General features: G+C 71.6%; 48 protein-coding genes, 1 tRNA gene and 2 pseudogenes (1 of these 51 running past the window's edge). 31 read left to right on the top strand and 20 right to left on the bottom strand.

The genetic code is table 11. From position 1 onward, the window contains the following. Both AB0I21_RS24105 and eccD read right to left on the bottom strand, forming a co-directional pair. Positions 1 to 446, bottom strand: partial view of a S8 family serine peptidase gene (locus AB0I21_RS24105; RefSeq protein ID WP_360564373.1) — the 5' end (the start) only. The gene continues 823 nt to the left of window position 1, outside the view; only the first 446 of its 1,269 coding nucleotides appear in the window; the start codon lies at positions 444 to 446; the stop codon falls past the left edge of the window. Positions 447 to 1,078: 632 nt separating this feature from the next. After that, entirely contained in the window at positions 1,079 to 2,413 is a 1,335-nt protein-coding gene (eccD, locus tag AB0I21_RS24100) for a type VII secretion integral membrane protein EccD (RefSeq protein WP_360564302.1), read from the bottom strand. A gap of 129 nt (positions 2,414 to 2,542) precedes the next feature. Here eccD and eccCa point away from each other — a divergent pair, with 129 nt between their 5' ends. After that, complete coding sequence (gene eccCa / locus AB0I21_RS24095; RefSeq protein ID WP_360564300.1) at positions 2,543 to 6,625, top strand: type VII secretion protein EccCa; 4,083 nt, start codon at positions 2,543 to 2,545, stop codon at positions 6,623 to 6,625. 650 nt (positions 6,626 to 7,275) lie between these two features. Here eccCa and AB0I21_RS24090 read toward each other — a convergent pair. Then, positions 7,276 to 7,815 carry an inorganic diphosphatase gene (locus AB0I21_RS24090; RefSeq protein WP_344514118.1) on the bottom strand — a complete coding sequence of 180 codons (540 nt, stop codon included), beginning with the start codon at positions 7,813 to 7,815 and terminating at the stop codon, positions 7,276 to 7,278. An 81-nt stretch (positions 7,816 to 7,896) separates the two neighbouring features. On the opposite strand from AB0I21_RS24090, the gene dacB reads away from it, so the two are divergent. From dacB to folE, 7 genes and pseudogenes are all read left to right on the top strand, one after another. Then, positions 7,897 to 9,291: a D-alanyl-D-alanine carboxypeptidase/D-alanyl-D-alanine-endopeptidase gene (gene dacB / locus AB0I21_RS24085; RefSeq protein ID WP_360564298.1), complete on the top strand. Its 1,395-nt coding sequence runs from the start codon at positions 7,897 to 7,899 to the stop codon at positions 9,289 to 9,291. A gap of 74 nt (positions 9,292 to 9,365) precedes the next feature. Continuing rightward, positions 9,366 to 10,409 (top strand): annotated as a pseudogene (locus AB0I21_RS24080) (zinc-dependent metalloprotease); the annotation flags it as partial. Between the two features lie 500 nt (positions 10,410 to 10,909). Next, the gene (tilS, locus tag AB0I21_RS24075) at positions 10,910 to 11,878 is read left to right on the top strand and encodes a tRNA lysidine(34) synthetase TilS (protein WP_360564296.1); all 969 of its coding nucleotides are present in this window, start codon (positions 10,910 to 10,912) and stop codon (positions 11,876 to 11,878) included. Positions 11,879 to 11,887: 9 nt separating this feature from the next. Further along, positions 11,888 to 13,507, top strand: coding sequence for a gamma-glutamyltransferase family protein (locus AB0I21_RS24070; RefSeq protein ID WP_360564294.1), 1,620 nt, complete (start codon positions 11,888 to 11,890; stop codon positions 13,505 to 13,507). Between the two features lie 65 nt (positions 13,508 to 13,572). After that, positions 13,573 to 14,148 (top strand): hypoxanthine phosphoribosyltransferase, encoded by a 576-nt coding sequence (gene hpt / locus AB0I21_RS24065; RefSeq protein WP_344514126.1) that lies wholly within the window; start codon positions 13,573 to 13,575, stop codon positions 14,146 to 14,148. 211 nt (positions 14,149 to 14,359) lie between these two features. Beyond that, positions 14,360 to 16,363 (top strand): ATP-dependent zinc metalloprotease FtsH, encoded by a 2,004-nt coding sequence (gene ftsH / locus AB0I21_RS24060; protein WP_360564292.1) that lies wholly within the window; start codon positions 14,360 to 14,362, stop codon positions 16,361 to 16,363. 92 nt (positions 16,364 to 16,455) lie between these two features. Then, positions 16,456 to 17,073 carry a GTP cyclohydrolase I FolE gene (gene folE, locus AB0I21_RS24055; RefSeq protein WP_344514130.1) on the top strand — a complete coding sequence of 206 codons (618 nt, stop codon included), beginning with the start codon at positions 16,456 to 16,458 and terminating at the stop codon, positions 17,071 to 17,073. A gap of 153 nt (positions 17,074 to 17,226) precedes the next feature. Here the strand turns inward: folE and AB0I21_RS24050 are convergent, their stop codons facing one another. Then, complete coding sequence (locus AB0I21_RS24050) at positions 17,227 to 19,305, bottom strand: hypothetical protein (protein WP_360564290.1); 2,079 nt, start codon at positions 19,303 to 19,305, stop codon at positions 17,227 to 17,229. Positions 19,306 to 19,525: 220 nt separating this feature from the next. Here AB0I21_RS24050 and AB0I21_RS24045 point away from each other — a divergent pair, with 220 nt between their 5' ends. Further along, on the top strand, positions 19,526 to 20,143 hold the full coding sequence (locus AB0I21_RS24045) for a hypothetical protein (RefSeq protein WP_360564288.1): 618 nt from the start codon (positions 19,526 to 19,528) through the stop codon (positions 20,141 to 20,143). Here AB0I21_RS24045 and AB0I21_RS24040 read toward each other — a convergent pair whose 3' ends face one another. From AB0I21_RS24040 to AB0I21_RS24010, 7 genes are read right to left on the bottom strand one after another with little or no spacing between them, the layout of a single operon-like run. Then, positions 20,144 to 20,731, bottom strand: a complete 588-nt coding sequence (locus AB0I21_RS24040; RefSeq protein ID WP_360564371.1) for a hypothetical protein — start codon at positions 20,729 to 20,731, stop codon at positions 20,144 to 20,146. Between the two features lie 35 nt (positions 20,732 to 20,766). Continuing rightward, complete coding sequence (locus AB0I21_RS24035; RefSeq protein ID WP_360564287.1) at positions 20,767 to 21,909, bottom strand: M23 family metallopeptidase; 1,143 nt, start codon at positions 21,907 to 21,909, stop codon at positions 20,767 to 20,769. Beyond that, positions 21,906 to 22,448 (bottom strand): hypothetical protein, encoded by a 543-nt coding sequence (locus AB0I21_RS24030; RefSeq protein ID WP_344514138.1) that lies wholly within the window; start codon positions 22,446 to 22,448, stop codon positions 21,906 to 21,908. Before AB0I21_RS24030 ends, AB0I21_RS24035 begins: the two co-directional genes overlap by 4 nt. Positions 22,449 to 22,454: 6 nt before the next feature. After that, positions 22,455 to 24,362, bottom strand: coding sequence for a DMT family transporter (locus AB0I21_RS24025; protein WP_360564369.1), 1,908 nt, complete (start codon positions 24,360 to 24,362; stop codon positions 22,455 to 22,457). 41 nt (positions 24,363 to 24,403) lie between these two features. Continuing rightward, entirely contained in the window at positions 24,404 to 28,084 is a 3,681-nt protein-coding gene (locus AB0I21_RS24020) for an ATP-binding protein (RefSeq protein ID WP_360564285.1), read from the bottom strand. Beyond that, on the bottom strand, positions 28,081 to 28,455 hold the full coding sequence (locus AB0I21_RS24015; protein WP_327006656.1) for a hypothetical protein: 375 nt from the start codon (positions 28,453 to 28,455) through the stop codon (positions 28,081 to 28,083). Before AB0I21_RS24015 ends, AB0I21_RS24020 begins: the two co-directional genes overlap by 4 nt. 59 nt (positions 28,456 to 28,514) lie before the next feature. Then, positions 28,515 to 28,826 carry a hypothetical protein gene (locus AB0I21_RS24010; protein ID WP_344514201.1) on the bottom strand — a complete coding sequence of 104 codons (312 nt, stop codon included), beginning with the start codon at positions 28,824 to 28,826 and terminating at the stop codon, positions 28,515 to 28,517. A gap of 341 nt (positions 28,827 to 29,167) precedes the next feature. Here AB0I21_RS24010 and folP point away from each other — a divergent pair, with 341 nt between their 5' ends. The 7 genes from folP (at position 29,168) to AB0I21_RS23975 (ending at position 34,021) form a co-directional block, all read left to right on the top strand. Next, positions 29,168 to 29,965, top strand: a complete 798-nt coding sequence (gene folP / locus AB0I21_RS24005) for a dihydropteroate synthase (protein WP_360564367.1) — start codon at positions 29,168 to 29,170, stop codon at positions 29,963 to 29,965. 20 nt (positions 29,966 to 29,985) lie between these two features. Beyond that, positions 29,986 to 30,351: a dihydroneopterin aldolase gene (folB, locus tag AB0I21_RS24000; protein WP_360564366.1), complete on the top strand. Its 366-nt coding sequence runs from the start codon at positions 29,986 to 29,988 to the stop codon at positions 30,349 to 30,351. Continuing rightward, positions 30,348 to 30,869 carry a 2-amino-4-hydroxy-6-hydroxymethyldihydropteridine diphosphokinase gene (gene folK, locus AB0I21_RS23995; RefSeq protein ID WP_360564283.1) on the top strand — a complete coding sequence of 174 codons (522 nt, stop codon included), beginning with the start codon at positions 30,348 to 30,350 and terminating at the stop codon, positions 30,867 to 30,869. Before folB ends, folK begins: the two co-directional genes overlap by 4 nt. Positions 30,870 to 30,935: 66 nt before the next feature. Continuing rightward, a complete protein-coding gene (locus tag AB0I21_RS23990) occupies positions 30,936 to 31,457 on the top strand; it encodes a DUF3180 domain-containing protein (protein ID WP_344514145.1) in 522 nt (173 codons plus the stop codon). A 110-nt stretch (positions 31,458 to 31,567) separates the two neighbouring features. Next, positions 31,568 to 32,950, top strand: coding sequence for an ABC transporter permease (locus AB0I21_RS23985; RefSeq protein WP_360564281.1), 1,383 nt, complete (start codon positions 31,568 to 31,570; stop codon positions 32,948 to 32,950). Between the two features lie 261 nt (positions 32,951 to 33,211). Beyond that, the gene (locus tag AB0I21_RS23980; protein ID WP_360564279.1) at positions 33,212 to 33,499 is read left to right on the top strand and encodes a hypothetical protein; all 288 of its coding nucleotides are present in this window, start codon (positions 33,212 to 33,214) and stop codon (positions 33,497 to 33,499) included. 48 nt (positions 33,500 to 33,547) lie between these two features. Further along, positions 33,548 to 34,021, top strand: a complete 474-nt coding sequence (locus tag AB0I21_RS23975) for a hypothetical protein (RefSeq protein WP_360564278.1) — start codon at positions 33,548 to 33,550, stop codon at positions 34,019 to 34,021. A gap of 149 nt (positions 34,022 to 34,170) precedes the next feature. Here the strand turns inward: AB0I21_RS23975 and AB0I21_RS23970 are convergent, their stop codons facing one another. Further along, positions 34,171 to 35,163, bottom strand: coding sequence for an ABC transporter ATP-binding protein (locus tag AB0I21_RS23970; RefSeq protein ID WP_360564277.1), 993 nt, complete (start codon positions 35,161 to 35,163; stop codon positions 34,171 to 34,173). A 2-nt stretch (positions 35,164 to 35,165) separates the two neighbouring features. On the opposite strand from AB0I21_RS23970, the gene AB0I21_RS23965 reads away from it, so the two are divergent. From AB0I21_RS23965 to AB0I21_RS23945, 5 genes and pseudogenes are all read left to right on the top strand, one after another. Next, positions 35,166 to 35,849 (top strand): ABC transporter permease, encoded by a 684-nt coding sequence (locus AB0I21_RS23965; RefSeq protein WP_344514154.1) that lies wholly within the window; start codon positions 35,166 to 35,168, stop codon positions 35,847 to 35,849. A gap of 187 nt (positions 35,850 to 36,036) precedes the next feature. Further along, positions 36,037 to 36,780 (top strand): annotated as a pseudogene (locus AB0I21_RS23960) (ABC transporter permease); the annotation flags it as partial. Between the two features lie 161 nt (positions 36,781 to 36,941). Further along, positions 36,942 to 37,922, top strand: coding sequence for a glycine betaine ABC transporter substrate-binding protein (locus AB0I21_RS23955; protein WP_344514158.1), 981 nt, complete (start codon positions 36,942 to 36,944; stop codon positions 37,920 to 37,922). Positions 37,923 to 38,016: 94 nt separating this feature from the next. Further along, the gene (locus AB0I21_RS23950; RefSeq protein WP_360564275.1) at positions 38,017 to 40,014 is read left to right on the top strand and encodes a hypothetical protein; all 1,998 of its coding nucleotides are present in this window, start codon (positions 38,017 to 38,019) and stop codon (positions 40,012 to 40,014) included. A 151-nt stretch (positions 40,015 to 40,165) separates the two neighbouring features. Further along, positions 40,166 to 40,441, top strand: a complete 276-nt coding sequence (locus AB0I21_RS23945) for a hypothetical protein (protein WP_360564273.1) — start codon at positions 40,166 to 40,168, stop codon at positions 40,439 to 40,441. A 121-nt stretch (positions 40,442 to 40,562) separates the two neighbouring features. Here AB0I21_RS23945 and AB0I21_RS23940 read toward each other — a convergent pair whose 3' ends face one another. From AB0I21_RS23940 to AB0I21_RS23920, 5 genes are all read right to left on the bottom strand, one after another. Next, on the bottom strand, positions 40,563 to 41,699 hold the full coding sequence (locus AB0I21_RS23940) for an NADH-quinone oxidoreductase subunit D (RefSeq protein WP_360564271.1): 1,137 nt from the start codon (positions 41,697 to 41,699) through the stop codon (positions 40,563 to 40,565). Positions 41,700 to 41,717: 18 nt separating this feature from the next. Further along, entirely contained in the window at positions 41,718 to 42,008 is a 291-nt protein-coding gene (locus AB0I21_RS23935) for a type II toxin-antitoxin system PemK/MazF family toxin (RefSeq protein WP_344514163.1), read from the bottom strand. Further along, a complete protein-coding gene (locus AB0I21_RS23930) occupies positions 41,995 to 42,252 on the bottom strand; it encodes a DUF6364 family protein (RefSeq protein ID WP_344514165.1) in 258 nt (85 codons plus the stop codon). Before AB0I21_RS23930 ends, AB0I21_RS23935 begins: the two co-directional genes overlap by 14 nt. Before the next feature lie 31 nt (positions 42,253 to 42,283). After that, a complete protein-coding gene (locus AB0I21_RS23925; RefSeq protein WP_360564365.1) occupies positions 42,284 to 43,210 on the bottom strand; it encodes an SAM-dependent methyltransferase in 927 nt (308 codons plus the stop codon). Positions 43,211 to 43,510: 300 nt separating this feature from the next. Next, positions 43,511 to 44,719 (bottom strand): amino acid deaminase/aldolase, encoded by a 1,209-nt coding sequence (locus AB0I21_RS23920; RefSeq protein ID WP_360564269.1) that lies wholly within the window; start codon positions 44,717 to 44,719, stop codon positions 43,511 to 43,513. Between the two features lie 196 nt (positions 44,720 to 44,915). Here AB0I21_RS23920 and tmk point away from each other — a divergent pair, with 196 nt between their 5' ends. From tmk to AB0I21_RS23890, 6 genes are all read left to right on the top strand, one after another. After that, the gene (gene tmk, locus AB0I21_RS23915) at positions 44,916 to 47,042 is read left to right on the top strand and encodes a dTMP kinase (RefSeq protein WP_360564267.1); all 2,127 of its coding nucleotides are present in this window, start codon (positions 44,916 to 44,918) and stop codon (positions 47,040 to 47,042) included. A 1,134-nt stretch (positions 47,043 to 48,176) separates the two neighbouring features. Then, the gene (locus tag AB0I21_RS23910) at positions 48,177 to 49,382 is read left to right on the top strand and encodes a DNA polymerase III subunit delta' (RefSeq protein WP_360564265.1); all 1,206 of its coding nucleotides are present in this window, start codon (positions 48,177 to 48,179) and stop codon (positions 49,380 to 49,382) included. Positions 49,383 to 49,464: 82 nt separating this feature from the next. Further along, entirely contained in the window at positions 49,465 to 49,779 is a 315-nt protein-coding gene (locus tag AB0I21_RS23905; protein WP_344514173.1) for a YbaB/EbfC family nucleoid-associated protein, read from the top strand. A 32-nt stretch (positions 49,780 to 49,811) separates the two neighbouring features. Further along, positions 49,812 to 50,111 (top strand): hypothetical protein, encoded by a 300-nt coding sequence (locus tag AB0I21_RS23900; RefSeq protein ID WP_360564263.1) that lies wholly within the window; start codon positions 49,812 to 49,814, stop codon positions 50,109 to 50,111. A 516-nt stretch (positions 50,112 to 50,627) separates the two neighbouring features. Then, positions 50,628 to 51,326 carry a hypothetical protein gene (locus AB0I21_RS23895; RefSeq protein WP_360564261.1) on the top strand — a complete coding sequence of 233 codons (699 nt, stop codon included), beginning with the start codon at positions 50,628 to 50,630 and terminating at the stop codon, positions 51,324 to 51,326. A gap of 18 nt (positions 51,327 to 51,344) precedes the next feature. Continuing rightward, complete coding sequence (locus AB0I21_RS23890; protein ID WP_360564260.1) at positions 51,345 to 51,914, top strand: hypothetical protein; 570 nt, start codon at positions 51,345 to 51,347, stop codon at positions 51,912 to 51,914. A 139-nt stretch (positions 51,915 to 52,053) separates the two neighbouring features. Here the strand turns inward: AB0I21_RS23890 and AB0I21_RS23885 are convergent, their stop codons facing one another. After that, positions 52,054 to 53,862, bottom strand: a complete 1,809-nt coding sequence (locus AB0I21_RS23885) for a metallophosphoesterase (protein ID WP_360564258.1) — start codon at positions 53,860 to 53,862, stop codon at positions 52,054 to 52,056. 68 nt (positions 53,863 to 53,930) lie between these two features. Here AB0I21_RS23885 and AB0I21_RS23880 point away from each other — a divergent pair. Further along, a tRNA-Thr gene (locus AB0I21_RS23880) sits at positions 53,931 to 54,003 on the top strand. A gap of 77 nt (positions 54,004 to 54,080) precedes the next feature. Here the strand turns inward: AB0I21_RS23880 and AB0I21_RS23875 are convergent. Together AB0I21_RS23875 and AB0I21_RS23870 are read right to left on the bottom strand one after the other, a co-directional pair. Further along, a complete protein-coding gene (locus AB0I21_RS23875) occupies positions 54,081 to 54,497 on the bottom strand; it encodes a hypothetical protein (RefSeq protein ID WP_360564256.1) in 417 nt (138 codons plus the stop codon). Between the two features lie 33 nt (positions 54,498 to 54,530). Further along, complete coding sequence (locus AB0I21_RS23870; protein WP_360564254.1) at positions 54,531 to 54,929, bottom strand: hypothetical protein; 399 nt, start codon at positions 54,927 to 54,929, stop codon at positions 54,531 to 54,533. 378 nt (positions 54,930 to 55,307) lie between these two features. Between AB0I21_RS23870 and AB0I21_RS23865 the strand changes: the two genes are divergently transcribed. From AB0I21_RS23865 to AB0I21_RS23855, 3 genes are all read left to right on the top strand, one after another. Next, complete coding sequence (locus AB0I21_RS23865) at positions 55,308 to 55,610, top strand: hypothetical protein (protein ID WP_360564253.1); 303 nt, start codon at positions 55,308 to 55,310, stop codon at positions 55,608 to 55,610. Between the two features lie 303 nt (positions 55,611 to 55,913). Further along, on the top strand, positions 55,914 to 56,636 hold the full coding sequence (locus tag AB0I21_RS23860) for a GntR family transcriptional regulator (protein ID WP_344514189.1): 723 nt from the start codon (positions 55,914 to 55,916) through the stop codon (positions 56,634 to 56,636). Then, positions 56,633 to 57,499 carry a sugar ABC transporter permease gene (locus AB0I21_RS23855; RefSeq protein WP_360564251.1) on the top strand — a complete coding sequence of 289 codons (867 nt, stop codon included), beginning with the start codon at positions 56,633 to 56,635 and terminating at the stop codon, positions 57,497 to 57,499. Before AB0I21_RS23860 ends, AB0I21_RS23855 begins: the two co-directional genes overlap by 4 nt. Positions 57,500 to 57,671 lie beyond the last annotated feature (172 nt).

The following is a 57,671-nucleotide window of genomic DNA, read 5'->3' as shown; positions in this document are numbered from 1 at the left end:
CTGCGCAGCGCGCCGCCGAGCGACAGGTTGAGCACCTTCGCCCCGTGGTCGACTGCCCACCGCACACCCTTGGCGACGACCGCTGGGTCGTCGTACTTGTTCGACCTGTCCAGCACCCGCACCGGCAGGATCTTCGCCCCCGGCGCGACGCCGGCCACGCCGCTGTTGTCGTCGGCCCGCCCCGCGATCAACCCCGCGACCGTCGTGCCGTGCCCGACCGGATCGACCCGCCCGTCACCGCCGTCGACGAGGTCCACGCCCGGCAGCACCTGCCCCGCGAGATCGGGATGCTTCGCGTCGACCCCGCTGTCGAGCACCGCCACGATCACCCCGCTGCCCGTCGACACCTTCCACGCACCCTTGGCGTCGAGCGCGTTGAGCTGCCACTGCGCCGACCTGGTCTGGTCAGCGCTGGCCGGCTGCGCCGCGACCAGGCACACCAGCATCACGAAGACCGCCGTAACAAGGCCACGGGCGGCGGCGCGGAAGAGGGAAACAGGTGCGATGCCACCCATTCTGGACCGCGCCGGCAGGCTCTGTCAGCCATCCTGAGCGTCCCGCCAGATTCTTAACCAGCCGCTAAACGTCCCCCAAGAACCAACCCCGATCCGATGCGAGCTCACGTCAAGCCCCTCATTGAGCCGACGGGTCCCCTACGTCGATGGCCGCGCAGGCCGGGATGCATCCTCATGCCAGCCGGCTCGTACAGGTCGGTGCGTTCTCATGTCGTCGACCCGGACCCGCCAGCGCGTCTCCTTCCTGGTGCGTCCTTCCTTCAGCCCTTCACCGCCCCGCGCACAGGCCGGTGCGTCCTCACGTCAGCGGTCCGGGTGCCGGTTGGTGCGTCCTCACGTCAGCGGCTCCGTACAGGGCGATGCGACGTCACGTCAGCGGTCCGCGTGCCGGTCGGTGCGTTCTCATGTCGTCGACCCGGACCCGCCAGCGCGTCTCCTTCCTGGTGCGTCCTTCCTTCAGTCCTTCACCGGTCCGCGTGCCGGTCGGTGCGTGCTCACGTCAGCGGCCCGTGTGCCGGTTGGTGCGTTCCTCACGTCAGCGGCTCCGTACAGGGCGATGCGTCTCACCGGAGAAGGCCATAGAGACCCAGCACGGCGCAGGCCAGCGGGATCGCCGACACCAGGCAGAGGACGTCGAGGATGTCGGCGGCGCGGCCCGCGTACGGCGACAACGGCCGCAACGCCGCACGCGCTCCCACCAGCGCGGTGCCCAGCGCCGCCGCCCCGATCAGTGACGTCAGCACCGCCCCCGGCGGAGCGGACTGGGCGAGCACGACCAGGGCACACCCGCCCGCCGCGAGTAACGGCACACGGTGGCGCACCGTGACGAACATCCGGGCGCGCAGCACCAGGGCCATGCCGGCGACCGCGACCAGCACCAGGCCGGACACGTCGCGGGAGTGGGTGAGCACGGCGGCGGCGACGCCCGCGACGAGGGCCGAGCCCAGCAGCATGCCGGTGAGCATCTCGTCGGTGCGGGCGACGGCCGCGAAGACGCGGTCGCGGTCCGGTGGTGTGCCGAGGCCCGCGCCGGTCGCGGTGAGGTCGCCGGGCAGGGCGACGACCGGCATGGGCAGCTTGCCCAGCCTGATGGCGAGCAGCGGGGTGCCCGCGACGCCGGCCACGACGACCGCGAGGACGACGGCGGCCGCCGCGGCCGGGCGCAGCTGCACGGCCAGGAACGCGCCCCCGGCGCCGAGCAGCGCGGCGGTCGCCGCGGCGACGAAGAGCCGGAGCAGGTGCGCGACGCCGACGCCGGCGAGCAGCGAGATGACGAGGAGCGCCGTGCAGGCCAGCAGGGCGCGCCCGGCGGCGTCGGCGAGCGGCGGGGCGCTGAGCCAGCCGAACGCGGCCGCGAACGGCAGCCCGGACGCGGCCACGACCGCGCCGGTCAGCGCGTCGCCATAGGCCCTGGACGCGACGGTGCCGGTGAGGACGAGGACCAGCGCGGCGGCCGCCGCGACCAGCGGCAGATCGCCGCGGACCGTGGCGACGAGGACGACGGCCAGGCCGGCGCCGGCGGCGGTGAGCGCGGCGGCCCGCGTCGCGGCCGGGCTCCAGGCGACGCCCTGGCGACGGGCGCCGGCGGCGATCGCGTCGACCACGTCGTCGAACTCGGGATCGGGCCAGCTCGACCGGGCCGGGACCAGGTGCAGGACGGCGCCGTCGCGGACCTCCTGACCGGCCAGGCCGGTGGTGGTGGACAGCGCGGTGCCGTCGCCGCGTCGCAGGAGCCACCCGCCGTGCCGCTCGCCGTCATCGGCAAGGCCGACCCCCGCGTGCTGCAGCAGCTCGGGCAGCAGCTCGGCCAGCGGGACGCCGTCGGGCAGCGCGACGTCGACGCGCCGCTGGGGCGAGTTGATCGTCACGCGGGCCAGGCCAGGGGATGCTGCGGGCATGCCTCAGGGGTACCACGATCGATGCCACGATGGCGCCCCGCGACCTCGGATCGCACGTTGTGTGACTGAGATGTAACTCTCGATGCAACCTCGTCCCACGCCGCTCGTGCAGGTCTTACAGTGCCTGGCGTGAGCACGATCGTCGTCAATCGGTTGCCTCGGCGCCCCGCGCCCGAGATCCCGAGCGGTGAGCTGGTTGTCCAGGCGCCGCCCGAGATCCCGCCGGCGCCGCCGTCGCGCTGGCAGCAGATGGTCCAGGTGGTGCCCATGCTGACTGGCACGCTGGCGACCGCCCTGCTGTTCGCCGGGCGTGACGGCGGCACCTACTCCTACGTGATCGGGGCGGTCTTCGGCTTCTCGACGCTGGGCATGCTGCTGACCTCGGCCGGCGCGGGCAGCGGGCCCAAGAAGGCGCAGATGATGGCGGCGCGCCGTGACTACCTGCGCCACCTCGCGTCGCTGCGGCGACAGGTCCGCGACACGGCGGAGAAGCAGCGCACGGGCCTGCACTACCGGCATCCCGATCCGGGTTCGCTGTGGTCGACGGTGGACAGCTTCCGGCTGTGGGAGCGCCGCCCGGGCGACGGTGACTTCGCGGTCGTGCGCGTGGCGGTCGGTCCGCAGACCCTGGCCACGCCGCTGCACCCGCCCCTGACCGGGCCGCTGGAGGATCTGGAGCCGCTGACGGCCGGGGCGCTGCGCCGCTTCCTCGACGCCTGCTCGGTGGTGCCGGACCTGCCGGTCGCGATCTCGCTGCGCAGCTTCGCCCGCATCCATCTGAGCGCAGAGGCTCCCGATGAGGCATCAACAGCTTTGGTGCGGGCCGTGCTGGCGCAACTGGTCGTCTTCCACGCGCCGGAAGACCTGCTGGTGGCGGTGTGCGCCGCGACCGACCGCCGGGAGCGGTGGGAGTGGACGAAGTGGTTGCCGCACGCGATGCACCCGACCCGCACCGACGCGGTCGGGCCGGTCCGGCTCGTCGCGGACTCCGCCGTCGAGCTGGAGGGCCTTCTCGACGACCTGCTCGCCAACCGGGGAAGGTTCGCGCCCGACCGGGCGGCGGCGCAGCGCTCGTCGCCGCACATCGTCGTCGTGCTCGACGGCGGGGACCTGGCCGGCAGCGCCCACCTCGGCACCGACGGCGGCGTCGACGGGGTCACCCTGATCGACCTGGGCGGCGCGCCGGCGCGGCTGCCCGATCGGACCGCGATCGTGCTCGATCCGTCCGGCGGCCGGCTGGTGACGACGTCGGTGCCGACCGGCGGCGATCCCGTCGTGCCGGGTGAGTCCATCGGCGTGCCCGACCAGCTCACCACCGCCGAGGTCGAAGCGATCGCCCGCCGGTTGGCTCCGTTGCGGTTGGCGGTCGCCGGCCGCACCGACGAGGAAAACGCCAGAGGGGACACCGGTGCGGACCTGGCGGCGATGCTGGCGCTGGACGACCCGTGGTCGCTCGACGTGGCGAGGGCGTGGGCGCCGCGCCCGCACCGGGACCGGCTGCGGGTGCCGATCGGGGTGGGGCCGCAGGGGCAGCCGGTGGAGCTCGACCTGAAGGAGTCCGCGCAGGATGGGATGGGGCCGCACGGGCTGCTCATCGGCGCGACCGGATCCGGCAAGTCGGAGCTGCTGCGCACGCTGGTGCTGGGCCTGGCCGCGACGCACTCGTCGGAGACGCTCAACTTCGTGCTGATCGACTTCAAGGGCGGCGCGACGTTCGCGCGGCTGGACCGGCTGCCGCACGTCGCCGCGTTCATCACCAATCTGGAGGCGGAGCTGCCGCTGGTCGACCGCATGACCGACGCGATCAACGGCGAGGTCGTGCGGCGGCAGGAGGTGCTGCGGCGCGCGGGTGACTACGACTCGCTCCGCGACTACGAGCGGGCCCGCGCCGGTGGGGCGCCGCTCGCGCCGCTGCCGAGCCTGCTGGTGATCTGCGACGAGTTCAGCGAGCTGCTGGAGGCGAAGCCCGAGTTCATCGACCTGTTCGTGCAGATCGGGCGGGTCGGCAGGTCGCTGGGCGTGCACCTGCTGCTGGCGTCGCAGCGGCTCGAGGAGGGGCGGCTGCGCGGGCTCGACACGCACCTGTCGTATCGGATCGGGCTGCGGACGTTCTCGTCGCTGGAGTCGCGCACGGTGCTCGGCGTCCCCGACGCGTATGAGCTGCCGCGATCGCCCGGGCACGGCTATCTGAAGGCCGGCACCGAGCCGCTGGCCAGGTTCAAGACGGCGTACGTGTCGGGCGCGCACCGGCGGCGCCGCAGGCCGGGTGCCGACGGCGACGGGCGGCGGGTCACGGCGTATGACACGCGGTTCGTGCCGCCGCCGGTCGCGCGGCCCGACCCGACCGACGAGCCGGCCGCCACCTCCAGCCTGCTCGAGATCCTCGTCGACCGGCTGGTCGGGCAGGGCGTCCCCGCGCACCAGGTGTGGCTGCCGCCGCTCAACGCGTCGCCGCCGCTGGACGAGCTGCTGGGCCCGGTCGCACCCGAGCCGGGGCGCGGGCTGGCGGTCACCGACCCCCGGCTGCGCGGGGCGTTGCAGGTGCCGGTCGCGGTCGTCGACAAGCCGCTGGTGCAGCGCCGCGAGGTGCTGTGGCTCAACCTCGACAGCGCCAACGGGCACGTGGCGGTCGTCGGCGGCACGCAGAGCGGCAAGTCGGTGGCGCTGCGCACGCTGATCGCGGCGCTCGCGCTGACCCACACGCCGGTCGAGGTTCAGGTGTACTGCCTCGACTTCGGCGGCGGGCAGCTGCTCGGGCTCCGCGATCTCCCGCACGTCGGCGGGGTCGCGGGCCGGCTCGACCCGGCCGCGGTCCGCCGCACCGTCGGCGAGGTCGCCGCGCTGCTCACCGAACGGGAGCGGCGGTTCGCGGAGGCCGGCATCGACAGCATGGCCACGTATCGCCGCCACCGGGCCGGCGTCGCGTCCGGCGGCCCGCCGGCCGACGTCTCGCCAGGCGAACTTTCGTCGGGCGAACTCTCGTCAGGCGAACCCTCGTCGGGCGAAGTCTGGTCGGGTGCGCCTTCGGCCGGCGACGTTTCGCCGGGCGATGGTCGCTGGGGCGACGACCCGTGGGGTGACGTGTTCCTGGTGATCGACGGGTGGTCGACCGTCCGCGGCGAGTACGAGGACCTCGAGGGCACGATCACCGACATCGCGACCCGTGGCCTCTCGTACGGCATCCATGTGGCCGCGTCCGCATCGCGGTGGATGGACTTCCGGCCGGCGCTGCGCGACCTGCTCGGCTCCCGGATCGAGCTGCGCCTCGGCGACGACAGCGACTCGCACGCCTCGCGCAAGGCCGCGGCGAACGTGCCGAAGGAGTCGCCCGGCCGGGGCGTCACCGCCGACGGGCTGCACCTGCTGGTCGCGCTGCCCTCACTGACCGGCGGCGACCAGGCCGGCCTGGTCAGGGCGGCCGCGGCGGCATGGGACGGCCCGCCGGCGCCGCGCGTGCGGCTGCTGCCGAGCCTGGTGCCGCACGCGGCGATGACGGCCGCCGCCGAGCCCGGCGAGCGGCTGGACCTGCCGGTCGGCATCGCCGAGTCGGACCTGCGCCCGGCGCTGGTCGACTTCGGCGCGGAGCCGCACCTGCTGGTCTTCGGCGACGCCGGGTCGGGCAAGTCGACGCTGCTGCGCGGGCTGGCCACGACGATCACCGAGCGGTTCACGCCCGAGGAGGCGCGGATCGTGCTCGTCGACCACCGGCGCAGCCTGCTCGGCGCGGTGAACACCGAGCACCTCATCGGCGACGGCACCGGCGGGCAGGAGACCGAGGAGCTGATCGCCTCGGTCGCCTCGTACATGCAGCGGCGGCTGCCCGGCCCCGGCGTGACCCAGGAGCAGCTGCGCAGCCGGGGCTGGTGGACCGGGCCGGAGTGTTTCGTGCTGGTCGACGACTACGACCTGGTCGCGGTCGGGTCGGGCAATCCGATCGAGCCGCTGCTGCCGTACCTCGCCCAGGCCCGCGACATCGGCCTGCACCTGGTCGTGGCCCGGCGCAGCGGCGGCGCCGCACGGGCCCTGTTCGAGCCGGTGCTGCAGCGGTTGCGGGAGCTCTCGTCGCCGGGGCTGCTGCTGTCCGGGGACCGGGAGGAGGGGGCGCTGCTCGGCAACCTCCGTCCCGGCCCGCTGCCGCCCGGACGAGGGTGGCTGGTCACCCGCCGCGACGGCGCGCGCCTGGTGCAGGTCGCGCACGTCGAGACGGACTGAGCTTCGGGGCGTCGCCGCGGGCTCAGTTCCGCATCGAGAAGCGGCTGAGCGTCGGACCTCAGCGCGGCTGAGTTCCGCGGGTCGGCACGGGCCGGGCTCGGGACGTTACCGCGGGGGCCGTGGTTCGCGTCGAGACCGGCTGAGATTCAGGCGTGGACGCGGGCCGGGGTCCGCCTCGACGCGGGGGCTGAGGTCCGCGTCGAGGCGGACTGGGCCTCGGGTGTCGACGCGGGCTGAGTTCGCGCGTCGGCACGGGTCGGGGTCCGCATGGATGCGGGTCGAGTGCGCCGGCCTGGTCGGTCGAGGCTGCCCTGGCGTCGACGTTGGTCGCGCGTCGACGGGTTGGCGCCGGGTGCCGGCGAACGTCGCGGTGGGGCCCTCATCGCGCAGCCGCCGCCGGCTCGGGTTCGTCTCCGGCTCGTTCGCGTGGTGAGGGCTGCGCCGCACCGCCCTCGAGGTCGGCGTCCGCGCGCGGCCTCGGTTTCCGTGCGTCGACACGGGTCGTGGTTCCGTGTCGACGCGGGGCCCTGTCTCGATGCGGGAGCTGAGCTCGCCCGTCGGGGCATGCTCAGGTCCGCTCGTGGACGTGGGCTGGGGTTTCGCCCCTCGACGCGGGCGGAGTTCCGCGCGTCGAGGCGGGCGAAAAGGGGCTATTCGGTCGGGTGCGCGTTGGGGGCGACGCCCGGGTCGTGGTAGGTGCCGTTGGCGACCGCCTCCTGGTAACGCTTGCGGGAAGCGGCGATCTCGGCCTCGGCCTCGACCCGTCCGACCCACGTCGCGCCTTCGACGCTCTTGCCCGGCTCCAGGTCCTTGTAGACCTCGAAGAAGTGCTGGATCTCCAGCCGGTCGAACTCGCCGAGGTGGTGGATGTCGCGAAGGTGCTCCAGGCGCGGGTCGTCGGCCGGCACGCAGAGGACCTTGTCGTCGCCGCCCTTCTCGTCCGTCATCCGGAACATGCCGATCGCCCGGGAGCGGATCAGGCAGCCCGGGAACGTCGGCGCCTGCACCAGCACCAGCGCGTCGAGCGGGTCCTCGTCCTGGCCGAGCGTTCCCTCGATGAAGCCGTAGTCGGCCGGGTACTGCGTCGAGGTGAACAGCGTCCTGTCGAGCCGGATCCGGCCGGTCGCATGGTCAACCTCGTACTTGTTGCGTTGACCTTTCGGGATTTCGACCGTCACGTCGAAGTCCATCTGATGACTCCTCACCCTCGCACCGCTGCGCCGACCATTAGTCTCCCTGACAGCACCACGGTGAAGAACGGGGAGGGTCGGTTGGCGAGGGAAAGACCACAGCTGGGCACTGTCGTCGCGGCCGTCGCGCTGGTCGTGGCGCTCGTCGCCGCGCTCGGTTCGGTGTACGCCGGACCGCAGACCATCCGCCTGCTGGGACTCGTGGGATCGGACGAACAGGCCAAGTGGACCGCCGGGGTCACCCCGGAGCTGCCGCCGGCCGTACTGGCGGCGATGGACAGCCAGGCCCCGCTGCCGTCGCCGGACGGGGTGAAGGCCGCCATCGGGTCGCTGCTGACCGCGCCCGCGCTCGGCCCGCACATCACCGCCTCCGTCGTGGACGTGGCGACGGGGCAGGTCCTGTACTCCTCGGAGCCCGACGCGGCCATGACGCCGGCGTCGACGACGAAGGTCGTGACGGCCGTGACGGCGCTCGCCGCGCGCGGGCCCGCGTACCGCATCCCGACCCGTGTCGTGGCCGGCGCGCAGCCCGGCGAGGTCGTGCTGATCGGCGGCGGCGACCCGACGCTCGCGGTGTTCCAGACGCCGTATTACCCGGGCGCCGCTCGGCTCGACGACCTCGCCGCTCAGGTGAAGAAGTCGCTGGGCGACACCGTGCCGACGAAGGTGGTGTACGACATGTCCCTCTTCGTCGGTTCCGGCATCGGACCCGGCTGGGACTCCGACGCCACCACCGAAGGGTCCGGCGCGGTGATCACCCCGCTGATGACCGAGGGCGGCCGGCCCAACAGCGGCCAGTACGCCAAGCGGTACCCGCAGCCGGACGTGCAGGCGGCGCAGGCGTTCGCCAAGATGCTCGGCCTGCCGGCCACCGCGGCCGTCGCAGGCACCGCGCCGGCCGGTGCCAAGGAACTCGGCAAGGTCGAGTCGGCGCCGATGGTGCGGCTCGTCGAGTCCATGCTGCTGCAGAGCGACAACGTGCTCGCCGACATCCTGGCCAGGCAGGTCGCGCTCGCCAAGAACCAGCCCGCGTCGTTCGAGGGCGGCGCCACCGCGATGCGGATGGTGCTGGAGGAGCTGAACGTGCCCGTGACCGGGTACGGGCTGGTCGACGGCAGCGGGTTCTCCCGCAACGACCGGCTGTCCCCGGCGCTGCTGACCACCCTGCTGGCGATGTCCGCGCGTTCCGACCGCGCCGACCTGCACGGCATCTTCGGAGGGCTCCCGGTCGCCGGGTACAGCGGCACCCTCACCGGACGGTTCGTCAAAACGCAGGAAGGGGCGGGCGCCGCGGGTTTGGTCCGGGCCAAGACGGGCACACTGACCGGGGTCAACTCGCTGGCGGGCATCGTCGTGGACGCGGACGGGCGGACGCTCGCCTTCGCGTTCATGGCCGACGCGACCACCGACCGGGACAAGGCAGTGGTCGCGCTCGACCGGGTCGCTGCCGCGCTCGCCGCTTGTGGCTGTCGGTAGTCGACTCGTCGCGACGGGTCGACTCCGGGTCTTCTCAGCAGCAGCCGGTGGTCCGGCGCGGGTACGGTGGGTGCATGGCGCAGTTCGTCGATTGGGATCTGGCCGCTGCAACCGCCGCGGCGTTGGGCAAGAGCGGCCCTGCCGTGTCCTACGAGGAGGCCGCCGCCGCAGTCACCAACCTCCGGGGGCTGGCGGACGAGGCGACCGAGCACGTCAGCGCCTTCACCGGCCTGCGCACGAAGGTCATCGCTCCGCCGGTGCGGATCGTCGACCGCCGCGACTGGGCGGCGACCAACATCGAGGGCCTTCGGCAGGTGATCCAGCCGCTCGCGGAGCGGCTCGCCGGCGGCAAGCAGCCGGGGCCGGTCGCCAGCGCGATCGGGTCACGGTTCACCGGCGTGCAGGCCGGCACCGTGCTGGCGTATCTGTCCGGCAAGGTGCTCGGACAGTATGAGGTGTTCTCCGTCGACCCCGGCCAGCTGCTCCTGGTCGCCCCCAACATCGTCGAGGCGGAGCGCCGGCTCGGCGCCGAGCCGCGCGACTTCCGGCTCTGGGTGTGCCTGCACGAGGTCACCCACCGGGTCCAGTTCACCGCCGTGCCCTGGATGCGGGGCTACTTCCTGGGCGAGGTCGGCGCGTTCGTGGACGCGTCGCAGCTCAACCAGGACCAGCTCGCCGAGCGGCTGCGGCGCGGCATCGGCGCCCTCGCCGACGTGGTCCGCGACCCCAACAGCAAGGTGTCGGTGCTCGACCTGGTCCAGACGCCCGGCCAGCGGGCCGTGCTCGACCGGCTCACCGCCCTGATGACCGTCCTGGAGGGGCACGCCGAGTTCGTCATGGACGGCGTCGGCCCCGACGTGGTGCCATCCGTCGAGGACATCCGGGCCAAGTTCAACCGGCGCCGCGAAGCTGCCGCCAACCCGCTCGACCGGGTGCTGCGCAAGCTGCTCGGTGTCGACGTGAAGATGCGCCAGTATGCCGAGGGCCGCAAGTTCGTCCACGCGGTCGTGGAGCGCGTCGGCATGGACGGCTTCAACAAGATCTGGCAGTCGCCGCTGACCATCCCGCGGCTCGACGAGCTCAGCGACCCCGAAGCCTGGGTGGTGCGGGTGCACGGGTCGGGCGCGCTGCACCGGCCCATGGTCTCGCCGCCCACCCCGCCTGCGGCGGCCGCCGCGGCGCCCCCGGTGACGGAGGGCTCGCCCGCGAAGGCCGGCGTGGTCGAGGCGCCCCCGGCGCCCGTGCCGACGGTGCCGGAGCCCGCCGAGACGGCGCCGGCGGAGGCGGGGATCGCGGACGCCACCGAGGTCGCGGGCCTGTCCGTGGAAGAGGTCACGGCCCCGCCCGCGACGACGGCCGCCCCGGCTCCACCCGCGACGACGGCCGCCCCGGTCACGCCCGCGACGACGGCCGCACCGGGTGACGGGGCTGCCGCGGCGACCACCACGACGGTGGCGGAGCCGGTCGGCGGGTCCTCGGAAGGGACCGGCGAGGACGCCGAGGCGGAGCCTGCCGAGGTGGAGCCGCTGGTCGCCAAGCCGGATGGCAGCCAGGCGGCAGCAGGGGACGAGGGCGCGCAGGAGCGGCCGGCCAAGCCCGACGCCACCGGCTGATCGAGGTGGCCGCGCTCCCGCCGGCTGTGGCGGCGGTGCGTGCCGCGGTCCGGCGCGGCCTGAGCGACGTGGCGGCCGGCGACACGGTGCTGGTCGCCTGCTCCGGCGGCGCCGACTCGCTGGCGCTGGCGGTGGCGGCCAGGTTCGTCACCGCCCGGCTGCGGGTGCGCTGCGGGCTGGTGACCGTCGACCACGGCCTGCAGGCAGGGTCGGGGGAGCGGGCCGCCAGGCTCGCGGCGTGGGCGAGAGACCACGAGTTCGACCCGGTGGACGTGCGGACGGTCAAGGTGGCCGGGCACGGCGGGCCCGAGGCGTCCGCCCGCAACGCGCGGTATGCGGCGCTGGTCGCCGCGGCGAAGGCGCACCGGGCGGTGCTGGTCCTGCTCGGCCACACCCGCGACGACCAGGCCGAGACGGTGCTGCTGGCGCTGACCAGGGGCGCCGGGCCGCGCGGGATCGCCGGGATGCCGGCCAGGCGGGAGCGGCAGGGCGTGCTGTTCGCCCGGCCGCTGCTGGACGTGCCGCGGGCCGACACCAGGGCCGCGTGCGAGGTGGCGGGGCTGACGCCGTGGGAGGACCCGCACAACACGGATCATGCGTTCGCCAGGTCGCGGGTACGGCCGCTGGTGGCGGCGCTCGGACCGGCGGTGATCGACAATCTGGCCCGCACGGCGGCGCTGATCGCGGCGGACACCGCGCACCTCGACGAGCTGGCGTCGGACGCGTTCGAGAAGGCGGCGACGGGGGTGGACGAGCTCGACATCGCCCAGCTGGAGCGGCTCCCGGCGCCGGTACGCACGCGGGTGCTGCACTCGTGGGCGCGGCGGCTCGGGGTCTCCGGCGGGGCGCTCTCCCATCGCCACGTGGTCGCCATGGACGCGCTGGTCACCGACTGGCACGGGCAGGGGCCCGCGGCGCTGCCGGGTGGCCTGCGGGTCGCCCGCCAGGGCGGCAGGCTGCGGCGGATCACGTAAGATCCACAGATGTCAAAGGACCTGCATCCGCGCCGGCCGGTGTACGCGCCGCGCGGTGTCGTGGCGACCACCCAGCCGCTCGCGGCGTCGGCCGGGCTGGCGGTGCTGCGCAGGGGCGGCAACGCCGTCGACGCGGCGATCGCGACCGCCGTGGCGCTGACGGTGCTGCAGCCGGGGTCCAACGACATCGGCAGTGACCTGTTCGCGCTGGTGTGGGACGGCGAGCGGCTGCACGGGCTGAACGCGTCCGGCCGGTCGCCGGCGCTGCTGACCCGCGACCTCGTCATCGAGCGCGACCCGGCCGCCCGGGCCACCGCCGCGCTCGGTGGCGCGCAGGCCGTCGCGGCGCAGGTCATGCCGGCCCGCGGCTGGCTGCCCGTGACCGTGCCCGGTGCCCCGGCGGGCTGGCACGACCTGCACGAACGCTTCGGGTCGCTGCCGTTCGCGGACCTGTTCGACGACGCGATCGCCTACGCCGAGCGCGGCTACGGGGTCTCGCCGACCGTCGCGCACCACTGGGACCGCGCGGTCGAGGCCATCCACGCGGGGCTGTCCGGCGAGGAGTTCGCCGAGTGGGGCCGCGTCTTCACGCTCGGCGGCCGGGCGCCGCGGGCGGGGGAGCGGTTCAGCAACCCGGACGCCGCCCGCACGCTGCGTGCGATCGCGGCCACCGGAGGTGCCGCGTTCTACCGCGGTGAGCTGGCCGAGCGGATGGTGGCGCACGCCGAGCGGACCGGTGGGCTGCTGCGGGAGGCCGACCTGGCGGAGCACGCGTCGCTCTGGGTCGAGCCGCTGTCCGTCCGGTACCGCGGACACGACGTCTGGGAGCTGCCCCCGAACGGCCAGGGCATCGTGGCGCTGCAGGCGCTCGGCATCCTCGACGGCTTCGGGGCCGGCGGCGCCGCAGACCTGCACCGGCAGATCGAGGCGGTCAAGCTCGGGTTCGCCGACGCCCATGCTTACGTGGGCGACCCTTCGCCGGCTGTACAGTGGCCGCCGCTGCTCACGGAGGACTATCTGGCGAAGCGGCGGGAGCTGATCGGCGAGGACGCCGCGGAGCACCCGCCCGGTGACCCCACGCGAGGCGGGACGGTCTACCTCTGCACCGCGGACGCCGACGGCCGCATGGTCAGCCTGATCCAGTCGAACTACATGGGCTTCGGCTCGCACGTGGTCGTGCCGGGCACCGGCTTCAGCCTGCAGAACCGGGGTGCCGGGTTCGTGCTGGCCGAGGGTCACCCGAACGAGGTCGGACCGCGGCGCAGGCCGTTCCACACGATCATCCCGGGCTTCCTGACCAGGGACGGAGCGCCGGTCGGGCCGTTCGGCGTGATGGGTGGCCACATGCAGCCACAAGGCCACGTGCAGGTGGTCCGGTCGACCGTCGACGACCTGCTGGATCCGCAGGCGTCGCTCGACCGGCCGCGCTGGTACTGGCACACGGGGCTGGACGTGCGGCTCGAGCCCGGCCTCGCCGGCGCCGCGGACGACCTGCGACGGCGCGGTCACCGGGTGCGCATCGTCGACGAGCAGGGCGCCTTCGGCTACGGACAGGCGATCTGGCGCACACCGTCCGGTTACGTGGCGGGCTCCGAGCCGAGGGCCGACGGGGCGGCACTGGGCTATTGATGGCGGATGTCTCCTTGGGGTGACCCGCCGTCGATCCGGGAGGGCCGATACGGCAGGCTAGATCCATGGCCGACGGCAGCACCTGGCACGCGTCCGACATCGACCACGTGATCATCAGCGAGGAGCAGATCCGCGACAAGACGGCGGAGCTCGCCAAGCAGGTGGCGGCGGACCACGCCGACGCCAAGTCGATCCTCCTGGTCGGGGTGCTCAAGGGCGCCGTCATGTTCATGGCGGACTTCGCCCGCGCGCTGGGCCGGGTCGGCCCGCCCGTGGAGCTCGAGTTCATGGCCGTCTCGTCGTACGGGCAGGGCACGACCTCGTCCGGGGTCGTCCGCATCCTCAAGGACCTGGACCGCGACATCACCGACCGGCACGTGATCGTCGTCGAGGACATCGTCGACTCCGGCCTCACGCTGTCCTGGTTGCTGAAGTACCTCGAGAGCCGCTCCGCGGCCCAGGTCGAGGTGGTGGCGCTGCTGCGCAAGCCCGATGCGCTGAGAGTGAACGTCCCTGTGCGGTATGTCGGCTTCGACATCCCTAGCGAATTCGTGGTCGGATACGGGCTCGACTACGCCGAGCGCTACCGTGACCTGCCCTTTGTCGGTGTCCTGAAGCCGTCGGTGTACGGCCGCGGCTGACCCCGCACTTCCTGGGAGTCTGCTGGGAGCATCTCCGTCCCGGCCCACGCCGATCCGCGACTGTCGGTGCCACGGTGTACCGTCAAATGGTCGCGAGCGTCAACTAGGCCATTCTGTCGACGCTTTCGACATCGCGTCGGCACACTGGGTCCGGCGCGGTCAGCGGTCTTACGGATGGAGGGGCCGGGCGCCGCGTGCGCTCGACGACAACATGGAACGTACCCGTTTGTTCCGCCGGCCGGTGGTCTGGATCCTTGTGGTGATCATCGGTGCGATCATCCTTAGCTCCCTCTTCACGTCCGGCCCCAGCTACACAAAGGCGGACACATCGCAGGTGCTTGCCTTGTTGCGCGAGGGCAAGGCCAAGAAGGCGGTGATTCAGGACAAGGAGCAGACGCTCAAGCTTGACCTGAAGACGAAGGAGTCGATCAAGGGTTCCAAGACCGACAAGGTCGAGACCCAGTTCACCGCCCGGTCGGCCAACGACCTGCAGAATGAGCTCAACGAGCTGCAGGCGGCGAAGAAGCTCGACCAGTACAACGTCAATGTCACGCAGGACAATATCTTCGTCAGCCTGCTGATCAACCTGCTGCCGATCGCGGTGCTGGTCGTCCTCCTGCTGCTCTTCATGTCGCAGATGCAGGGCGGCGGCTCGCGGGTGCTCAACTTCGGCAAGTCGAAGGCCAAGCTGATCTCCAAGGACACGCCGAAGACGACCTTCGCCGACGTGGCCGGCTCCGACGAGGCCGTCGAAGAGCTGCACGAGATCAAGGACTTCCTGCAGGCACCGGCGAAGTACCAGGCCCTCGGCGCCAAGATCCCGAAGGGCGTCCTGCTCTACGGCCCGCCCGGCACCGGTAAGACGCTGCTGGCCCGCGCCGTCGCGGGCGAGGCCGGCGTGCCGTTCTACTCGATCTCCGGCTCGGACTTCGTCGAGATGTTCGTCGGTGTCGGCGCCTCCCGGGTCCGTGACCTGTTCGAGCAGGCCAAGGCCAACGCGCCCGCCATCGTCTTCGTCGACGAGATCGACGCCGTCGGTCGTCACCGCGGCGCCGGCATGGGCGGCGGTCACGACGAGCGCGAGCAGACCCTCAACCAGCTCCTCGTCGAGATGGACGGCTTCGACACCAAGGGCGGCGTGATCCTGATCGCCGCGACCAACCGGCCCGACATCCTCGACCCCGCGCTGCTGCGCCCGGGCCGCTTCGACCGGCAGATCGCCGTCGACCGGCCCGACATGGAGGGCCGCAAGGCCATCCTCCGGGTGCACGCGAAGGGCAAGCCCTTCACGCCCGACGTCGACCTCGACTCGGTCGCCCGCCGCACGCCCGGCTTCACCGGTGCGGACCTGGCCAACGTCATCAACGAGTCGGCGCTGCTCACCGCCCGCAGCGAGAAGCGCGCGATCACCAACGACTACCTCGAAGAGGCCATCGACCGGGTGATCGCCGGCCCCGAGCGGCGCACCCGCATCATGAGCGACCACGAGAAGAAGGTCACCGCCTACCACGAGGGCGGCCACGCGCTGGTCGCCTGGGCGCTGCCGCACTCGGCGCCGGTGCACAAGGTGACGATCCTGTCCCGTGGCCGTTCGCTGGGGCACACGCTGGTCCTGCCGACCGAGGACAAGTACACGCAGACCCGCTCCGAGATGATCGACACCCTTGCCTACGCGCTGGGTGGCCGGGCCGCCGAGGAGCTCGTCTTCCACGAGCCAACCACCGGCGCCGGCAACGACATTGAGAAGGCGACCGCGCTCGCCCGCTCCATGATCACGGAGTATGGCATGAGCTCCAAGCTCGGCGCCGTCAAGTACGGCGTGGGCGACGGCGAGCCGTTCCTCGGCCGCACCATGGGCCACGAGCGGGACTACTCGGAGAAGGTCGCGGCCGAGATCGACGGCGAGATGCGCGCCCTCATCGAGATCGCGCACGACGAGGCGTGGGAGATCCTGGTCGAGTACCGGGACGTCCTGGACCAGATCGTCGAGGAGCTGTTCGAGAAGGAGACCATCTCGCAGAACGACATGGCGCGCATCTGCGCCCGCGTCGTGAAGCGGCCGCCGATGGCGCCGTACAGCGGCAACGGCCGCCGGCGGAGGGCTCTGGAGGCCGGCGCCAACGGTGCCGAGCTCGGGACGCCCGTCGGGGTGAACGGCGACGGTGACCACGTGCGGATCACCAGCGGCGGCGAGACCACGGACGGCAAGAACTGAACGAGATCAGCAGCACCGAGCCCGACGCCGATGACGATGGCGCCGGGTTCGGTGTTTCCACGGAGTCCTTCGTCAGTGGCGAGCTCGACCACGTGGCCGCCCGCCTCGTCAGCGGGAAGCTCGGCGGCGTGGAGGTCGAGCGCAACGTCGACCTGAAGCGCATCGAGGCCGCCGTCCGCGAGATCCTCATCGCCGTCGGCGAGGACCCCGACCGCGACGGGCTGCGCAAGACGCCCGGCCGGGTCGCCCGGGCCTACGCCGAGCTCTTCGCCGGGCTGCGGGTCGACCCCGCCACGGTCCTCTCCACGACCTTCGAGGCGGACCACGAGGAGCTCGTCCTCGTCCGCGACATCGAGGTCATGTCGATGTGCGAGCACCACCTGCTGCCGTTCCACGGCGTCGCGCACATCGGCTACATCCCGGGCCACGACGGCCGCATCACGGGGCTGTCGAAGCTGGCGCGGCTGGTCGAGGTGTACGCGCGGCGGCCGCAGGTGCAGGAGCGGCTCACCGCGCAGATCGCCGACCGGCTGATGGAGGAGCTCAACCCGCGCGGCGTCATCGTGGTCATCGAGTGCGCCCACATGTGCATGTCGATGCGGGGCATCCAGAAGGGCGGCTCGCGGACGATCACGTCGGCGGTCCGCGGCCTGCTCCGCGACGACGCCAAGTCCCGCGCCGAGGCGATGTCGCTGATTCTGAGCGGCTAGCGCACAGGTGCTTGCTGAGCCCGGTCGCCGGTTGGTGGCCGGGCTTTCGCGTTTCCTGCGGGGCGCTGACCACCGCGGCGCCTGCTCTTTTCCCGGCGGGTTGCTTGGCTTCCCAGCGGGTTGCTTGCTTCCCGGCGGGGCTCGTGAGGGGTGTCAGCCCAGGAAGAGTACGGCGGCGAAGACGATCATGGGGATCAGGGCGAGGAGGCTGATCGCCATGCCCATGACGGGTGTTCTGGAGGTCGGGCGGCGGGTCGTCGCGCCGATCGTCAGCCAGCCCAGGGCGAAGGCGAGGGCAGGCAGTACCAGAGCACACGGCAGCGCCAGAAGGCTGATCTCGTCGAACCGCTCGCCCGCCAGCAGTGTCGGCACCTGTACGACGGCGGCGAGCACAGCGAACGTGAAATAGACCGCGGCGTTGATCCAGACCCTGGTGCTGGAGGCGGTGTCGGACCTGCCGGGGGCGGCCAGCGCCGCCTCAGACTGCTTCAGACCGGCCGCCGCCACGCGGAGGGCATGGGACACCCTCCCCGGCAGCGATTCGGGCGCTGGAGGGCTCTGGGGGCGCACAGCACCCGTACCGCTCGCGCCGCCCGGCGCTGAGACCGGCACTCCGCTGACGGCGGCCGGGCGCACGGGGCCGCCGCTGACCTGAGCCGGGCTCTTCGCCGGCGCCGGACCTTGCCCCGGGCTCTGCGGACGGGCGGGGACGCCGCTGACCGGCGGGCGGTAGACGGGTTGGGCTCCGGTGGGGCCGTTCAGCGCGCCGCCCGGGGGGCGGTAGACGGGCTGGGCGCCCGTCGGGCCGTTCAGCGCGCCAGGGTAGGTCTGATACGGGCCCATGATCGCGCCCGTGTTGCCGGCGGTGCTGCCCATGTACAGGTTGCCCGTCACCGGCGGGACCGCGCCCGCGGGTCCGGGTGACGCTGGTGATGACGGTGGCGCCGGTGGGGAGCTCACCGGGGCCGTCGTGCGGGGGGCCTGCTGCGGCGCGCTCCTGCGGCGGCCGCCGGGCTGGGCCGCGCCGGTCAGCACAGAGGCCGCGGTCTGCGTCTCCTGCCAGCTCGGCACCACGTCGAACGGGCGGCCACCGACCTCGCGGGCGACCTCCGTCAGGTACGCCTGGTGGTGGGCGAGCTTCGCCCGGATCGCGGCGAGGTCGTCACGGGCGGCCTTCAGCGCCGCTTTGTGCTCCGCGACGACGGCGATCACCTCGCGCCGGACCGTGTCCAGCCGCTGCCCGGCGGCGACGTAGTTGAGCCAGGCCGTGCGGCTCGGCTCACCGACCGGGGCGGGTGGCGTGGTCCAAGGGCCGACAAGCTGGGCGCAGACCCGGCGTACCAGATCCGCGGGCGGCTCAGGGTCGAGGTACACCGGGGCGTTGAGCCTCCCGGGCGTGACGCCGGTGCCTGAGAACGTCGCGCCCGGCGGATCACCCACCCAGGCATGCGGGTTGCGGATGGCGATCTGCGTCGCGTGCGGCAACGGTGCCTGCGTGGTCTCCGCCGTCAGCGGCGGCGGCGGCCAGCCCGCGGCGATCAGGTGCAGCCGGCCCGCCGGACCCGCGTGCGCCAGCCCCGCGATCCTGGCCAGGTCCCGGCCCTCCGTCAGCTCCGGCAGCGACGCGATCACGATCAGCAGCGTCGGCCCGGCACCGTCCGTGCGGGCGGCGAGCCAGTGCTCGCCCTCATCCAGTACCGCGCGAAGACCCTCCGCATCGGTCGCCGGCGGCGGCATGATCGACTCGATGCCGGCGAACCATCCGAACGTGGACCCTTCCTCGACCGCGTCCACCGCTCGAATCCGCACCGAACCCGGCGGCGACGAAGCCAGCAGCCGCAGCACCAGACTGCGCAGCAACCCCGCGACCCGGCTGTCCCTCGCATCGGCGTCGATGGCGATGTGCCCCGCCCGGAGCAACGGCACCACCACCGGGAACCGCGCGTCATCCAGCGGATGCGCCTGCCCGATCCGCACGAACGTCGGCGGCAGCGGCCCCCCGAGCGGCGTGGTGGGCGAGAGCGCGTCCAGCTGCGCCCCGAGCCAGCCGGGCGCCAGCAGGTTCGCGTCGGCCCGCAGCCCGGCGGTCAGGTCGTGCTGCTCCCCGTACTGCTCCGTCGGCGCCGCACTGGGCGAGTAACCATCGAGGATCGGCCCGGCGGCGGCGACCAGCGCAGCGGTGTGCCGGTGCAGCGCTGCCGCTCGCTCGATCCGTGCCCGCAGCCGTGCCACCGTGCCCCTTTCGGCCCGCTCCGATCCAGCAGATGCCGGAACGGTAACGCAGACTGCGGAAGCAGTCAGTAGGCGCACTGGGAGTCTTGTATTCCCGCAGGTGACCGCCACACCCTCCCAACCACACCCCACCCCCTCCCGATCTTGCACCCACCCCCGCCGATCCCTCAGAGCGCGTGGGAGCGTGCCAGCCTCGATGCGGCCCGATAGCCTCTGAACCGTGGACGCATCGAAGCCGAACGAGCCAAACCTCGATCAGGGCAGGTCGATCCCGAGATCCCGCCCCGGCAACGACGAGGTCCTCGAAGGCGAGATCATCGGCAAGGACGAGCCTCTCGGCCGTCCCGCCCCCACCCCGCCATCCAGCCCTCCGAAGCGAGGCCTCGGCCTCCGTAAGACCTTGCTCCTTGTGATCGCAGTAGCTGCCGCCGGCCTCTGCCTGGGGGGCTCAATTGCCACGTACGTCCTGTACGACAAAGCCACCACCCCGGACCGCAGTAGCCCGACGGTGACATTGCAGCAGTACCTACACGCTCGGTTCAATACCCGGGACGAGGCGCGAGCGTCCGTTTTTGTCTGTGATTCACCGAACCTTGAGGAAGTGGATCAAGCAATTGCCGAACTGCGGGCAATTGAATCCAGATACGGTGTTGCTATTACGGCTTCTTTCTCTGACATGGCGGTGACGACGCATGGAAACGAGTCATTGGTTCGATTGAAAATCAACATCTCCATACCGGAGGAAGGTGATAGAAGGTCGCTCTTAACTCAGAATTGGGCTTTCGATGTCACCTACGCTGGCAGTTGGCGAGTGTGCAGCGCAGATAAGCTTTCGTAGCTACTCGACCCAGAGTAGGTGGATCGGCAGTTCAAGGGTCTTCGGTGTTTGTCCGCTCCAAGCCCACCGATACCAGTCCAACTCCTTACAGACCCGCACGCAGATGTCGCCCTCGGTGCTGCTGTACGGCTCTGTCACCGCTCGCAAGTCCCGCTCGTCCCTCCCGGCCTTGTTGTCAGGACCTGGGACGCGTACGACGCGGAGTCCGGTCACCACCCCGACCTCCCGAATCGGCCGGGGCGGCCGAGGTGGCGGCACGTCAAGCGAAACGAGCCGCCCCACCAGGTCCGAACGCCCCTCGGCGGGGGTCACGGCCGAAGACGTCCGCTCCACCCACACCCGCTCGATCGGCACCAGCGGCGCAAAGACCTCGGTTCTTTCCGCTTCGGCTCGGTACCATTCCTGCTCCGATAACGCCGGCACATAGGTCCGGCTCGCCTGCACCACAGGGTCATCGACCCGCAGGTCACCCCGCCAGCCAAGACCCGGCATGCCAACCATCGCCCGGTGCCCGCGGAGGTCACGAACAGACACGGCAGCCACCAGCTCGATGCCCGCAGGAGCGCGTTCGGCACCACCGGCAATCAGATCCCAGTCGGGGAGATCATCGCTCGGGAAACCGCTCACGGCTCCCCTCCGAGTGGCGCACCCATCAGCTGCATGAACTGAACTGGATCCATCGCGCCGTTCTTGCTCGAGTCGCTGTTCCGGTGCGTCTCGAAATGCACGTGAGGACCCGAAGAATGTCCGGTCGTGCCTGAGATCCCGATCTCCTGGCCGGGCGCAACGCTTTGGCCCACCACGACGCTCGGCTGTTTCACCATGTGGCAGTACCGCGTGATGATGCCATTGGCGTGCAGAATGTCGACGAACCAGCCGCAGCCACGAACGGACGGTGAACCATCCCGGTCGCAGCCCCACGGTTTGCCGTTCGGGCCGATCGCGTCGCAGCGCACTTTGATGACACGCCCCGCCGCCGCAGCGTGGATGACGGTACCTCGCGGAACGATGAGATCGACGCCCTGATGAGTGGGGCGGGAGGCGGTCCGAAACCCTGATCCCACTTTTCCCTTGACCGGTGCCGTCCAGCCAGAGGCGGCGATCTGACCGGCACTGACGCATTGCAGGTCGGTCTGATCGCCGACCGCGCGGGCTGCGCCGCCCGTCAAGGAGTTGACCACCGTCGAGGCCAGTTCCTCATGCTTTGCGTAGGCATTGGGGTACGCGCTGCGCTGCACCTTCTGAGCGGCGCGAGTCAGGCTCATGGTCTGCCAGCCGGGAATCGTCACCAGCTTCTCGTAGAACTTCCGCGACGCGTACTTCGGATCCATGATCTGCTCGGGGGTACCCCAGCCAGTGCTGGGTCGCTGCTGGAAGAGCCCGAGTGAGTCGTGGTCGTTGCGAGCGCCCAGATTCGGCAGGTTGCGGAGCCACGACTCCTGCATCGCCGTCGCGACGGCGATCACCCAGCCCCGGGGCGGCACATTGAGATCCTGCCCGACCCGCACGATGATCGCCGCATTACGTACCTGCTCCTGGCCGAGCCTGCGATGGTTCGGCATTTCTGCCGCCACGTCGACCAGTTTCCCGTTGCCGCAGCCGGAATCGTAGGTGACGGTCTTGTTCGCCGCATCGAGGAAGAACGACACCACGCCTCCGCCGCAGCAGACCAGAATCAGTACCGCGGCGAGCGCCACCAGCAGCGCAGGGCGAAGCCTTCGCTGTCCGCCTTCACCGTGCTCGTCAGCGGTCTCGAAGTCGGTCACGCCACCTCCCAGTCCAGCGAGGTGACCTGCCACCGGCCACCGATGGCCTCGAGCTGCAGGATGATCGTTCCGCCATCAGCCGGAACCTTGGCGGTAGCGACCTGTCCGAGGTTCTCCACGACCGTAGAGCCGGTGATCGTAGCGGCAGGGACGTCGCTCGGATCCGTGTCGGCCAGGTCTTCCATCAGTTCGTTCGTCGCGTCCGGCTTCAACCCGTCCCGCCACTGGGCGCCGGAAATACCGGGCTTGCGCAGCCAGGCCTTCGCGAACCGAGTGGCCACCGTGCTCGCGTCGGCGGCCCCTTTGCTCAGAGAAGGTGCCGCCGAGCTCGGCTCCTCCACGACACCGTCGTCGCCGAGCGAGTTGTACGGGTCCGGCGTAGTCGTCGCGGGAGCAACGGTTGGTCCGAGCGCGTCGTTGCCGGTCCCGTCATCGTCCGTGAAGACGGTGCGGCCGAATCCCACGACGATCAGCACAACAACGATCAGGACCATGGCGATGCCGTACCGCGTACCGAGCAGACGCAGAACCGTACGCATGGACGCTCACCCCGGCAGGTTCGCCGACTCCGGCCGTCGCGCCGGCGACCGGTCGGACGTGGACCGTTCGGAGTCGGGCCGATAGATCGAATACGACGGCGCGGTCTCTTGCGGCAAGTCGGGCTCTTCCCACGTCGGCTCCCGCCGCCGTCGCTGCGGACCGTCCTGCCGCGTCGTCCGCTCCTCAGGACGCGTCCGGTCGTCACTCCCGCCGACCGTCACGACGTCCTCGTCCCGCGTCTCCGGCCGGTGCTCTGGCCGCTGATGTCCCGGCAGGCTGTCCCCACGTTGCCGCGGCTCACTCGTTCCACCGGCGTCAACGACCTTGAGCGCCGCAGCCTGCCGCACGTCCCGCAAGAACAACCGGTGCCAGCTACCAGCGGATGTGATGGCGCGAGTGGAATCCTTCCCACCGAGCTGCGTGATCCGCCGGTAAGGCCGCAGCAACAGCCAGCCGACGACTCCAGTCAGCCAAATAAGCACAACCTGCAGCCACCCAGCCAATGAAGCTGTCCCCAGAATTAGAGTGACGGCAAACAGATAGATGGCAGAACCGGCTCCGAAAATAATGACGTTGAACATTGCCGCGACAACCGCATTCCCAAGTCGGCGCAGGCCGGCATTTGCGGGTCGTAGCAGTCCAAGCGTTCCAAGAATTGGTGACGCAATTACTGCCCAGCGAAAGATTAAAAAGCCTAGAATTACCAGGACTGATGCGGTAATGTCGAAAAGGGCGAAAAAGAGGGCAGAAATGATTGCTAGGAAGCCCGCCCCGATTCGATCCATTCCCTTACTGCCCTGCAAGTGTTGGTAGGCTTCAGGATCCTCCGTTTTGATCTGTTCGGAAATCCGCATCCACCGTTGCTGCTTCTGTTCGGTGATCGTCTTCCGCATTGTTGACTGTATTGGAGGTCCAGGCTTCTGGTCTTGAATTCGTTGTTCTTCCTCAGTTGCTGCGCGTCGCTCGTCCGCACGAATACTCTCGACGTCTTGCCAAGAGAAAGACTTTGCGTCGTAAAGTGCCGGTCCGTACTTGGTCGCAGTTACGCTATCGGAAGATCCAAGTGTTCCCCGAAGCCAGTTGCGGTATAGGAGACCGTCTACCACCGTATCGCTGGCACGGGCTGCTGGGGGCCGGACGTCCCGGCATGCCGCTGGATCAGGGTTGCGGCACTTGTCCGGCGGGATGCTTTCATTGGGGGGGCCAACTGCATCGTGAATGATGCCAAGACTAGATATCAGTGTTCGATCCGCTAGCCCCGCCGACCAACTTGGCCACGCGGCGATCGCAGTGATCAGTACCATGACGAAGATTGCCCAGCCTGCCGTCGTGACAGTACTCGACATATCCGCCTGTCGGGAGCGCCATAGGAGGTACAAGCCTACAATTGCCAAGGTCACCGCACCGAACGCTGTGAAGACCTTCGAGTAAACCGCCTTCGTGGCCGTCTCAACGAGCGGATCCGCCCAGCCCCACATGTAGGTTGGATCCCATGCACGCTCGCGTACCGCGTTAGAAGCTCCAATGATGCCCGTGGCGACAAGGAATTCGCCGTTTGCAACAGTAGTCTCGAATTCAGCGCTTGGGTTGGTGACGACGGATGCGCATTTCAAATCATAGGTTGTGAAGTCGTAACCAGCATAGCCGTATTCGCTGTGCCTGAACCAGAGTCTGGATCCGCGTGAACCCTCAGGCTCTGTTGCGAACCAACCCGCCACGCCCGAGTCCGGTGCGCTCGGAGTCGGTGCATCTAGGCAGCTCAGTCGTGATTGAACATCTACTTGAAGCCTGTCCGCGCAGTTCTGAAAATTCCCTTGAATTCGCCACTCCTGAACAGTGCACAGGCCGCCTTCTGGGGCGCGGACTGGGGTGGCGGTGGCTGGGGAGATGGGGCCGGCGAAGAGGGTTGCCAGGGCGGTGACGATGACCACGGCTGCGTGCACGGGCAGGCGTCTCACCGGTCGACCTCCGAGTCGTCGTCGTGGATGTCCACGATCTCGCCGCCGACGGTGTCGCCGGTTGGGATGCCGCCTGGGGTCGTGTCGAGGTAGCGCAGGAGGTCGCGGACGTACGAGACGTCGACGCGGACCTTCTGGACTCGGGCGTCGACGTCGCGCATGACGAACTCCCGGAAGCCGAGACGCGAGGATGAGGACGTGTCGACCTGGGAAAGGGCGGCCAGGGTCTGTTCGTAGCCGACGTCGGTCGGGACGCGCAGGAGGCGGAGGGCCTCGGCGGCGATCTCGGAGTCCTCGGCGATGCGGCCGACGAAGACGGTGGAGACCAGGTTCTGCACGTCCAGGCCGAGGATGTCGCGAGGGTTCTGGGAGGCGACCAGGGCGGCGAGGTTCCACTTGCGGGAGTCGCGGGCGAGGCGGACCAGGAAGGAGCGGCCGGAGCGCCAGCCTTCCATGAAGTGGGCCTCGTCCAGGCCGACGAGCTTGCGCTGGGTCATGTCGCCGCCGTAGCAGCGGCGGACGGCCAGGCGGTGGGCGGTGTGGAGCATGGGGAGGGCGAGGGACTCCTCGGCGGACCAGTACTCGCGCTCGATCTTGAGGTCGGGGAGGCGCAGGCCGGCCATGGTGATGACGGTGAGGGTGGCGTCGGCGCCGAGGAGGCCGGCCGGTGGGGTGCCGAAGAAGAGCATGGCGAGGGGCATCTCGGCGGTGTCCAGGAGGAGGTTGCCGAGCTCGAGGGCGTCGTGGTCGCCGGTGTCGCGCAGGGAGCGGATGACGTCTTCCAGGGTCGACGACTCCTCGGCCGGGACCTGCCGGACGGCGTGGCGGAGCATCGTGGCGGTCGAGGCCTCGCGGGCGACCTGCGGCGGGACCAGCATCATGCAGATGTCCTGCACGAGCATGCGGCGCTCGGCGCGCGCGTTGGAGATGGCGATCTCGAACTCGCGGTCGCCGGAGGGGCCGGGGACGTAGTGGCCGCGCTGCGGGGTGGGGATCAGCGAGTAGGGCGCCAGGGTGCCCTGCTCCGAGCCGGTGAGGTTCAGGACCCGCGAGTACGGGGCGAGCTCGGGCATCGCGCAGAGGCGGGCGAGCGGCCCTGAGGGGTCCAGCAGCGTGACCTGTACACCGCGGCGGGCGTTCAGGTAGCCGAGGGCGCCCATGAGGGTGGACTTGCCACCGCCGGGCTCCGCGACGAAGACGGCGAGGCCGGAGCGCTCGCGGACCTCCATCGGGAAGTGCAGGTCGAGGAAGACGGGGCGGCGGGAGGTGCCCGCGGTGCGGCCGATGAGGTCGCCGCGGCGGTCGCCGACGGTCGAGGCGGCCTGGGGGAGGGCGGCGGCGAAGAGCTTCACCGGCATGCGGCGCAGGTAGCCGGTGTTGGCCAGGGGCTCGCCGGGGATGAACTCGCGCGCGAGCCAGTCCTGCTGCTTCGGATGCTGCAGGGCGACGCGCATCTCGCGGGAGTACATCTGCGTGACCCGGCGGGCGCGCTCCAGGCACTCCTCGCGGGTGCGGCCGCCGACGGCGATGCGGTGCCAGCCGTGCGCGCGCGAGGAGTCGACGGGCAGGCCGGTGCTGATCTCGTCGCCGATGGTGAGGGCGCGCTTGGCGAGCCGCTCCAGCTCCGGCGGGGCGTCGATGCCGTGCTCGCTGTAGTCGGCCTGCTGGGAGCGGATCAGCCGGAGCCGGTGCTCGAGGTTACGGAACGAGTCGTTGGGGCCGAGGATGTCGATCCGCGAGGAGAGCTCCATCGGCCAAGGCAGCCGCTCGTGGAAGTGCAGCCACGGCTCGTGCCGCTCGGGGATCTCCAGGGGCTCCATGCGGCCGACGGTGAGGACGGCGACGTGCCGCTCCTCGCCGCTGACCCGGTTGACCAGCTTGACGGTCGAGCCGTACGGCGTCCGGTAGCGCTCCACCTGCTCGGTCAGCGCGAGCAGGTCGCCGCGCTCCCAGCCGCCGTCCAGCGAGTTGACGTGCGCCGGCGGCGACATGCACAGCGCGACGGAGCGGTAGAGCAGCCACTCCAGCTCGTAGGCGGTGACCCGGCGGCCGCGCATGCCGAACGCGCCGAGCACCTCGTCGAACTGCTCGACGGTCCGTGCCATCCGGCGCCGCTCGGCGTCGGCGACGCCGCGGCGGAAGAGGGCGCCGATGCGCTCGGCGAAGGTGTCGCCGAGGGTGCGCCGGGCGAAGGAGATGCCGAGGTACGTCTGGCCCTCGGCGTGGTTGATCGCCAGGAGGTGCTTCTGCGCGGCGACCAGGTGGTCGGTCCACGACGGGCCGGCGCCGGCCGTGGGCAGCGGGAACGGCGTGTTGTTGTCCACCACGCGCGCCCACTGGTCGGCGGGGAACGGCCGGGTCGTGCGGCGCAGGTGCAGGCGGAAGCCGGCGAGGCCGGCGTACTGCTCGGAGATCGCCGACAGCAGCGCCTCGCGCTCGGCGTCGGGGCGGAACGCCCAGCGGACCTCGGGCAGCCAGTACCAGGCCGTGACGGTGTTGGGCGTGAACGTCAGGTGCCCGGCGATCTCGGTGATCGCCAGGTCGATCGACGGCTGCCGGTCCTTGATCCGGGGCTTCGGCGTGCGGTCCAGCGGCGTCCGCTTGCCGGTGGGCCGGGCGGGCTGCCTGAACGGAGGGCTCGAGCGGCGTGCCGGGGGCACTAGGTCCTTGCCCGGCACGACTTTCCCGTTTGCGGTTCTGGCGCCTGTACGACTGCCGCCGTCGCCCATCGCCGGTGTGGTCAGACGGGGAGCGCGATCCGGCGCCTGCCGCTGCGCCGGCCGCTGCCGCTCGACGGGCGCGCGTTCGCCCGTGCCCGGCCTGCCGGGAAGCCGCGGATACTCGCCGGTGCCCGGCCGTCCGGGGTACTGCGGATGCTCACCGGTGCCCGGCCGTCCGGGGACCTGCGGGTGCTCGCCCGTGCCCAGTCGGCCGGGGAGCCGCGGGTGCTCGCCGCTCCAGTCGAAGGCGTCCGGGTGCTCGCCGCTGCGCTCCAGGCGCTCGGCGGCCGTCAGCGGTCCGGACCGGGCGGCCGGGGGGAGCGCGGGCGGCGGGTCGGCCGGTGCCCGGTCCAACTGCCGCCGCTCATAGGCGTCCACCTGCCGCCGCTCGGCGGCCTCGATCTGCCGCCGCTCGGCGACGTCGGCCTGCTGCCGCTCGGCGGCCGCGTCCAGCAGCCGCCGCTCAGCGGCGTCCACCAGCCGCCGCTCTGCCGGGGCCAACCGCCGGTCGTAGGCGGAACCGGACGAGGGGACCGCAGACGTCGGAGCGGCGGAAGGGGAGGCGGAGGACGGCAGTGCCTCCGTCCGCGGCACCACCCGCTTCGGCGCCCGCAGGTCCTCGGGGACCCGGCCGGCGCCGGACGTCGGCGCCGCCGACACCGGGATGCCGGAGATCGGCCGGTTGCCGGGGTCGCCGGCCGTCGCGCGGTCGCGCGGCCGCCCGCCCGGCGGGTCGTCGAACAGCCCGAGGAACGGCGAGTCGACGTCGGCCGCCGGTGGCGCGCTCGCCGGGCGGTCGGCCGACGGGCCGCGGGCCGGCCCGCGGAACATCGCCACGCGACCGCCCTCGGCGGCGGCCCGCAGGCCACCGTCGTAATCGGACGTGTGCGCAGCGTCGTCATCGACGTCCGGCTGGTTGGAGTAGCCCCCAGTACGGCGGGGAGGCGGGTTGGTCATGCGAGATCACCGGTGAGTTCCGGGCGGATACGCACCCTGGTGGCCACGAGCCGAGCGTCACGCTGCTCGTGGCTCGGCTCCCGGGTGTGGCGCCAGTCGGTCAGGGCTGTGCGGACCACCATCCGGGCGGGACGATCGGGGTCGACGTAGCGGAAGATCAGCGACGTCGCCACGATCGCGAGGGCGATCTCGTAGGCGGGGAAATAGTCGACCTGCAGTGTGATCAGGTAACGGATGAACATGAACAGGGGCACCAGGAGCGCGAACACCCCGTACTGCGCATAGGGCAGCTGGATGGGCAGGGTGTAGCCGGGCGGCCCGAGGTAGACCAGGCGGGCCCGGTAGATGTCGTCGTCGGTGCGCAGCCGCATGTCTTGTTCACTCGTCTCAGCAGTGAGGCTCAGCAGTGAGTCCGGAAGGCACGGCAGCTCTAGTTGAAGAGCAGTTTGACGAGGGAGTCGCCGAAGAAGAAGAGCGACGCGGCGCCCGCGACGAAGGCCAGCCCGATGATCGCGATGGCGGAGCTGGTCAGCACCCGGGAGACCTCACCCTTGCTGGCCCGGCCTATGAAGATCACGCCGAGCGCCGCGAGGAGGATCGGCACGATCTTCGTGGTGAAGAACTGCAGAATGCCGTCGGTGTTGATCGTCTTCGGTGCGGGTTCGGGCGACGGCGCCAGAGCGATCGCATCAGCGACGCGGGTCGTCTCCCCCCACAACGCGTGGCCGATCTCCAACAACATCATCAGACCTCCCCGGAGGCGCGACGGGCGAGGTGCGCGCCGCGCGTTAAGCCTCGCTGATAAGACGACCCGGTCATACGACCCCGGCTGCTGTGTCGCCCTCCAGCGGAACCTTATCCGGGCGTTTGCCCTGCTAAATGCCCATTGTCGGGTTTAACGGTCCGAATAACGTTCACTTGCAGAGAGTACGTTGCAGCCCTCTTTCCAACAAGCTGACCGGTCCGTGATCAGTGTTGCGGATGAGGCGCCTGAGCGGTTACCCCTGGTGGGGGACAGGTGACTGACCGGAGGTGAGTACCTTCATTCAGGTGACGCTCCTTCGCCGTCCTTCCCCCGTGGTCATGGGGGTGCTCAACGTGACCCCGGACAGCTTCTCCGACGGCGGCCGCTACGCCGACCTGGGCGCCGCGGTCGACCACGCCATGCAGATGGTCGCCGAGGGCGCCGACGTGATCGACATCGGCGGTGAGAGCACCCGCCCGGGCGCGGACCGGGTGGACGCGCGCACCGAGCTCGACCGGGTCCTGCCGGTGATCCGCGAGCTGGCCGCGGTCGGCGTCACGATGAGCATCGACACCACCCGCGCGGCGGTCGCCGCCGAAGCCGTCGCCGCCGGTGTCGCCCTGGTCAACGACGTTTCCGGGGGGCTCGCCGACCCCGACATGGCCCACGTGGTCGCCGACGCCGGCTGCCCCTGGGTGCTCATGCACTGGCGCGGCCACTCGCGCAAGATGGCCGATTTGGCCGTTTACGACGATGTCGTCAAAGAGGTGTGCGCCGAACTGCTGGAGCGGGTCGACGAGGCCGTCGCCGCCGGCGTCGCACCCGAACGGCTGATCCTCGACCCCGGGCTGGGCTTCGCGAAGAAGGCCGAGCACACCTGGCGGCTCGCCGCGCACCTGCCGGACCTCATCGGCCTGGGCTACCCCGTGCTGGTCGGGTCGAGCCGCAAGTCGCACCTCGGGCGGCTCCTGCAGACCGCCGACGGCTCCCCGCGCCCGACCGAGGAGCGCGAGGCGGCCACGATCGCCGCCACCGTGCTGTCCGTCGCGGCGGGTGCCTGGGGTGTGCGGGTCCACGAGGTCCGTGGCAACGTGGACGCGATCAAGGTGTGGCAGGCCGTACAGGCGGCGCGGTGACGAATGAGGATGACAAGGGCATGACGGCTGATCGGATCACCCTGACGGGGCTGCGGGTCCGCGGCAACCACGGCGTGTTCGACTTCGAACGCCGCGACGGCCAGGACTTCGTGATCGACGTGATCCTGGAGCTCGATCTCGCCCCCGCCGCGGAGTCCGACGACGTCACCGACACCGTGCACTACGGAGAGCTGGCCGGACGGCTCGCGGAGATCGTCGCGGGCGACCCGGTCAACCTGATCGAGACCCTCGCCCACCGCCTCGCCGACTCCTGCCTGGAGGATTCGCGGGTACGGGCGGCGACCGTCACCGTGCACAAGCCCCAGGCGCCGATTCCGCACGAGTTCGCCGACGTCGCCGTGACCATCCGGCGGACGAGGCCGTGACCAGGGCCGTGCTGTCGCTGGGCAGCAACCTCGACGACCGCGAGGCCAACCTGCGCGGCGCCGTCACGGGACTCGGCGACGCCGTCCGGGCGGTCTCCGGCGTCTACGAGACACCCCCGTGGGGCGATGCCGACCAGCCGTTCTACCTCAACGCGGTGGTGCTGGCCGTCGACCCGGCCGCGACGCCCCGTGACTGGCTCGACCGCGCCCACCGGCTGGAGCGGGCCGCCGGTCGCGTGCGCGACCCGGAGCGGCGCTTCGGCCCGCGTACGCTTGACGTGGACGTCATCGCCGTCTGGGACGACGACGACCGGCCGGTCGTGTCGGACGACCCGGAGCTGACCCTGCCCCACCCGCGGGCGCATCTCCGGGCGTTCGTGCTCCGGCCGTGGCTCGACATCCAGCCCTACGGGCAGGTGCCGGGCCACGGATGGCTGTACGAGCTGGTCCGGGCCGCCCCGGTCGCCACCGACCTCGCCGACCTGCGCCCGCGGGAAGACATCCACCTCGATTCGTGATCTGGAGCCGAGCCGATGGCCACGCCGCCACCCGACGAACCGAACGCGAACGGACCCAAGGGCCGGATGGAGCCGACCAGGCCGGCCACCCTCGTCATCGCCGCGCTTGCGACCACCGCGCTGGCCTGGATCGGCATCAGCAGCCTGTGGAACAGCCTGCCGACGCTGCCGTGGCTGCCGCCGCTGACGCTGATCGGCCTGGCGATCTTCGAGGGCTTCGAGGCGTACTCGACCCGGAACCGGATCCTCCGCAAGGAGGGCGCCGGCCCGCTCCAGCCGCTGGTCATCGCGCGGTACGCGGTGCTCGGCAAGGCGTCGGCGCTGGTCGCGGCCTTGTTCGGCGGCCTCTACCTGGGCATGTCGTCGTGGCTGCTGACCCAGCGGGGCGTGCTCGCCAAGGTCTCGGAGAACCTGCCGCAGGCGCTGCTGGGCGTCGCCGCATCGATCGTCTTGCTCGCCGCCGCACTGTGGCTGGAGCGGTCGTGCCAGGTGCCACCCAGCCAGCGTGACAAGGATCTGCCCAGGCAGGGCCGCATGGACGGACGCCGGGAGGGCGATCGCAGCGAGGACGAAAGCCTCGATCGATAGAGATCTGGCATAAACGCTGCCGTCTTCCTCGCCCAAAGACTGTCGCAGGTCACAATCCGCGGTTACTGTGCGACGCGTAACCGGTCGTCGGCTGGCAGGAGGCGCGCGCGATGGCGTACGACGACTCGCGGTTCCGCGGTGAGCCCGGGTTCCGGGAGGAGCCCGACTTCCGCTCGGGCGGGGTGCCCGAGGACGCTCCCACGCTCGGGGTCTCGAACCAGTCCGTCTACACCCCCGGGTCGTACGCGGCGAACACCGACTACAGCGTCCCGCCGTCGGAGAGCACGCTGGGCCTCGCCGCCAGGCGCGCCACGCCCAGCCCGGCGCAGCTCGGCGACGTCTTCGACGACCCGGAGCACGGCGAGCCCGGCCGCGACCGGCTGGCCGTCCACGCGCTCTGGGAGATGGTGCTGCTCCTCGCCGCGGTGTCGCTGCTGTACCTGCTGCGCGACGCCCGACCGGAGGCCCTGCGCGGCACCGAGCTCGAGTCGCTGCTGCTGGCCGGCGCCGAGCTCGGGCTCGTCGGCATCGCGATGGGGCTCACCCTGCGTGCCGGCGCCGCCAACCTGGCGCTCGGCCCGATCGCGTACGCGTCGGCGCTGTTCTTCGCCGACAACTCCGACCGTGGCCTGGCGATGACCGCCTGCATCACCGCCCTCATCGCGCTTGGCGTCGGCGTGGTCATCGCGGTGCTGGTCGTCGGCTTCCACGTGCCCGGCTGGGCGGCCAGCCTCGGCGTCGCGGTCGCGCTCATGGCCTGGATCGCCGACCAGAACGACGAGAAGGTCGTCACCGGTGCGTACGACCCGCACGACCAGGCACTCTGGTGGATGCTCGGGGTCGTGCTCGTCGCCGTCGCCGGCAGTGCCATCGGCCTGATCCGGCCGGTCCGCCGCGCGGTCGGCCGCTTCCGCCCGGTCGCCGACCCGGCCCGCCGCCGCGGTGGCGGCGCCGCCACCATCGCGGGCTTCGCGATCGCCGGCTCCGCCCTGCTCGCCTCCTTCGCCGGCGTGCTGACCGCGCTCGACCAGCGCGAGGTCACCACCACCCAGAACGGCATGGCCGCGGCCGGGCTCTCCCTCACCATCCTCGCCCTCGGCGCGGCCCTGCTCGGCGGCACCTCCGTCTACGGCCGCCGCGGCGGCGTGCTCGGCACCGTCCTCGCGGTCGCCGCGATCACGCTGCTGTTCCAGTACTCCGCCGCCGAGCAGTGGAACATCGCTCCGCTCGCCGTCGGCGGTGGCGCGATCGCCATCGGGCTGGTCGTGACCCGCCTGATCGAGACGTTCGGCCGGCCGCGGACCGTGGAGGACGACGTCGAGGAGGAGCAGGTCTGGACGCCGAGCACCTCGACCGCCGGCTACGGGTCGAGCCAGGCCGAGCCGGACAGCGCCTGGTCGGCGTCGCGCACCGGCGGCTGGACCAGCCAGCTGCCGGCCCGCAGCACCGACGAGGACTGGGGCGTCGAGGAGCGCTGGGGCAGCAACCGCTGAACCGCGCCGGGCCGCTCATGCCGGCACGCTCCGGTCCCCAGCACCACTCCGGGGTCGGTTATGTCGACTCGCTGCGCTCCCCGACATAACCGAAATTTCGGATATGTTCGCGAAGCGGACATATCCGGGGTAGCGGCTCCGGGGTAGCGGCCTGCGGCACGCCGGGCGAGTGCCGCCGGGGCGCTGGATGCGGGTAGTGCTGGCGACGGAGGGCGTGAGCGCGACCGACCAGGGCGGCGGGTGTCTCGCTAAGCTGTGGTCATGACCGACGCCACCCTTGCGGAGCTTGACGCACTACCCACCGAGGAGCTCCGCGAACGTGCCTTCGCCCTCGCCCGGCAGCGTCGCGACGTGAAGTTCTTCTGGGACCTCTTCAAGCACGTCACGACCAGCAACGATGACACGCAGGACGGCTGGCTCGGCTCGCTCGACGCCACCATCGACGACGTCGTGGCGCTGTGGCGCGAGGTCACCGACCACACCTATGGCGAGTCCGAGCCGCTGGTCCGCGCCGCGTTCATCGACTACATCATGTCGCCGGCCAAGTAACTATCGGTATTTGTTTATAAATCGTGTTTCCCGGGACTCATCCGGGGCATGGCAATCACTCGTTCGCGCTACCGCACCGCGTCAAGCGCGGGCACCCTGGTGGCGTTCCTCCTGGTGCTGATCTTCGGCAGCCCCTGGTACGTCGACTGGGTCAACGAGGGCGACCGTGGCGTGTTCCTGGAGACCCTCGCGTGGCCCGCGTGGAACTTCGACACCGACCAGTCGGTGCGTGACCTGCTCGCCGCCGATCTGAAGGCGATCCTGCTGGTCCTGTTCACGGCCGTGTTCATCACACTGCTCGTCGGCGCGCAGCTCGCCAGCGCGCGCGGCACCATCTCGGCGATCCTGACCGGCTGGGCCGCCTACATGTTCGCGGCGGCGCTGGCCGCCCTCATCACCGCGTTCCTGCTGGCTGACGCCTCGATCGGCGGCGCGGTCGCCGCCGCCGCCGGTGGCGCCGGCTACGGGCTCATCGTCGGCTGGATCATCGGCCTCGCCACCATGGCCGGCCGCCGGTCCTGACAGAATGGCAACAGGGCCGGCGAGAAGCGGCCCGCGGTGGCAGACGCGGCCCTGACAGAACGGCAACGGGGCCGGCGAGAAGCGGCCCGCGGCGGCAGACGCGGGCCTGACAGAGCGGCACGCCGGCGGCGGGAACTCCCCACCGCCGGTCACCGTTTGACGGCGTCGACCTCGGCGAGCGCTACCCGTACATCAGCGGCAGACAGCAACCCGAGCGGCTGATCGCCCTCGCGCACCACCACCGCGTCGACGCCCGCCGCCAGCATCGCGCCGAAGGCGACGCGCAGGGTCGCGTCCGCGGACACCGCCGGCAGGTCGCCGGGGGCGCCGTCCAGGGAACGCAGCCGGTCGCGGGGGATCGGGGTCACCGACAGGCGCATCAGCCCGCGGTCCTCGCCGATGAACTGCTCGACGAACGCGTTCGCGGGGTTGGCCAGCAGCTCTGCGGGCGTCGCGTACTGCTCCAGGTGGCCGCGGTCGGACAGCACCGCGATCTTGTCGCCGAGCTTGATCGCTTCCTGCAGGTCGTGCGTGACCACGATCGTCGTCTTGCGCACGCTCTGCCGCAGCCGCAGGAACTCGTCCTGCAGCCGCCCGCGGTTGATCGGGTCGACGGCGGAGAACGGCTCGTCCATCAGCAGCACCACCGGGTCCGCGGCGAGCGCCCGGGCGAACCCGACCCGCTGCCGCTGGCCGCCCGACAGCTCGTGCGGGTAGCGGGAGGCGTACTGCTTCGGCGTCAGGCCGACGAGCTCCAGCAGCTCGTCGGTGCGAGCGGCGATGCGCTGCTTGTCCCAGCCGAGCATCCGCGGCACGGTGCCGACGTTGGTGCGGACCGTCTGGTGCGGGAACAGCCCGACGTTCTGGATGACGTAGCCGATCGTGCGCCGCAGCCGCACCGGGTCGGCGCGCGTCACGTCCTCGCCGTCGACCAGCACCCGGCCGCGGGTCGGCTCGATGAGCCGGTTGACCATCCTGAGCACGGTCGACTTGCCGCAGCCGGAGGGGCCGATGAGCACGGTCACGTCGCCGCCGGCGATCTCCAGGCTCAGCTCCTCGACCGCCGTGGTGTTGTTCGGATACGTCTTGCCCAGCCGATCGAGCGTGATCGGCGCGCCGTCGGCCTTCGCGGTACGGTCCACGCATGTCCTTCCTGGCTCGCGGTGAGGCGGGCAACCCCTGGTTCTCCTGGAGCTATGTCCGGGACAACGCCGACACGATCCGCGACGCGCTGCTGGATCACGTGGCCATCACCGTGTGGTCGGTCGCGATCGCGGTGGCCATCGCGGTGCCGCTGGCGGTGCTGGCCTACTGGGTGCGCCCGCTCGCCACGCCGATTCTGACATCAGCCAGCGTGCTTTACACGATTCCGTCGCTGGCGCTGCTGGCCTTCCTCGCGCCGTTCCTGGGCACGGGACGCACTCCGGTCGTCGTGGCGCTGGTGATGTACGCGCTGATCGTCATCATCCGCAACTCGCTCACCGGACTGCAGCAGGTGCCGGGCGACGTGCGCGAAGCCGCCACCGCGATGGGCTACGGCCGGGGCGCCCGCCTCCTGCGCGTCGAGCTTCCCCTCGCCCTGCCCGCGATCCTGACCGGGCTGCGGCTCGCGACGGTCTCGACAGTGGCGTTGGTCACTGTCGGCGCGGCCGTCGGCTCGCAGGGCGGCCTCGGCGCGCTGATCCTCAGCGGCTTCCGCAACAACTTCTACAAGGCGCAGATCGCCACCGCCGCGCTCGTCTGCGTGCTGCTCGCCCTGGTGCTCGACCTGCTCCTGGTCGCCCTGACCCGGGCCCTCACGCCGTGGACCAGAAGGAGCAAGGCATGAGCGGCCAGCGGAGCGGCTCGGGCCGCTCATCAGCATTGCAGGTTCGGCTCAGGTCGGCGCCGGAGCGCAGCGGAGGTGACGGCATGAGCGGCCAGCGGAGCGGCTCGGGCCGCTCATCATGGGCGCAGGTTGGCCCAGGCCGGCGCCGGAGCGCAGCGGAGGTGACGGCGTGAGCGCCATCAACGACATGATCAACTGGTTCAACGACCCGCTGAACTGGACCAATCCCGACGGGGTACTGGTGCGCCTGCAGGAGCACCTGGAGATCTCCTTCCTGTCGGTGCTCTTCGGCAGCCTGGTCGCCTGGCCGATCGGGATCTGGCTCGGGCGGCGCGGCGCCGGGTCGGGCGTGGTCGTCATCCTGTCCAACATCACGCAGGCGATGCCCGTCATCGCGCTGCTGACGATCCTGTCGCTCAGCCCGCTCGGCATCGGCAAGCCGGCCGTGGTGGTCGCGCTGACCGTGTTCTGCCTGCCGCCGCTGCTCGCCAACGCGTACACCGGCATGCGCGAGATCGACGAGGAGGTCCGCGACGCGGGCAGGGGCATGGGCCTGACATCCGCGCAGATGCTGATGCGGGTCGAGCTGCCGCTCGCCGTGCCCTACCTCGCGACGGGCCTGCGCATCGCGACCACCCAGGTCGTCGCCACCGCAACCCTCGCGACCCTCGTCAACGGCGGCGGCCTCGGCAACATCATCTCCGCCGGCTTCGGTCTCGGCCCGGGTCGCGGCGACGCCCAGATCCTCGCCGGCGCGGTCCTCGTGGCCCTGCTCGCGCTGCTGATCGACGGGCTGATGGCCCTGGTGGAGCGCAAGGTCACACCCAAGGTGCTGCGGCAGGCCGCGGGTAGGGCGTGACCCGTCCGGGGTACCTGTCACCAGGGGCGCAGCGCCGGTCGCGCCGCGGCCTCCGGCACCGCAGTGACGGGTCGTTACGAAACCGTGCCTGCATGCGGTTGCCGATTTCCCATAGCCAGAGTTGCCTATTTAGCAGCGGGCGGGCTTCAAGCCGATAGCGCCGTCCGTCGGACACGCGGCCGGTCACAGTGATCGCGCCGGGACACGGAAGGCGGGCCATTTTGCGAACTGCCATGCGCGCCACGCTCGGGGTCCTGCTGGGCCTCGCCACCGTGGGCCTCGCGGCCTGCGGCGAGGAGGGCTCCTCGGGCACCAAGGCGCCGGCGAGTGTGAGCGGGGCCGGCTGTGCCCCTGTCGCCGGGGACAAGCTCGTCGTCCTCACCGACGACAAGCAACTGCAGACGGCGGACAACATCATCGCCGCGATCAACACGAAGGCCGCCGACCCGGCCCTCGTCGCGGCGCTGGACAAGGTCTCCGACGCGCTCACCACGGAGAAGCTGATCCAGCTCAACAAGGCGGTCGTCGTGGACCGCAAGACGTCCAAGGTCGCGGCGGAGGACTTCGCCAAGGCCGAGAACCTCACCACCGGCATCGAGAAGGGCAAGGGCGGGGCGATCAAGATCGGCGCCGCCGACTTCGCGGAGAGCGCCACGCTCGGCGCGCTCTACGAGATCGTCCTCGACGCCGCCGGTTACGACGCGACCGTCCAGACCATCGGCAAGCGCGAGGTCTACTACGGCCAGCTGACCAAGGGCGACATCCAGGTCATCCCGGAGTACGCCGGCACGCTGACCGAGTTCATCAACGGGCAGGTCAACGGCAAGGACGCCAAGACGCTGGCCTCGGGTGACGTCGACAAGACCGTCACCGCGCTCAAGGAGATCGGCGGCAAGGCCGGCCTGTCCTTCGGCAAGGCGTCGAAGGCGGCCGACCAGAACGCGTTCGCGGTCACCACCGCGTTCGCCGACAAGAACGGGGTGAAGACGCTCAGCGACTTCGCCGCCAAGTGCTCCGGCAAGGACACCGTCCTTGGCGGTCCGGCCGAGTGCCCGCAGCGGCCGTTCTGCCAGCCCGGGCTGGAGAAGACGTACAGCATCCAGTTCGGCAAGTTCGTCAGCCTCGACGCGGGCGGCCCGCAGAGCCTCGACGCGCTGAAGAAGGGCACGGCCACGATCGCGCTCGTCTTCTCCTCGGACGGCTCGCTCGGCTAGCTCCTCCGATACGCACGGTAGTTGGCGGATGCCCGTCCTGGCCTTCCAGGGCGGGCATTTCGCTTGCCCTGAAGAGTAGGTAAGGTCTCTGCTCATGCCAGCCGCGGAGACCACCGGAGGACGGCCGAGCGCGAAGCTGCTCCAGATCCTCTTCTGGGCCGGCGTCGGCCTGGCTCCGCTGGCGGCACTGTTACTGCTGGTCGGCAGCGGGTTCGTCCTGCAGCTCGCCGCGGTGCTCGCCGTCGGCGTCGTCGTGCTCATCGGCCTGTCGATCGCGCTGCGCCCCGACAACGACAACGTGCGCAGCGAGGTCGAGGAAGCGGTCTTCGAGGAGATGGACACGCTCCGCGACGAGATCCGCGGCGACATCACCCACGCGGCGCGCGCCACGCACGGTCAGCTCGTCGAGCGCATCGGCGTGCTGCACGAGACCGTCGACGCGCTGCGCAACCAGGTCGACATGATGCGCGGCCAGCTGGAGCGTGCGACGCGCGCCGCGCAGCAGGCGGCGGCCGCGCAGCAGGCGGCGGCCGCGCAGCACGGCGGCCCGCAGCCGGTCGGCTCCGCCGCGGTCCCGCAGGGCGTGCTCCGGCACACCGAGACCGTGCAGGTCACCACCAAGACGATGGTCGTCGACCCGACCGACCAGCGGCGCGACGGCACCGTGTACGGCGCCCGCCCCGTCGAGATCCCGCAGCAGCGCCGCCCGGTGTCGGAGCGCGTTTCTGAGCGGGTCTCCGACCGCGACGCAGACTGGCACGAGACCGGCCGGGTCGTGGACGGCACCGGGCACTGGAGCGAGGCACCCGAGCGTGGCGGGCGGTCGGGCGCACCCGACCGCGGCCGCGCGAGCCACGGCGACTGGTCCCCCCGCGACGGCGACGCGGGCCGTTCATCCCGCGACGGCGACGGCGGCCGTGGCGAGTGGGCTTCGCGCGACGGCGACGACGACCGCGCGGACCGCCCGGACCGGGCCGGTCACCGGGCCGATCACCGCGGCGAGTGGTCCTCCCGCGACGGCGACCCTGGCCGGGGCGATCGCGCGGGCCGTGGCGAGTGGTCGGAGCGTGGCGAGGCGGCCGGCCGCGCGGGCCGGGCCGATCGTGGCGGGCGCGGTGACTGGGACGGCGGCGGCGAGGGCCGCGGCAGGCGCGGCGAGTGGTCCGACGCAGACCGTGACCGGGACCGGGACCGTGACTGGGACTCCGACCGGAGCCGGGGTCACCACGCCGACCGCGGCGGGCGTGGTGAGCACACCGACCGCGGAAACCGGGACGACCAGCCCGACCGTGCCGACCGGGGCTGGGGCGCCGAGCGCGTCAGCCGTTCCGAGCGCACCGAGCGGTCGGAGCGCTCCGAGTGGACCGAGCGGAGCGAGCGCTCGGAGTGGATCGAGCGCACCGAGACCCCGCGCGAGGAACCCCGCGAGCCGTCCTGGACCGAGCAGCTCCTGCGCGACCGGATGGCGCGCGCCGACGACTCCGGTGAGGTGGTGCGCTCCGGTGGGCGCCGCCGCGCGTACGACCCGGACGACGACGCCGGCAGCGTGACCGGGGTCCGCACGACGGACCGGTGGGCGTCGGTGCACAGCGACGAGCACGGCGGCCGGGAGCTCCGCGTCGGCGAGCGCCGCGCCGCGGTCCACGCCGACGAGACCGGCACCCACGTCCGGATCGAGGACCGGTGGGCGTCCGTGCGCCACGAGGAGTACGTGCCCGACTCCGCCGACGACGAGCCCCGCCGCGAGAGCCCCCGCAGGTCCGAGGCCCGCCGCGAGCGCGAACGCCAGCACGGCGCCGACGTCCAGTGGTCCGAGTCCAGCTACGAGGAAGCCCGCCGCGACGACACCGGCACCACCCGCTGGTCGGAGGTCCGCCGCCCCGCCATCGGCGCCACCCAGGCCGCCCTCCCGGCGTCCCCGGCCTCCCGCTGGCAGGACCCCGGCCCCGCCCGCGACGACGAGCGCGTCTCCCGCCGCGCCCGCCACGACGACGACGATGACTACGGCTGGAACGGCTCCCGCGACGACTCCCGCCCCCGCCCCGCCCGCCAGATCGTCGACTTCGAAGGCGACGACGACCGCTGGCGCTGACCCGCGGCGGCGGACCGGAGGCGGCGGGGTACCGGAGAAACGAACGCCACGAGCACTACCACGCAAGCCCGGCCTCGCCGGTGGTATGGCCGGCGCAGATCGGTCGCCCGCCAGCGCTTGCGTCGGCGTTTCAGCCGCGTGAGGGGGGTGCGTGCGCAGATCCGCACCGCCCACCGACGGTGCCGACGTCGTGGTCACCCAGCACTCGACCAGCACGGCCGCCGCAGCGGCGGATGTCCTTGCCGGTGGTGGCGGGGTCGGCAAGACTCAGCTCGCGGCGTGGTTCGCCCACCACGCCATCCGACAGCAGACCGTCGACCTGGTCATGTGGGTACCCGCCGGGACCGAGGAGCGGGTGCTCGGGCCGCAGCACTCGAACACGATCGCCGCGACCGCTGCCCTCCGCGCCTGGACAACCAGTGAGTAAGGTTTCGTCACTACCACGAGCGACAGCCAGCAATTGGAGCCGATGACCAGCTACTGTCGCGTCCTCGGTCACGGCTTGTCATCAGTTGTCAAGACCTATTCATTACGAGCGAATAGGTCCGCTACTTGTCGACGTCGCCGACGACGAAGAACATCGAGCCGAGGATGGCGATCAGGTCGGGGACCAGGGTGCCCGGCAGGAGCTTCGACAGGGCCTGGACGTTGGAGTAGGACGCGGTGCGCAGCTTCAGGCGCCACGGGGTCTTCTCGCCGCGGGAGACCAGGTAGTAGCCGTTGATGCCGAGCGGGTTCTCGGTCCAGGCGTAGGTGTGGCCCTCCGGCGCCTTCACGACCTTCGGCAGGCGGACGTTGACGGGGCCGGTGAGCTTGTCGACCTCGTCGAGGCACGCCTGCGCGAGGTCCAGCGAGGCGTACACCTGGTCCAGGAGCACCTCGAAGCGGGCGTGGCAGTCGCCGGTGGTGCGGGTCACGACGGGGACGTCCAGGGCGCCGTAGGCCAGGTACGGCTCGTCGCGGCGCAGGTCGAAGTCCAGGCCGGAGGCGCGGGCGACCGGGCCGGAGGCGCCATACGCGGCGGCGTCCGCGGCGGACAGGACGCCGACGCCGACGGTGCGGGCGAGGAAGATCTCGTTGCGGCGGATCAGGTTGTCCAGGTCGGGCATGCGGCGGCGGACCTGGTCGATCGCGGCGCGGGCGCGGGTGGTCCAGCCGGCCGGGACCTCCTCCTTGAGGCCGCCGACGCGGTTGTACATGTAGTGCATCCGCCCGCCGCACGCCTCCTCGAGCACGGTCTGGATGGTCTCGCGCTCGCGGAAGGCGTAGAAGACCGGCGTGATCGCTCCGATCTCCAGCGGGTAGGAGCCAAGGAACATCAGGTGGTTGAGGACCCGGTTGAGCTCGGCGAGGGCGGTGCGCAGCCAGGTGGCGCGCTCGGGGACCTCGATGCCCATGAGGCGCTCGACGGCGAGGGCGACGCCGAGCTCGTTGCAGAACGCCGACAGCCAGTCGTGCCGGTTGGCCAGCATGATGATCTGCCGGTAGTCGCGGACCTCGAAGAGCTTCTCCGCGCCGCGGTGCATGTAGCCGATGATCGGCTCGGCGCTCAGGACCCGCTCGCCGTCCAGGACGAGCTTCAGGCGCAGCACGCCGTGGGTGGAGGGGTGCTGCGGGCCGATGTTGAGCACCATGTCGGCGGTGTCGAGGCCCGCCCCGGTGCCGACCGTCAACTCGGAGGTCATGCTGTAACCCTAAAGCCCCTACAGGTCCTGCAGGATCCGCAGCGCGCGCGAGACGTTGTGCATCGTGGCGGTGTCGGCCACGGCGACCCGCTCGACGAACCAGCGCTTCAGCGGCGAGGAGATCCGGTCGGGCATGACGACCAGGTCGTCGAGCTCGACGGCGAGCGGCGAGTCGCGCAGCTCCTCCTGGTCGGTGACCTCGGCGACGATGACGACGGGCACGTCGGTGCCGTTGAAGACGTCGGAGCTGATGATCAGACCGAGGCGCTCGCGGGCGCCCTTGATCAGCCAGACCTCACCGCGCCGCACGGCGCCCGCTGAACAGCTCCGCGTCGACCATGGCGATCTCTTCCTCGTCGGCGAGCGCGGCCCGCTCCAGGTCGGGCTTGGCGCGGCGCACCGCCTCGGCGTGCGCGGTGAAGATCTCACGCAGCGCGCGCTCCTGCGCGGCCCGGTCGATCCACGCGCTGAGCGACACGCCGTCGCGCTCGGCCCAGTGCCGGGCGTCGGCGATGGTCTGGTCGGAGAACGACAACGTCACCTTGGCCGTCATGTCTCTAGCGTACCCCCGGTATGACCGATGTTCATACCCAGTACATGACCCAATGATGGCCGCCGAGGCCGGCGGGGTCGGTCAGCTCGGCCGCCTGCCCGGCCCGTGCCAGGGCCCGCACGTAGCCGGCCGGGTCGGTCGAGGCGAGCGCCAGCGGCGGGCGCCGGCCGTCCACCCCGAGCAGGCGCAACGCCTCTCGCTGTGTCGTCAGCAGGTGGTGTACGCCCAGCGAGTCCAACGCCACCGCGATCGTCAGATCACACGACCCGTCGGGCACGGGTGCGGTCTCCCGACCGTCCCGGAAGCCGGTGAGCGTGCCGAACAGCGGGCGGTCCCCGGCGAGGTGCCCGTAGTCGACGGCGAGCGCCATCCCGCGCGCCACGCTGGCCGTGGCCGCCGCCCAGGCCTCGTCGCGCGGGGCGCCCACCTCGGCGCGGGCACCCTCCGGTAACCCTGCGAGGGGCCACCAGTCGGCCAGCCATCGGGCGTCACCGGGTTCCAGCGGCGACTCGTCGAGCGTCAGGGTGCCGTCGGGCGTGCTGCGCCAGTACCGTGGCCGCAACGTCGAATCGAGCTCCACGACCTCGACGGGGATGTTGTCGAGCCATTCGGTCGCCACCAGAAGGCCGGTGATGCCGGAGGGGATCGCGGAAGTCCACCCGATCGTGGGGGGCAGGTCCTCGGGGCGGGGTGCGACCTCGACGCCGACGGCCGCGACCCGGGCGGCGACCGCGGGCGGCAGGGCGGCGAGGATGCCGCGCAGCAGCTCGCCGCGGCCGGCGCCGACGTCGACGAGGTCGAGCCGGGCCGGATGATCGAGGGCCTCGTCGACGCGCTCCAGCAGCGTGGCGATCGCCCCGGCGAAGAGCGGCGACGCGTGCGCGCTGGTCCTGAAGTGCGCGGCCGGACCGGCTTCTGCGCGGAAGAACCCGCCGTCGCCGTAGAGCGCCCGCTCCATCGCCGCCCGCCACCGCACGGCTCCGGCGTTCCGCTGGTTCACACCGTCACCTCCGCTGCGCTCCGGCGCCGGCCTGAACCAAACCCTGCAACACCCGTGAGCGGCCCGAGCCGCTTCGCTGGCCGCTCATGCCGTCACCTCCGCTGCGCTCCGGCGCCGGCCTGAGCCAACCCTGTAAGTCCGGTGAGCGGCCCGAGCCGCTCCGCTGGCCGCTCATGCCGTCACCTCCGCTGCGCTCCGGCGCCGGCCTGAGCCAACCCTGTCATTCCGGTGAGCGGCCCGAGCCGCTCACCTGGCCGCTCACAGGAACACTTTGCCTTCTCCCCGGTACGTCGGCACGGTGTCCACGATCGTGTCGCCGGAGACGAGGTGCACCTCGTTGACGTGCTCGCACAGCTCGCCGGCCTTGGCGTGGCGGAAGTAGACGCGCTCGCCGAGGCGCAGGCCGGCCGCGCCGGGGCCGATGAGCGGGGTCTGCACCTCGCCGGCGCCCTCGGTGCCGATCAGCTTGAGGCCCTCCGGCAGCCACGGCTGCGGCTGGCGGGCCGGCGAGGTCTCCCCGGAGGCGATCCAGCCGCCGCCGAGCACGGTCGCGACCTGCTGGTTCGGCCTGCGCACGACCGACATGGCGAAGAACGCCGCCGGTTGGGGGCGCCAGCGGCGGTACGAGTCGAACAGCCACGGTCCGAACAGGCCGGATCCGGCGGCGACCTCGGTGACCGAGGGGTCCTGCGCGGTGGCCTGGACGCTGCCGGTGCCGCCACCGTTGACGAACTCGAGGTCGGCGTGGCGCCGCACCTCGGCGACGACCGCGGCCCGCCGGGCGAGCAGCTCCGGGAACGAGCGCGACTGGATCATGCGGATCAGCGCCCCGCGCACGGGCCGTCCGGGTGGGGCGTCGCCGAGGCCGGCGATCTGCGCCTCGTACGACATGAGCCCCACCAGCCTGAATCCCGCCCGGCCGGCGATCGCGGCGGCGAGCTCGCCGGCCTGGCGGGCGCTGTGGACCGGGGAGCGGCGCACCCCGATGTGCACGCTGCTCATCGGCCGCCAGGAGGCGTCCAGGTCGATGCACACGCGCACGGCGCCGGCCCGCTCGCCGGCCGGGATGACCGAGTCGACCAGGTCGAGCTGGGCGGTGCTGTCGACCATGACCGTGACGGTCGCGGCGAGCTTCTCGTCGGTGGCGAGCCGGTGCAGCGCGGCGCGGTCCGCCGTCGGGTACGCCACCAGGATGTCCCCGGACGTACCCTGCTCCGCCAGCCAGATGGCCTCCGGCAGCGTGAACGCCATGACGCCCTGCCAGCCAGGCTGGGCGAGCGCCCGGTCCATCAGGGCGCGGACCCGCACCGACTTGCTGGGCATCCGCAGCGGCTTGCCGGCGGCGCGGCCGAGCATCGCGGCGCTGTTGGCGTCGAACGCGTCAAGGTCGACGATCGCGAACGGCGGGTCGAGATCCGCGGTCGCCCGGTCGTAGCGGGCCCGCTGGGCGGCACGTGAGCTGGTCACGACTCACCGTACCGAGTCGACGATGAATATGAAAGAACCTCGCGTCCGCGCGTCGGCCGACACCGGGGCGACACCTGGGGACCGGTAGCGTGGTTACAGTAGGCGTCCTAGTTGAGGAGGTGCCGCCATCGCGAGCAGCGACCTGTCCGGCCTCGGGGAGCTCAAGGCGGTCCTGCGCATCCGGGCGTTCCGCCGGTTGTGGGCCGTCCTGGGGCTCTCGTCCCTGGGCGACTGGCTCGGCCTCCTCGCCGCGGCGACGTTCGCCGCCTCGCAGGTGTCCAACTCGGCGGCCCAGGGTGCGGCGTTCGGCTCGGTCATCGCCGTGCGCCTCCTGCCCGCGCTGATCCTCGGACCGGTGGCGGGCGTCTTCGCCGACCGGTTCGACCGGCGGCTCACGATGGTCGCCTGCGACCTGGTCCGCTTCCTGTTCTTCGCCTCGATCCCGGCGTCCGCGCTGATCCTCGACGACCCCGCGCTGGTGATCGGCTGGACCGCGGTCGCCACGTTCATCATCGAGACCACCGCGATGATCTGGACCCCGGCGAAGGAAGCGGCGGTGCCCAACCTGCTGCCCCGCGCCCGGCTCGAGACGGCCAACCAGCTGACCCTCGCCACCACCTATGGCATCACGCCCGTGCTCGCCGGGCTCGTGCTGATCGGCCTGGAGCAGCTCGTCGTCCTCGTGTTCGGCGCCGAGGGCCGCCCGAGGGGCGCCGAGCCGAGCGACGTCGCGCTGTGGTTCAACTCGCTGACGTTCCTGGCCACCGCCGTCACCGTGTTCTTCGGCATCAAGGAGATCAGCGGCCGGCGGACCGCGGCCGTCGAGCACAAGCCGGGGCTGCTCAAGGAGTTCGTGCAGGGCTGGGCGTTCGTCCGGCGCACCCCGCTGGTCCGCGGCCTGGTGCTGGGCATCTTCGGCGCCTTCGCCGGCGGCGGCGTGGTCGTCGGCACCGCGAAGTTCTATGCCGTGTCGCTCAGCGCCGGCGACGCCGCCTTCGCCCTGCTCTTCGCCACGCTCTTCCTCGGTCTCGGGATCGGCATCGCGGCCGGCCCGCGGATCGTCGGCGTGCTGTCCCGGCGCCGCTGGTTCGGCCTGTCGATCATCCTGGCCGCCGGCTCCGTGCTCATCCTGGCTCTCGCCACCCACCTCGCGGTCGCCGTCGGCGGCGCGCTGCTCGTCGGTGTCGGCGCGGGCATGGCGTTCCTGTCCGGCACCACGCTGCTCGGCAGCGAGGTGTCCGACGACATGCGCGGCCGGGCGTTCGCCTTCGTGCAGACCGGCACCCGCGTCGTGCTCATGCTCACCATCTCGCTGTCCAGCGTCATCGTCGGCGCCGGCGGGTCGCGCCACCTCAGCCTCGGCTTCACGTCCGTGGAGATCTCCAGCACCCGGCCGCTGCTCGCCGTCGCCGGCGTCCTGGGCGTCATGGCCGGCATCGTGGCGCTGCGCCAGATGGACGACAAGAAGGGCGTGCCGCTCCTGGCCGACGTCCTCGGCTCGATCCGCGGCCGCCCGCTCAGCCCCGACGAGCCGAAGGCCGCCAGCGGGCTCTTCATCGTCTTCGAGGGCGGCGAGGGCGCCGGCAAGTCCACCCAGGTCAAGCACCTCGCCGAGGCGCTGCGGAAGCTCGGCCGCGACGTGGTCGTCACCCGCGAGCCGGGCGCCACCGCGCTCGGCGCCCGGATCCGCAGCCTCGTGCTCGACCCGCCGGAGGTCACCGGCGAGGTCGTCACGCCCCGCGCGGAGGCCCTGCTCTACGCCGCCGACCGCGCCCACCACGTCGCCTCCGTCGTGCGCCCCGCGCTCACCCGCGGCGCCGTCGTCGTCAGCGACCGCTACGTCGACTCGTCCCTGGCCTACCAGGGGGCCGGCCGCACCCTCCCCGTCGACGAGGTCTCCTGGCTGTCGAAGTGGGCGACCGGTGGCCTCAAGCCCGATCTGGTAGTCCTGCTCGACCTGGAGCCCTCGATCGGCCTCGCCAGGGCCGGCCGCCGCGGCGAGGCCGACCGGCTGGAGAGCGAGTCGCTCGCCTTCCACGAGCGGGTCCGCTACGCGTTCCTCGACCTGGCCGCCGCCGACCCGAGCCGCTACCTGGTCCTCGACGCCTCCATGCCACCCGAGGCCCTGGCCGCCGGCGTCCTGCAGCGGGTCCGGCACCTGATGCCCGCCGAGGAGGAGTTCGACCTGGAGGAGGCCATCGAGGAAGCCCTCGAGGACGCCGCCGACACCGTCACCATGCTCACCGGCGACGAGCTGACCGACCTCTCGCCCGTCGACCTGGACAAGGACGCCCCCGGCGGAGGCCGGGAGACCCGGGTATGACCCGCGACGCCGCCCCGCCCCGCCCGTTGCCCGCCGGCCTCCGGGCCGGCGCCGGCGCAGGCCTCCCGAGCACCGATCAGCTGCGCCGTCCATCGGACGCCTGCCTCCCGTCCGCCGCCGCGCTGAAGGCTGCCATGCCCGGCGCCACCGACCCAGACTCCGGTGTGCTGCACGATCGCCGTCCCCCAGCGGGCGGCGGCGGCTTTCTGGGCGTCGGCGCGCTGAAGGCTGCTGTGCACGGCGACACCGTGTCCGACGTCGACGTGCCGCACGCAGGCACGGGCGGCGGTGTGCCGAGCGCGGGCGCAGAGGCCGACAGGTTCCCGGACGGCGGTGCGCCCAGGACCGCTGGGCGGAGCGGTCGTGCGTCGTGCGTCGGGGTCCCGCGCCGATCGGCCTGGTCAGGATTGCAGGACAGACCGCGCCGGGAGAGGGCGGCGGGCACGGGCCCTGACACCACCACTGCACAACGCCTGCCGGGCGCGGGTGTGCTCCGCGTCGGCAGACAGGGCGAACACTCCCTAGCCATCGGTGCGCCGAGCGTCGGCGCTCTGAAGGCCGATGTGCCCGGCGCCACCGTGTCCGACTTCGGTGTGCTGCGTGTCGGCATGCCCGACGGAGGTCCCCCGGGCGGCAGTGCGCCCAGGACCGCTGGGCGGAGCGGCCGCGCGTCGTGCGCCGGTGTGCCGCGCCGATCGGCCTGGCAAGGGTTTCGTGACAGGCCGCGCCGGGAGAGGGCGGCGGGCACGGGCCCGAGCCCTGACACCACCGTCGCACGACGTCTGCTGGGCGCGGGTGTGCTGCGCGCCGGCATGCGTGACGGACGTCCCCCAGGCGGCGGTGTGCCCAGCGCAGGCGCAGAGACCGGCAGCTTCCCGGATGGCAGTGCGCCCAGGACCGCTGAGCGGTGCGGTGGTGCGGGCATCTCTGCGGGGGTGGGTGTTGCCTGCGACCCCCTGCCGAGCGGTGCTCGTCCGGGCGGCGGTGTTGCCGGCGGCCGACCGGCGGGTGACGCTCGTCGGGTGGCGGGCGAGCGGGTGTGGGGTGGTCGCCCGCGCCCATCCGTTGCCGCCATCGCGCGCGATGTGGTGGGTCGGCTGGAGATCGCTCCGGCGGTCGGGGGGAGGCGTGGGCATGAGGTCTGAGGTCGGCACGGCTCCGCCGATCTTCGCGGAGCTGGTCGGGCAGGAGGACGCGGTCGCGACGCTCAGCAGGGCGGTCGCGGCCGCGGGGGTGATCGTCCAAGGGGGCGTGCCCGAGGCGGGCATGACGCATGCGTGGCTGTTCACCGGGCCGCCCGGGTCGGGCAGGTCGGTGGCGGCGCGCATCTTCGCCGCGGCGTTGCAGTGCCCTGATGGCGGTTGCGGCGTGTGTACGGCATGCCACACGACCCTCGGTGGCACGCACGCCGACGTGCGGTTCGTGGTGCCGGAAGGGCTGTCGATCGCGGTCGGTGAGATGCGGGCGCTCGTGTTGCGGGCGGCCAGCTCGCCGACGCAGGGGCGCTGGCAGGTGCTGCTGGTCGAGGACGCGGACCGGCTGACCGAGGCGGCGGGCAACGCGTTGCTCAAGGCGATCGAGGAGCCGCCGCCGCGGACCGTGTTCCTGCTGTGCACGCCCAGCACCCATCCCGACGACATCTCGGTCACGATCCGGTCCAGGTGCAGGGTCGTGCCGCTGCGGCAGCCGCCGGCCGACGCGATCGCCGGGCTGCTGCGGCGGCGGGACGGGCTGGACGAGCAGACCGCGGCGTGGGCGGCGGCCGCGGCGCAGGGACACGTGGGGCGGGCGCGCCGGCTGGCCCGGGACCCGCAGGCCCGCGCCCGGCGCGAGGCGGTGCTCGCCGTGCCGCGGCGGCTGACGGGCATCGGGGCGGCGTTCGACGCGGCCGCGGCACTGATCGAGGCCGCCGAGGCGGAGGCGGCAGCGTCGGTACTGGAAACCGACGCGGCCGAGCGGGCGGCGCTGGAGACCGCGCTCGGCGCCGGCGGCACGGGCAAGGGCGCCGCCGGGGCGGCCCGCGGGTCGGCCGGGCAGCTCAAGGACCTCGAACGGCGGCAGAAGTCCCGCGCCACCCGGGCCCAGCGCGACGCGCTCGACCGGGCGCTGGTGGATCTCGCCGGGTTCTACCGGGACGTGCTGGTGCACACCTTCGGCGCGGGGGTCGAGCCCGTGCACGGCGACACCGACGAGCTCGCCGGGGCCGCCGCGCAGAAGTGGGCGCCGGAGAGCACGCTGCGCCGGCTGGAGTCGGTCCTGGAGTGCCGCGTCGCCATCGAGGCCAACGTCAAGCCCCGCATCGCGGTCGAGGCGATGATGCTCGCCCTGTGGCGGGGCTGACGCGCGAGGTTATCCACAGGCTTGAGTTCGGGGTTTCGTGTCACTCGCTGGTGCCGTACGGTCACTCCGGGGAGGGGCCGACATGCGCGAGATCGACGAGTCGTGGATCGAGGAGGCGGTGGAGCGTTACCGCCGCATCGAAGCGCTGCTCGCCGAGTTCGACAAGGCGGTCACGACCGTCGAGGTGAGCGTGCGCTCGCCCGACGGCCTGGTCGAAGTGGTGGTCACCGCCGACGGCACGATCCGCGACGTGCGGATCGACCACCTGCGGGGGCAGACGGGCGCCGAGGTGTCCCGCTCGGTCCGCGCGGCCGTCACCGCCGCGACCGACGCCGCCGCCTGGGCGAGGAAGAAGCTGCACGCCGAGACGTTCGGCGACTACCGGTCCCTGGCCTGACCAGCACACCGTCGACCCAGCGGGGGGACTGCATGCGACTCGACGACCTGGCCGACCGGCTCGACGCCACCGGCGACGAGCTGGCCGCCACCAGCACCACGACGGCGCTCATCGACCCCGGCTCCGGCCCGCTCGGCGGCGACGCCCCGGGCGGCCCCGGCGAGCTCGGCCGCGCCCTGCACCGCACGCTGACCACGGCCCTGACCGCCCGTGGCCGGGAGGCCTCGACCCACGGCGCCCGCCTCGCCGAGACGGCCGAAGCGCTCCGCCAGGCCGCCCGTTCCTACCGCGCCGCCGACCACGACGCCCGCCACCAGCACCGGGACACCTGATGCTCCGGGCCGCCGCACCTCCGACCCGTCCGGGCACCCGGACCGCGGGCCGGCCGGCCTCACCGACCACCCCGACGGCCCACCGCGGCACGGGCAAGACGGCGCTGGACGGCCCCGCCGGCGACACCGGGACACCCGGTGCTCAGGGTCGACGCATCTCTCGCCCGTCCGGGGATCGGTCGGACGCGTGCTCGAGGGCTCGCCGTGCCGTCGGTGCGGTGGCGCTGGACGGCCCCGCCATCAGCACCGGGACATCCCATGCTCTGGAGCACTGCCCGCCCGACCCGTCCGGAGACCAGCCGGGCCGCGGCACCCCGTGCCCGTCCGGGGATCGGTCGGCGGCGCGATCGAGGGCTCGCCGTGCCGCGGGCGTGGTGGTGCTGGACGATCCCGCCACCGGCACCGGGACGCCCCATGTTCCGGAGCGACGCGTCCACCCACGACCGCTGCACGTCGTGGGCGGGGCCGGCCGCGTGCCGCCCAAGGCATCCGTTCTGCGGGGCGGGTGGGGAGGCGATGATGGACGCGCTTGAGCGGTTGGCGGGGGTCGGGGGTGACCTGCTGCGCCGGGTCGACAGCGTGCTGATCGCCGGGGGTGCGCCGGCCGGGGATCCGGTCTGGGAGCTGCTGCGGCAGGTCGGGGCGCTGCCCGGGGACGTGCTGGAGTTCGGGCTCAAGGTCAGGGCCGAGCCGCTGCGGGTCGCAGGGGCGCAGCTGCGGGCCGACGCCGACCGGTTCGCGCGGCGGCAGGGCAAGCTCACCGTGGACCTGGCCGGGGTATGGGAGGGGACGGGAGCAGAGGCGTTCGCGGTGCGGTGGGGGGCGCTCGCCTCGCACATCGGCGACGGCGGCGACCCGGGCACCATCACCGGCAGGCTGCGCGCCACGGCCACGTACGCCGAGGCGCTCGCCGACTGGTGCGACGCGCTGCGGGGCGAGCTCGCCGAGGCGATCGCCCGGGTCGTGAGCTCCGCGGAGGCCGTCACGCTGCGGCAGGCCGATCCGGCTGCACCGAGGGAGGAGCCACTGGCGGCGGACGTGCTGGAGGCGGCGGCGAGGATCGCGGCGCGGGTGCTGCGGCCGGCCGCGGACGCGTTCGCCAGAGCGCGCGAGCTGATGGCGCGCCGGGCGCCCGACCTGGAGGAGCTGCGCTACAGCGAGCCCGGGGCCGGGCCCGCCGGGGGTGCGGCACCGACCACCAGGGTCGCGTTGTAGCGGCATTACGATCGCCGCATGCCAACCACGGTCGAGCAGCTCTCCGGATACGGCGACGACGGGTTCGAGGGCGACCTGGTCCGCTGGTTCCCGGACCGGCCGCCGGTCGAGGTACCGGCGGACACCCGGCCGGTGGAGCCGTTCCTGGCGCGGCTCCCGCGGGAGGCGGCCGTGGCGCTCGCGGCGTTCGACCGGCGGGTGCGGTCCGGGACGCTGCCGTGGGTCGTCGACGTGTCCGGGTATTCGTACGGGTTCGACTTCGCCGGGAACGAGTGCGAGATCCTCGACTCGGACTACGCGACCCGGCTCACCGACGACGACGTGTGGTCGATCGCGTCGGACGGCGGCGGCAACCTGTACGTGATGCTGACCAACGGCAGGATCGCCGTCTGGTTTCACGAGGAGCAGGTCATCGAGGGGCACACCCAGTTCGACAACCTCGACGTGTTCCTGTATTCGATCGTGCGGTACCAGGCGGCCCGCAGCGGCGTGCTGGACCGGGCCGCCGTCGCCGAGGAGTTCCGCGCACTCGGGCAGCCCGGTGCGCTCGCGCCCGAGGTGGGGCTGCTGGCGTACCTCGGCGGCTAGGACAGCTCGATCGGGCGCTCCATGAGGCCGTCCAGGACGGCTCGATCGCGGGCTCCGTGAGGTCCGGCCAGGACGGCTCGATCGAGGGCTCCGTGAGGTCCGGCCAGGACGGCTCGATCGGGGGCTCCGTGAGGTCCGGCTAGGACAGCTCGATCGGGGGCTCCATCAGGCGCAGGGCCATCGGCTTGCGCGGGGCGAACCAGGAGCCGGTCGGCTGCGCGTTCCAGCGGCGGGCGGTGCGGTCCACCCCGATGGGGTAGATCGTGAGGGTGCCGTCGGCGCCGAACCGCATCCGGAGGAAGCCCTTGTAGCCGGTGATGCCCTGGCCGGCGAACAGCTCGTTGACGTTCACGCCGAACTTCGAGGCGATCAGCAGGTACAACGCGAAGAGCTCACCGGCCGCGACGCACGACAGCGGGAAGTACAGCACGATCGCGATGAGCAGCGGCAGCGGCCACGGCTGGTCGACGAACGGCAGGTTGAGCCACGCCCACGTGCCGAGCACGGCGATGCCGACGAACGCGGCGCCGTGCCCCAGGCCGAGAATCCAGTGCCGGGGTCTGCGTTTCCCGGCGACGCCCGGCATCGCGAGGAAGAAGCCGCTGAGCACGTCGATCATCACCATCAGGAACGCGGGGATGGTGACGAGCCGCTGCTCGGTGCCGGAGATGACGCGGTCGGCGGCGTTGACGAAGGCGAGCATCGTCAGGGTCTGCAGCACGCCGAGCAGCCCGAGGAACATGGGGTTGCGCCACGGCACGCGCCAGAAGACGCCGAGGGAGAGGGCCCGTGACCGGGCCTTGCTCGGGTACGCCGCCTTGAAGTCGAACCACTGCGAAGGGCTCGCGTTGCGCACCAGCGAGCGCCGGGGCGGCACCTCGATCCGCGGCGGCAGCTCGTGCGTCGGGTACAGGTACGCGCCCCCGCCGCCGCAGGTGATCAGCTGGCGGTCGGTGCCCTCGTACCGGGCGTAGTGATGCAGATCACCGGAGAGCATCAGCTTCACGTCGGCGCCGGTCGGGGCGATGACGGTCCGCACGAAGTAGTCGAGGCTGTCGTACGCCTTGCGGTCCTCCTGCGCCTCCACCCAGCTCGGCGCCGGTGGGCAGATGATCACCTTGTCGCCGGGGCCGAGGCGGGCCGCGACGCGGTTGAAGTACCGCAGCTGCGGGTCGTCGATGTACGCGCCGGCCTGCACGTCCGTGCCGAGGATCCACCACCGGTTGGGCAGCTGGATCGCGAAGTACGACCGCGACTGGCGGGTCTGCCAGCCGCCGATCTTGCCCTCGCCGCCGCGGACGAACAGGCGGAGGAACGCGGTCAGGCCGTCGTACCAGTCGTGGTTGCCGGGCACCGCGTACATGCGGGGGCGGGGGCCCTCCGCGGGCGGGTCGGGGAACGCGGCGCGGAACGGGCCCTTGAAGCGGTCCTCGTACTGCTGGCCGCTCGCCGTCGGGTAGACCTGGTCGCCACCGAGGACGAGCACCTCACCGCGGGGCAGCTCGTGCCCCTCGACCGTCAGCGACTGCTGCGCCAGCAGGTAGGCCACGGAGTAGGTGGCGTTGAACCCGTCGCCGGTGTCGGCGCAGTAGTCGACCCACAGCTCCCCGTCGGGGATGTCGTCGGCGTCCTCGGCGCTCAGGAAGCCGGTGTACCCGGGCGCCTCCCGCATGATCCGGTCCGGCATCGAGTCCTGCAGCTCCCGCTTGTCCAGGTACGCCCCGAACAGGTCGGCCAGCACCACCCGCACCGCGGTGCCGCTGAGCAGCACCGGGCTCAGCCACGGCACGGCCCGCCGCGGGGTGAACCCCATCTGGTCGGGGTCCAGCGCGCCGGGTCGGTCACCGACCCGCGCGACCGGCGCCCCGGTCTCGGGCATCGGCAGGATGGGGTCGCCGGGCTGTGCCGTGAGCTCGCCGGGGGCGGCCGGCAGATCGTCAGGGATCACGCGCCGGACGTTACTCGGATAACCCCTCGCGCGCTCCCCCTGGGCGTGCCGTACACTTGGTCATCGTTGCCGCCTTAGCTCAGTCGGCAGAGCGATTCACTCGTAATGAATAGGTCAACGGTTCGATTCCGTTAGGCGGCTCTGGCAACGTCGAAGCGCCCCCACCTGTCCAGGTGGGGGCGCTTCGCATGCCGCCGTGGAGCCGGAAGCGGACGTGCTCAGGCGACCAGGGAGATCTCGGGCTCGCGGGGGTGGAACCCGAAGCGGTGCAGGCCGCGCTCGACCCGGCTCGGCCCGATGATCCGGTTCTGCCCGACGTGCGCCGCCGCGGTGGGGACGTCCGTGGACAGGTCCACGTGCTGCGCGTGGAGCATCGACCGCCGGTGCGCCTTGAGCTCGTCGATCGCTGCCTGACGCGCCGCGACGCGCAGCAGGCTCTGGTAGAGCCGGCCCGCTTCGTGCACGAGCATGTTCACGTCTTCGAACTCGTCGCGGTCGCGCTGGGTCAGGATCTGCGAGGTCAGGGTGTTCAGCTGGCGTGCGTGGTGGATGACGTCCATGTTGAGGTCCAACGGGCCCGACTGGGTGAGCAGCTCCAGCTGGACCTCGTTGAGGTCGAACTCCATTGCGGCCATGATCGGCTCCTCCTCCGGTTCTGTCGGTTCGGGTCAGTTCGAGCGGCGGCGGATCAGCAGGAAGGCGAGGGGCACCGCCGTGGCGACCGCGATCAGCGCTTGGCGCCAGTCGGATGCGACGACGATGACGGCCGCGGTGCCGAGCACGGTGACGCAGGCGACCACGAATTCACCCGCGCCCGTCGATGCTCCCGTCTGATGGTGGTTGAAGCGGAAGCTCAGGTGCCTCCAGATGGTGAGTGCGAAGGAGGTGCGGACCGTCTCGCCCGTGTGCCTGACGACCGCATCGGGGCCGGGCGTCTCGGCGGCGAGGTCGAGCTTCGGCGCCCCGGCCACCTCGTAGTGGCGCGATTGCAGAACGTAACTTTCTGTGGACGGCTCCCCGTCGCGGTCCTCGGACTCGGTCAAGTCCAGATGCTGCTGTTCAGGCACTCGCTTTCTCCGCATGCGCTCCGTCCTCGTACCCCTGAATAGGAACCGACGGATGTTACGGTAAGTGATGAGGGCGAGTGTGCGCCAGACTTTAATGCAGCAAAGTTGAGCGCTTGAGGCATCAGTTTGATGTACGTAAGGTGCATCTTTATGTGACTTGCTTACCATGGAAGCGTTCGGAAGCGAACAGCTTCGCCGAGATCTTGGGCCTGACCTCTAGCGATCCGCGCTCACGCGTGCCATGATCCGCGTGTTGCAGCACTGATGCAGCAGTTAATCGTATCCAGAGGCATACTTTGGGTATACCATGACTGCATCGGCTGTGGCCGATCACCGAACGTAGTGGCAGGGGCGACGCTCACCAGGAGGAGCGAAGTTATGAGCAGAACCGACACGCTAGACCATCGGACCGCCGTCAATGACGACGTCGACATACCGGGGCCGGGTGACCCGGTGGGCGCCGGCGGCGGCAATGGGCTCACGCGAGTGACGGTGAACCTCAACCAGCAGGCCATGAAGGCGCTGGAGCAGATCAGCTCCACTGAGCGGTACAGCAAGACCGACACGATCAACCGGGCGCTGCAGATCTACGCCATCGTGCAGGAGATCATGGACCGCAATGAAGGAGTGCTGCGGGTCCAGCATGCCAATGGCGAGATCGAGCGCATTCACATCATCTGATCCGAGATGTCGGAAGGGATGCCAGAAGAGATGCCAGAAGGAAGGCCCGAGGTGTGCTCCTCGGGCCTTCCTGCCTTGGATTCCAGGAGAAACCCGATAGGCATGACGCAACGTATTCAGTTCGTCGCCTTCAGTCAATAGATACTCGCCGGTACGTTGTGGCATTGCTTGCGGAACACCCAGCCCCCACCGCCGGTGGGGGTTTTTCTCTGCCCTGAAGCCTCTTGAAAGCCGCTCGGGTGGCGTGCAACACTCCTCGGCAGTAGATGGTCGATCGTATACGGTCGACGCTGAGCAGGGGAGATGCCTGACATGGCAGACGCGTTCGACAGGCCGCTCGGTGGGTTCCAGACCAAGGCGGACCTCGTGTACGAGCGGCTGCGCGACGCGATCCTCAGCGGTGAGCTGCGCCCCGGCGAGCGGGTCAACATCGACGCGCTGTCGCGGCAGTTCGGCATCAGCAAGATCCCGCTGCGGGAGGCGATCCAGCGGCTCACCGGCCAGGGGCTCGTGGTGCAGCCCAACCCGCACGCCGGCGCGCACGTGGCGCCCCTGTCGCTGCGCGAGATGCGCGGCGTCTACCTGGCCCGTGGCGCGCTCGAAGGGCTCAGCGCCCGGGTCGCGGCCGCGGTCATCACCGATGCCGAGCTGGAGGAGCTGGAGGAGCTGCACGCGCAGATGCAGTTCCAGCACCAGCGGGGCAAGCTCACCCCGATGTCGGGGCTCAACCGGCAGTTCCACACCGGCATCGCGACCGCCACCCGCTACGCGACGCTCCGCGAGCTGACCGACCTGGCCCTGCTGCGGGTGCAGCACTACCGCGTCGGCGTCCGCGTCGAGCCGGCCTGGGGGCAGGTCATCACCGAGCACGAGGCGATCCTCGGCGCGCTGCGGCGGCGGGACCCCGACGGCGCCGAGCGGGCCGCGCGCGACCACGTCGAGTGGCAGCTGGGCGTGGAGCTCGCCGCCCAGCTCGACCCGGAGCTGATCGACCTGGATGACGACCACCCGAGCGTGATGACATGAAGGACCGGACGTTCGGGTTCCTGCTGACCCTCCCCGCGCTGGCGTTGCTGAGCGCCGTGGTGCTGTACCCGCTGGTCGGTTCACTGACCACGAGCCTGTTCGACCAGAGCCTGGTGCTGCCGGGGCGCTCGTTCGCCGGCCTGGCCAACTTCACCGAGGTGCTCGGCCGGCAGTTCTGGCCGACGCTGCGCAACACGCTCGTCTTCACCGCCGGCGCGACCGTGGCGCCGGTCGTCATCGGCATGGCCCTCGCCCTGGCGCTCAACACGCGACTCAGAGGCCGGGCGGTGCTGCGCGGGCTGTTCCTGCTGCCGTGGGTGATCCCCGGCGTCGTCGTGTCGTTCGTCTGGCTCTGGATCTTCAACGCCAACTACGGCCTGCTCAACGGGATCCTCACGAGCACGCACCTGATCGACGAGCCGATCGTCTGGCTCGGCAGCCCCGGCACCGCGATGGCCGCCGTCATCGTGGCGAAGACCTGGGCGAGCTTCCCGTGGATCATGGTGATGCTGCTCGCCGGGCTGCAGACCGTGCCCGAGGCGCTGCACGAGGCCGCCGCGCTCGACGGCGCCGGGAGCGTCAACCGGTTCTGGCACGTGACGCTGCCGCACCTGCGCGGGGTCCTCGGCATCGTCGTGCTGCTGGAGGTCATCTGGAACCTGCAGCACTTCGACATGATCTACGTGCTGACGCACGGCGGTCCGGCCGGCTCCACGACGACGTTCGCGGTCGCGGTCTACGACACCGCGTTCAAGGCCTTCGACCTCGGCCAGGCGAGCGCGCTCGGCGCCCTGTGGCTGGTGCTCATCCTCGGCCTGACGATCGTCTACGTCCGGTTCTCCGAGCGGGGTGAGCGGGCGTGAGAAAGGCAGCGGTGACCGTCGCGCTCGTCGGCATCTTCGCCTTCGGGCCCGTGTACTGGGTGCTCGTCACCGCCCTCACCCCGACGCACGAGGTGTTCCGGTTCCCGCCGCGGCTCTTCCCGGAGCACCTCACGGTCGAACACTTCACCGCGATCCTCGACAACGCGAAGCT

The sequence above is a fragment of the Dactylosporangium sp. NPDC050588 genome, from assembly GCF_040654975.1.
Classification (GTDB): domain Bacteria; phylum Actinomycetota; class Actinomycetes; order Mycobacteriales; family Micromonosporaceae; genus Dactylosporangium; species Dactylosporangium maewongense.
The sequence above is the reverse complement of the archived record's forward strand: the minus strand, read 5'-3'. Positions and strand labels throughout refer to the sequence as shown.

Coding starts and splice junctions, on each gene's coding strand:
- folB (WP_360564366.1), top strand. CDS start 29,986: ATGACGGCTGATCGGATCACCCTGACGGGGCTGCGGGTCCGCGGCAAC.
- AB0I21_RS24020 (WP_360564285.1), bottom strand. CDS start 28,084: ATGACCAACCCGCCTCCCCGCCGTACTGGGGGCTACTCCAACCAGCCG.
- AB0I21_RS23860 (WP_344514189.1), top strand. CDS start 55,914: ATGCCTGACATGGCAGACGCGTTCGACAGGCCGCTCGGTGGGTTCCAG.
- folP (WP_360564367.1), top strand. CDS start 29,168: ATGGGGGTGCTCAACGTGACCCCGGACAGCTTCTCCGACGGCGGCCGC.
- AB0I21_RS23895 (WP_360564261.1), top strand. CDS start 50,628: ATGATGGACGCGCTTGAGCGGTTGGCGGGGGTCGGGGGTGACCTGCTG.
- AB0I21_RS23890 (WP_360564260.1), top strand. CDS start 51,345: ATGCCAACCACGGTCGAGCAGCTCTCCGGATACGGCGACGACGGGTTC.
- AB0I21_RS23875 (WP_360564256.1), bottom strand. CDS start 54,497: ATGGCCGCAATGGAGTTCGACCTCAACGAGGTCCAGCTGGAGCTGCTC.
- AB0I21_RS24015 (WP_327006656.1), bottom strand. CDS start 28,455: ATGCGGCTGCGCACCGACGACGACATCTACCGGGCCCGCCTGGTCTAC.
- AB0I21_RS23955 (WP_344514158.1), top strand. CDS start 36,942: ATGCGCGCCACGCTCGGGGTCCTGCTGGGCCTCGCCACCGTGGGCCTC.
- AB0I21_RS23940 (WP_360564271.1), bottom strand. CDS start 41,699: ATGACCTCCGAGTTGACGGTCGGCACCGGGGCGGGCCTCGACACCGCC.
- AB0I21_RS23910 (WP_360564265.1), top strand. CDS start 48,177: ATGAGGTCTGAGGTCGGCACGGCTCCGCCGATCTTCGCGGAGCTGGTC.
- eccD (WP_360564302.1), bottom strand. CDS start 2,413: ATGCCCGCAGCATCCCCTGGCCTGGCCCGCGTGACGATCAACTCGCCC.
- AB0I21_RS23985 (WP_360564281.1), top strand. CDS start 31,568: ATGGCGTACGACGACTCGCGGTTCCGCGGTGAGCCCGGGTTCCGGGAG.
- AB0I21_RS23950 (WP_360564275.1), top strand. CDS start 38,017: ATGCCAGCCGCGGAGACCACCGGAGGACGGCCGAGCGCGAAGCTGCTC.
- AB0I21_RS23905 (WP_344514173.1), top strand. CDS start 49,465: ATGCGCGAGATCGACGAGTCGTGGATCGAGGAGGCGGTGGAGCGTTAC.
- ftsH (WP_360564292.1), top strand. CDS start 14,360: ATGGAACGTACCCGTTTGTTCCGCCGGCCGGTGGTCTGGATCCTTGTG.
- AB0I21_RS23990 (WP_344514145.1), top strand. CDS start 30,936: ATGGAGCCGACCAGGCCGGCCACCCTCGTCATCGCCGCGCTTGCGACC.
- AB0I21_RS23965 (WP_344514154.1), top strand. CDS start 35,166: ATGTCCTTCCTGGCTCGCGGTGAGGCGGGCAACCCCTGGTTCTCCTGG.
- AB0I21_RS23980 (WP_360564279.1), top strand. CDS start 33,212: ATGACCGACGCCACCCTTGCGGAGCTTGACGCACTACCCACCGAGGAG.
- AB0I21_RS24030 (WP_344514138.1), bottom strand. CDS start 22,448: ATGCGTACGGTTCTGCGTCTGCTCGGTACGCGGTACGGCATCGCCATG.
- AB0I21_RS24070 (WP_360564294.1), top strand. CDS start 11,888: ATGTCAAAGGACCTGCATCCGCGCCGGCCGGTGTACGCGCCGCGCGGT.
- AB0I21_RS24010 (WP_344514201.1), bottom strand. CDS start 28,826: ATGTTGTTGGAGATCGGCCACGCGTTGTGGGGGGAGACGACCCGCGTC.
- AB0I21_RS23975 (WP_360564278.1), top strand. CDS start 33,548: ATGGCAATCACTCGTTCGCGCTACCGCACCGCGTCAAGCGCGGGCACC.
- AB0I21_RS23900 (WP_360564263.1), top strand. CDS start 49,812: ATGCGACTCGACGACCTGGCCGACCGGCTCGACGCCACCGGCGACGAG.
- AB0I21_RS23865 (WP_360564253.1), top strand. CDS start 55,308: ATGAGCAGAACCGACACGCTAGACCATCGGACCGCCGTCAATGACGAC.
- AB0I21_RS23930 (WP_344514165.1), bottom strand. CDS start 42,252: ATGACGGCCAAGGTGACGTTGTCGTTCTCCGACCAGACCATCGCCGAC.
- AB0I21_RS23855 (WP_360564251.1), top strand. CDS start 56,633: ATGAAGGACCGGACGTTCGGGTTCCTGCTGACCCTCCCCGCGCTGGCG.
- hpt (WP_344514126.1), top strand. CDS start 13,573: ATGGCCGACGGCAGCACCTGGCACGCGTCCGACATCGACCACGTGATC.
- AB0I21_RS23925 (WP_360564365.1), bottom strand. CDS start 43,210: ATGGAGCGGGCGCTCTACGGCGACGGCGGGTTCTTCCGCGCAGAAGCC.
- AB0I21_RS24090 (WP_344514118.1), bottom strand. CDS start 7,815: ATGGACTTCGACGTGACGGTCGAAATCCCGAAAGGTCAACGCAACAAG.